Origin of the sequence: Butyrivibrio sp. WCD3002 (assembly GCF_000424265.1) — a bacterium.
Taxonomy (GTDB): Bacteria; Bacillota; Clostridia; order Lachnospirales; family Lachnospiraceae; genus Butyrivibrio.
The window spans coordinates 32,180-89,850 of sequence record NZ_KE384154.1 but is presented as its reverse complement, the minus strand read 5'-3'; the positions used below and the strand labels follow the sequence as shown (position 1 = coordinate 89,850).

Sequence of the window (57,671 nt, the reverse complement as noted above, 5' to 3'; positions counted from 1 at the left end):
GATTGAGCTTAGGACGGCTTAAAAGTGTCTTAGGGGAAGGGAGTGTGGTTCACAGGGACATAAGTACGATTAATATGGAATTAGATGTGTCAGTTGTCACTACACGTTTTTACAAATCCGTCCTGACATGGTAATATATATTCGCTGTGTCAGGACTATTTTTATGTCACAATGTGTCATAACGCATAATTAATACAAAAATGGTGCCCGGCGTGGTACTCGGTACAATAAGCTGAGATAACAAATGGCTTAAATAAAGCATTTTTTAGAAGGAGATATATAGAAAATGAAACTAGGCATAGTGGGGCTTCCGAACGTCGGAAAGAGTACCCTTTTTAATTCACTTACAAACGCAGGAGCACTTGCTGCAAACTATCCTTTTGCAACAATTGATCCCAATGTGGGAATCGTAGCAGTGCCGGATAAGAGACTAAAGCTTCTTGGCGACCTTTACAACTCTAAGAAGGTTACGCCTGCTACAATCGAGTTCGTTGATATTGCGGGACTTGTTAAAGGCGCATCCAAGGGTGAAGGACTTGGAAACCAGTTCCTTGCTAACATCCGTGAGACAGATGCAATCGTACATGTTGTAAGATGTTTCGAGGATCCCAACGTTGTTCACGTTGATGGAAATGTTGATCCTGCAAGAGATATTGAGACAATCAACTTAGAGCTTGTATTTGCTGATCTTGAAGTTCTTGAGAGAAGAATTGCCAAGACCACCAAGGCTGCCAGAATGGATAAGACTGCAGCTAAGGAGCTTGAGCTTCTTAATAAGATTAAGGAAGTTCTTGAAGCAGGCAAGATGGCAAGAGAGCTTGAGCTTGACGACGAAGATGAGAAGGCTCTTATGAATACTTATGACCTTCTTACCTGGAAGCCTGTTATCTACGCTGCAAACGTTAAGGATGACGATCTTGCAGATGATGGTGCTTCTAATCAGTATGTGGCAGCAGTTCGTGAGCTTGCTGCAAAGTCAGGAAGTGAAGTATTTGTAATCAGTGCTCAGATTGAAGCTGAGATTTCAGAGCTTGAAGCTGATGAGAAGGCAGAGTTCCTTGAGAGCCTTGGTCTTAAAGAGTCAGGTCTTGATAAGCTCATCGCAGCAAGCTACAGAACTCTTGGACTTATGAGTTTCCTTACATCAGGAGAGGATGAGACAAGAGCATGGACCATCAAAATCGGAACAAAGGCACCCCAGGCAGCAGGTAAGATTCACACAGACTTTGAGCGTGGTTTCATCAAGGCTGAGGTTATCAATTACGAAGACCTTCTTCGTGAGGGTTCCATTGCAGCAGCAAAGGAGAAAGGCCTTGTCCGCATGGAAGGTAAGGAATATGTAGTACAGGACGGAGACGTGATCCTGTTCAGATTCAACGTGTGATAATTTAAAGCATAGCAGCAAAATATCGAAGGTACCAATGCAAGACAGATTGCCGATTGGTACCTTCTTTTAGATTATTTAATCCCAAAGAAAGAGGTATATTATGAACACTACAAAAAACACAGACTCTAATTTAATGAAATACCTTCGCTGGGTATTTATCATTGCATGGACAATGCAGGTTGCCGTATGGATGCTATATCAGAATGGAGGAAGGTCTGAAGGGCAGCTTCTTATGGCTGTTATGATGTATGTCCCATTGATTGCGGTTCTTATTTCCGGAGAAAAACTTAATGGAATGGGCTGGAAACCCAAATTAAAAGGCAATATAGGAACGCTTCTTTTTGCATGGTTTGCACCGACAGTGCTCACAGCAATTGGCGCGGTAATATACTTCCTGATCTTTTCAAAACATCTTGATCTGACCGGACAGTATATACTCTCTGCATCGGGAGATGCCGGAACGGCTGCTCTGAAGGAACTGGATAATCAGGGTATTTCCTATTTTCAGTATATTCTGATCACATCTGCCAGCGCTTCGCTGTATGCGCCTTTTCTGAATATGTTTGCTGCAATCGGTGAGGAAGCAGGCTGGAGAGGATATATGCAGCCGGTGCTTAATGAGAAATTCGGCAGAACAAAGGGAATCATAATAGGCGGAATAATCTGGGGCATGTGGCACTGGCCGATTATAGGGCTTATTGGATATGAATACGGCTCCAACTACTTTGGATATCCTGTTACCGGAATGTTGCTGTTTTGTGTATTCACAATTGCCATGGGTATCTTATGTGAGATGGTTTATGAAAAAAGCGGATGCATATGGTCCCCTGCGATTTTGCATGGGTCAATAAATGCAGCTGCAACAATTCCGATAGCGCTATGCGTGCCGGATACCGGAAGCTTCAGACTTTTAGGACCTGCACCAAATGGCCTTCTGGCAGGGCTCCCGTTATTTATTGTGGCCGGACTTGTATTTAAATCAAGGTATGAGAGCAGTAAGGAAAAACAGTCTGAGTTTTGATAAAACGAACAAATACATCCGCATGAAAGTTCCGGCATAAAAGTTTATAAAAATTTAGCAATTTACAAAAAATATCACAGGCACAATATATGTCGACAAAATGTCGACAAATACAATATCTTGTATGGGTGAGTCTCCCACCGGACGGTGAGGGGCTTTTTTGTGCCCAAAATCAGACAAAATGAGCTTTTCATGAGGTTGTTAAATGTAAAAAAATGGTTTATTATACATGTAGGTGGTAAAAAGTGTCACAAAGTGGTGGAATGTGGTAGAAATTAATGGGAAAGGCATACAAGGGCGAATATAGCCATTCAATCGATGCAAAAGGGCGACTGATCATCCCGGCCAAGTTTCGCGACCTGCTCGGAGAACAGTTCGTTGTAACAAAGGGCTTTGATGGATGTCTTTTTGCGTTTGATCAGGAAGGTTGGGACGCCTTTGAAGAGAAGCTCAAAGCTTTGCCCATGGATATACCCGGAGCCAGACAGCTTGGAAGATTCTTCATGGCAGGTGCTGACGATGTTGAGCTTGATAAGCAGGGAAGAATACTTCTTAAATCCAACTGGCTGACCCACGCTTCAATTGAAAAGGAAGCAGTTGTTGCAGGTGTCGGCAATCGCGTCGAGATCTGGAGCAAGGATAAGTGGGAGGATGCCACAACCTTTGATGATATAGACAGCATCGCAGCCAAGATGAGTGAGTACGGCTTAAGCATCTAAGCCATGCGAAGCACTTCGAGTCTGGTGCATGGTGTCTGAAACACGCGGAGTTATATTTGGCGCAGCACCTGATATAAGGAAAGAGAGCAAATGGAATTCAAGCATTACTCAGTACTTCTAAATGAAGTAATAGACAATCTGAATATAAAGCCTGATGGCATTTATGTAGATGGAACACTGGGCGGTGCCGGACATTCCAGCCATATTGCCGAAAAGCTTTCCGATAAAGGGAGACTTATCGGTATTGATCAGGATGAAGATGCCATAAAAGCGGCCAGCGAAAGACTTAAGCCCTTTGGCGACAGAGTGACCATCATCCGTGACAACTACGAAAATGCTGTCAGCAGAATAAGAGAGCTTGGAATAGACAGCGTGGATGGAATTCTGCTTGATCTTGGAGTTTCTTCATTCCAGCTTGATAACGAAGAGAGAGGCTTCACCTACAGATTCGATACACCTCTCGATATGAGAATGGACAGAAGGCAGGAGCTTACTGCCGGAACAATTGTGAATGAATTCTCTGAAATGGAGATTTTTCATATCATAAAAAACTATGGCGAAGATAAATTCGCCAAAAACATCGCCAAGCACATAGTTGCAAGACGAAGCGAAAAGCCTATAGAAACTACTTTTGAATTAAACGACATAATCAAGGCTGCCATTCCTGCGAGGATGAGAGAAAAAGGAGGACACCCCTCAAAGAGAACCTTTCAGGCACTTAGAATTGCCTGTAACAGGGAACTCGACGTCCTTGAAAACTCTCTCGACGGAATGATAGATTTTCTGGCTCCCGGCGGAAGGATATGCGTAATAACCTTCCATTCGCTTGAGGACCGAATTGTTAAAAACAATTTCAGAAAAAATGAAAACCCATGCACATGCCCTCCGGAAATTCCGATATGTGTATGCGGCAAAAAATCAAAAGGAAAAGTAATCACAAGAAAACCTATTCTGCCTTCAGAGCAGGAGCTTTCAGAGAATTCCAGAAGCGCAAGTGCAAAACTTAGGGTATTCGAGAAAAGAGAAGAATCCTAAATTACATTTCTTATGGGGACAAAAAATGAAGACTAGACGTTAAATCCCGGTGCACTGAATTTATGGGGATTAGCGGGGGAATATTATGGAGAGAAATTACGTTTACGGAAACACCGTAAGAAAACATAATGCGCCTGTCAGAAGACAGGATAGAGAAGTGCCCCTTCATGTTCAGAAGAGAGCACAGGCAAGAAAAAGAGCACACAGAATGAGCCTTCCTACACTGCTTGGACTTTCACTTGCAGTAGTCCTTGCAGGCGGCGTACTTTCAATGTATATAACACTTCAGGCTGATATTAAAAACAGCGTAAAAACAATATCAACCATGGAGGCCAGATTAAATAGTTTGAAACAAGACAATGATGAGGCTTATAATAAAGCGGTTAGCAATCTTGATCTTGAGGAAATAAAAAGAATCGCCATAGGCGAATATGGTATGACTTATGCTACTGAAGGACAGATTGTTACTTATTCAGGTGGCGGCGGAAACGACTATGTAAGACAGGTTGCACCGATACCGGATGGAAATTAAAAGGAATGCCCGGAAGTAAGTTATGAGTAAGAAAAAGAACACCCAAAAATTCACATTGGCAATGAAAAAGAAGCTGGCAGTACTGTTCGCAATCATACTGCTAGCTTTTGTACTGCTTGGAGTCAGACTTTTTGTAATCACAAGAGACAATGGAAAAGAGTATGAAAAGCAGGTTTTATCCCAGCAAAAATACGACTCATCAACAATTCCCTTCAGAAGAGGTGAGATTGTAGATGCAAACGGAACGGTTCTTGCCTACAGTGAAAAGGTTTACAACGTAATTCTTGATGCCAAGATAATCCTTTCCGATGAAAAATTCTTAGAACCCACAGTGGAAGCTCTGGTTTCGCATTTTGGCTTTGATGAGAGCGAGATCAGAAAATATATAGCTGATAACCCGAATTCACAGTACTATACGCTGGCAAAACAGCTTTCCTATGATGAGATCAGTGAATTCCAGTCCATGATAACTTACGGCACTGAAAATTATAACAAGCTCATTCAGGGTGTATGGTTTGAAGAAAACTACATCAGAAAATATCCCAACGGCTCCATGGCGGCTGACGTTGTGGGCTTTACCACAAGCGATAACAACGGGATTTTCGGACTTGAAGAGTATTACAACGACGAGCTTAGCGGATCAAACGGCCGAATTTATGGTTATCTCGATGAGGATTCTAACCTTGAGAGAACCACAATCCCTGCAATTGACGGAAACACTATTGTTTCCACAATTGACGGTAATCTCCAGTCAATAGTAGAAAAGCACCTTCGCGAATTCAACGAGACCTATAAAGACAGTGCCCGAGAAGGCAATGCGGCAAATAATGTGGGCTGTATCATGATGGATATCCATACCGGAGACATCCTTGCTATGGCCAGCTATCCCACATTTGACCTGAATGATACCAAGAATCTGGAAAATCTCATTGGAATGCCAAGAGTAGATGAAAACGGTAACAAGGTTGCCGGTGAGAGCATATATGATTCCGGTGTTTACATTAACCAGGAAATGCTTGATGGCATGAGTGATGAGGAGAAAATGTGGAACCTCAATGCTCTTTGGAGGAATTTCTGCATATCAGACACCTACGAGCCCGGTTCCGTTGCGAAGCCCTTTACTGTAGCTACAGGACTTGAAGCAGGAAAAATAACAGGTAACGAAGTATATGACTGTAACGGTTACCTCGAAATCGGTGGCTACAAAATTCACTGCCACAACAGATACGGTGACGGCGCAGTTTCTGTTGAGCGTGGAATAGAGATTTCCTGTAACGTTGCCATGATGAAAATCGGTCAGGTAATCGGTCAGGATATCTTCTGCAAATTCCAGAAGCAGTTTGGCTTCGGCCTTAAGACAAACGTTGATCTTGCCGGGGAAGCAAGAACAGAAGGCCTTACCTACACAGCTGAAAATATGGGCTCAACAGAGCTTGCAACAGGTACCTTCGGACAGGGCTTTAACGTAGATATGATCGAGATGATCACTGCCTTCAGCTCACTTGTGAACGGCGGAAACTTTTACGAGCCTCACGTTGTAAGCAAGATCCAGAATTCATCCGGAGCAACAGTTAAGAGCATTGAACCCAGAATTTTAAGACAGACGGTTTCTGAGTCTACCTCAGATAAAATAATTGAGTATTGTAACCAGGTTGTAGCCGGTGAAGAGGGTACAGGTAAAACAGCAAGACCCGCAGGCTACATGATCGGCGGAAAGACAGGAACAGCTCAGACAGTACCCCGTGGAAACAGACAGTACGTGGTTTCCTTCATGGGCTATGCTCCTGCAAATGATCCCCAGATTGCGATTTACGTTGTGGTAGACAGACCAAATACAGTTGAGCAGGACGATGCGAAGTTTGCCACAAGAATAGTAAGAGCTGTTCTTACAGAAGCACTCCCTTATCTCAACTTTCCTATGACAGAGCCTGTAACCGAGGAAGAGCAGGCAGAGCTTGAAGCACTCAGAGAAAAGGAAATCATGATGAGTGCTGCGCAGGAGGCAGAGGTTGTGGAATCCGAAGATGGCGAGGAAGGCGAAGCTGCTGAGGGCGTAGAAGGTGCAGAAGGCGAATCCGGTGAGAATGCCGAGGGTGATGAAAATGCTGTCACAGAAGACGGCGCAGATGGCACAGATGGAATTTGGGAAAAAATTCCTGAGGGCGAGGAAAACCCTGAAAACATCGGCGAAGACGAGGATGAAAACAAAGGACCTATATGGAAGTCATTTGAAATGGATCCCGAAACGGGGTATTATATTGACCCGGAAACAGGTGGATTTATTGATCCGGAGGACGGACACATGATCGGTGGAGATCCGCTTCCTGATTTTGGCGAATAAAAGGGGAGAATTGTTATGAAAGCACAGGATTTAAAAGGTAACAAGGTACTTATAATCGGAACAGGCATTTCCGGCATCGGAAGTGCTAAGCTTCTTGGAAAAGCTGGGGCGGTTCCCGTTATTCTTGATGAAAATACAAAGGTATATGAGAGAGAAGTAAGGGTAAAGCTTGAGGGCTATAAAGGTGAGGAACCTGAGATTATAATTGGCCAGCTTCCCGATGAAAAAATAAAGGAAATCGTTCTTGTGGTGCCAAGCCCTGCGGTTCCTATGGACTCACCCATCATGCTCAGACTCAAAGAGGCCGGAATCCCGGTGTGGAGTGAGATAGAGCTTGCCTATAATTTTGCAAAAGGCAGAATGGTGGCAATAACAGGCACAAATGGTAAGACCACAACTACAACACTTGTTGGTGAGATAATGGCAGCTCATTTTGCATCTACCTATGTAGTTGGAAATATCGGATATTCCTACGCAGAGCGTGCTCTTGAGATGACTGATGACACGGTTTCAATCGGCGAAATAAGCAGCTTCCAGCTTGAAGCTGTTGAGAATTTTCATGCCTCAGTTTCAGCTATTCTCAACATCACACCCGATCATTTAAACAGACATCATACCATGGAATGCTATGCTTCCATGAAGGAGAATATTACCAATAATCAGACAAAAGAGGACACCTGCGTTCTCAATTACGATAACGAATACACAAGAGCTTTTGCGGACAGATGCCCTGCTAAGGTGGTATTTTTCTCATCTTCATCAAAGCTTGATAACGGTTACTACCTTGTTGATGATGAGATCATGTATGCGGAGAATGGCAATTCAACCTTTGTCATGAATGTTAATGATATGAATCTTGTAGGTACATGTAATTATGAGAATGTTATGGCAGCTATCGCCATGGGCAGAGCCATGGATGTACCCATGGAGACAATTCTTAAGGTGGTTCATGACTTCAAGGCAGTTGAACACAGAATAGAATACGTTGCTACCAAAAACGGAGTAACCTATTACAACGATTCAAAGGGAACAAATCCCGATGCTGCAATTCAGGGTATCAAGGCAATGTGCAGGCCCACATACCTCATTGGCGGAGGTTATGATAAGGGCAGTGAGTATGATGAGTGGATCAATGCCTTTGACGGAAAGGTTAAAAAGCTTGTTCTCATTGGTGCAACCAAGGAAAAGATAGCACAGTGTGCAGATAAAAACGGCTTCCATGATTATGTTTTCATGGATTCCTTTAAGGATGCACTTAAATATTGTAGTGACAATGCTGTTTCAGGAGATGCGGTTTTACTTTCACCTGCGTGTGCAAGCTGGGATATGTTCCCCAGCTATGAGGTGCGCGGTAAACAGTTTAAGGACTATGTAAACGGTCTTAAGTAAGCCTTGAGGGGAGATTTATGCAGGCAGTAAGAACCATCGACAGACCAAAGAGAGAGCTGTACGTGGATTACAGTATGATTTTTATCGTGCTGTTTCTGCTTACTTTTGGTCTGATCATGCTATATTCAACAAGTTCATACGAGGCTGCTATCGATTACCATGATTCAGCGTATTATTTCAAGAAGCAGCTTGGCTTTACTGTGCTGGGAATAGTAATAATGGCCGTTGTTTCAAGGATACCGTATCGGATTTATAAAAAGTTTGCGATATTTTTGTATGCGGTATCAGCAGTAGTAGTCCTTCTTGTTAAGACTGCACTTGGTAAAGAGGTAAACGGTGCCAGAAGATGGCTCAGATTCGGCCCTGTGGGTATTCAGCCTGCTGAGGTCGCAAAGCTGTGCATGATCATAGTAATGGCGTCTCTTATAGCTGCGATAAACAGAAATATTGCAACCACAAGGGGCTTTTGGATCACCTTCATGATTCCTGCGCCAATAAGTATTATGGTCTGGCAGATCACTGAAAACCTAAGCTCTGCGATCATTATTTACGGAATTACTTTCCTGATGCTTTTTGTATCAACTCCTGGATATCGAAGATTTATACTGATCGTCACCGGTCTCGTGGGGTTGGCGGCCATAGTTGTATTTTCTGTCGCGAAGGCGGGATATAACAGCGAGCTTAATTTCAGATTCGTACGAATCCTTGCATGGCTTGATCCTGAGGCTTATGTAAACGATAAGGGCTATCAGACACTTCAGGCCTTGTATGCCATAGGCTCCGGCGGAATATTCGGAAAAGGTCTTGGCGAAAGCATGCAGAAGCTGGGCTTTATTCCTGAAGCTCAAAATGATATGATATTTTCTATTATATGTGAGGAACTGGGGCTTTTCGGAGCAATTGCGGTTCTTTTCATGTTTGCACTGCTTATTTGGCGAATGGTCATCGTGGCCAATAATGCACCGGATATGTACGGGGCGCTGCTTGTTATTGGCGTTATAGGACATATCGCACTGCAGGTAATTCTTAACGTGGCCGTTGTGACCAACACAATCCCCAACACGGGTATCACTCTGCCCTTTATCAGCTACGGCGGAAGTGCTACCGTATTTTTGCTGATTGAGATTGGAATTGTGTTTAACGTCGCGAGAAATATTGAACTTTGAGTAGAACGTGGTGATGGTTAAAAGACGAAAGCGTGTAAAAGGATATAGGGAAAGTGCTCCCCGAATGAGCTTTGGGGAGCTGTTTATGTTACACAAAAGTCTTTTTATTCTCGGCGGTTTCGCGATTGTCCTTCTTATTGCGGCTTTGTCTGCCGGAATATATATCTATAAAAATTATACGGTTGTAAATACATATGTTGACGGAAATACGCACTACACCGATCAGGAAATAATGGACATGGTCATGGATGGAAGATTCGGTCATAACTCCATCTATCTGTCGTTTAAATACCGAAATAAGGCCATTACAGGTATCCCCTTTGTGGAAAAAATGGACGTTGAGGTCGTTTCTCCCGACACCATCAAGATCAATGTCTATGAGAAGGCTGTAGCCGGATATGTTAAGTACCTCGACAGATATATTTATTTTGACAGAGACGGAATAGTGGTCGAGACCTCCAGCGAACCCTCGGAGGGTGTTCCTCTGGTGCTTGGCCTTAGCTTTGACTACGTGGTTCTCCATGAAAAGCTTCCCGTTGAGGATGAGAGTATTTTTGCCGAAATTCTGGATGTTACACAAGTATTAACAAAATATGAACTGGAAGCCGATAAAATATTTTTTGACAGCGAATTTCACATTTATATTTACTTTGGTTCCGTGGAAGTAAGTTTGGGAACTAATGAAAATATTGATGAGAAAATCATACAGCTACAGTATATTTTGCCGAAACTCGAGGGCAAAAGCGGTGTGTTGGAAATGTCAGACTATAGTTCAAATACTCAGAACATTACTTTTGAAGAGAAAAAATAAAAATTCTATGTTGTAAAATTTCTAAAAAGATTATAATATAGTTTAGGAGTTTTAGTTATGAAGGAGGAGCACTATCTTGCTTGAAATAAAGTCAAACGAGGCAGAATCCGGTGCCAAGATCATAGTTGTTGGGGTTGGCGGTGCAGGAAATAACGCTGTTAACAGAATGGTGGAAGAAAGTATTTCCGGTGTTGAATTTATCGGGATTAATACAGATAAGCAGGCACTTCAGCTTTGCAAAGCGCCTAAGCTTTTACAGATAGGAGAGAAGCTGACTAAGGGACTTGGTGCGGGAGCCAAGCCTGAAATCGGTCAGAAAGCAGCTGAAGAAAGTCAGGAGGAGATTACCGAGGCTCTTAAGGGGGCTGACATGGTATTTGTTACCTGTGGTATGGGTGGCGGTACCGGTACCGGTGCGGCTCCTGTTGTTGCTAAGCTTGCAAAGGATATGGGTATTCTTACTGTTGGTGTAGTAACGAAGCCTTTTGCTTTCGAGGCAAGAGTTCGTATGCAGAACGCACTGAATGGTATTAATACCATCAAGAACAATGTTGATACTCTTATCGTTATCCCTAACGATAAGTTACTTCAGATTGTAGACAGACGTACTACTATGCCTGATGCTCTTAAGAAGGCTGACGAAGTACTTCAGCAGGCTGTTCAGGGAATCACTGATCTTATCAATGTTCCTGCAGCTATCAATCTTGACTTCGCTGATGTACAGACAGTCATGAAGGATAAGGGTATTGCTCATATCGGTATCGGATCCGGTAAGGGTGACGATAAGGCTACAGACGCTGTTAAGATGGCAGTTGAGTCACCTCTTCTTGAGACCAAGATCAATGGTGCATCCAACGTTATCATCAATGTATCCGGTGATATCTCACTTATGGATGGTTCCATTGCAGCTGATTACATCCGTAATCTTGCAGGTGATGATGCAAATATCATCTTTGGTGCTATGTATGATGAGACAATGTCTGATTCCTGTAACGTAACTGTTATTGCTACAGGTATCGAGGATAAGAACAACGGACCTTTACCTAAGGTTACAACTCGTCCTCAGACAACAACTCAGCCCACTGCTACACAGGCAGCTCCGGCACAGACAACAGTACAGCAGCCCACAGCTCAGACAATAACTCCACAGACTACTGTGCAGCCTACAATAAGCACACTTGAGAATGCTAATGCAGTTCAGAATGCTGCTCAGAAGACTGCTTCTACACCTGCTCCCACTCAGCAGACAGCTAAGCCCGCACCCGGACTTAGATCAACACCTGAGGTTCGCAGCAGTGTAGCACCCAGAAGTCTTACAATACCGGATTTCTTACAGAAGAAATAACAGATAGTGTTTAATGAATATATAAGAACAACTGCAAACCTGCAGTTGTTCTTTTTTTATTCAATAGGAAATTCCTTCGGATTTCCTATTGAATAAAAAGCGCTCCGCTAAGGATGCGACTGGTGCGCAGATGAATTTTGCAAGCTAAAGCTTGCGCGCACCAGCGCGCAAAGAGTCGCAAGCGACTCTTTGTTCTCTCATAGCTAAAATCCTATTTTATACTATTTTTACATGATATTTTGTGTGGATAATTACGAAAAATGGTGTTACAATAATTTGTGTGGGTTTAAATTCAAAACCCAAAATATTGACATTGATTGTGTGCAATACACAGAAAGGTTAGTGTTATGAAATGTCCCTTTTGCGGTAAAGACAACACTCGTGTAATCGATTCCAGACCTGCTGATGAGAACACTTCCATCAGACGCAGACGTGTCTGCGATTCCTGTGGGAAGAGATTTACAACCTATGAGAAGGTCGAGACTATCCCTCTTATCGTAATCAAGAAGGATAATAATCGTGAGCCCTACAATCGTGCTAAGATTGAGGCCGGTGTTCTGAGAGCATGTCATAAGAGACCTGTCAGCGCTGAACAGATTACTCAGATTGTTGATGCTGTTGAGACAGAAGTATTTAACCTTGAACAGAAGGAAATTCCCAGCCGTATCATCGGCGAGCTTTGCATGGATAAGATGAAGAATCTTGATCCTGTTGCTTATGTAAGATTCGCATCAGTTTATCGTGAGTTCAAGGATGTTAACACCTTCATGGATGAGCTCAAGATTGTTCTTGAGAAGGAAGAGGAAGGCGTTATTACAGATTCAACGGACAAAAGTACACCCCTTCTTAAAAAAGAATAATAGTGCCCTTGACACGTGACCTATCTTTCCGTATAGTTTTATAGGCGCGAGTATGAACGGCATGTAATCAAGGTGCTTTAGTACTCCGGTAAAATTTAATACAGAAAGAAGGATTGTAACATGATGAAGAAAAAGATTGAGAGGAAGAGAGGCCTTTCTATTCTCTTAGTTGTGTTGACGACACTGACTCTTACATTGGGCGGATGCTCAAGTAAAAAGGCAGACGATTCCACTACAGATGCGAATGGACAGACTGCAGACGCTAGTTCAGAGGTGAACAGTGAAGCAGGTAACGGAGACGGCACTGTATCAGCGGATGATCTTTCACAGATTACTATCGGTATTCCTCAGGATATTGACAGTATGGACCCGCATCTTGCAAAATCAGCGGGAACCAGAGAGATACTGTTCAATGTTTACGAAGGACTGGTAAAGCCTGATTCAGATGGTAATCTTCAGCCTGCCATAGCCAGCGACTACACAATTTCAGATGATGGAAAGACTTATACCTTCACACTGAGAGATGGAGTTAAGTTCCATGATGGATCCACGGTTACGGTAGAGGATGTAAAATATTCGATTGAGCGTAATGCCGGTACCGATGGAAGTGATCCGTTGATATCGGCATTTTCTAATATTGAAAGTGTTGAGACACCGGACGAGTCCACAATTGTAATGACACTTAAGGAAGCAAACACTGAGTTCCTTGCATATATGATAGTTTCTATCATACCTGCATCAAACGAGGATCCCGAGGGTAACCCTATCGGAACAGGCCCTTACAAGTTTGTTTCACGTTCTCCCCAGGAGAATGTAATCCTTACAAAGTTTGATGAGTACTGGGGCGATGCAGCTTACATCAAGGATATCACTCTTAAGGTTGTAGCTAACTCAGATTCAATCGTAATGGAATTAGAGGGCGGCTCACTTGATATGTACGCACGTGTAACAAGTGCTCAGGTATCACAGCTTTCCGATAAGTTTGATGTTTATGAAGGAACCATGAACCTTGTACAGGCTCTTTACCTCAACAATGCAAAAGAGCCCTTTGATAACGTTAAGGTACGTCAGGCTCTCTGCTATGCAATAGATCCTCAGACAATCATGGATTTCGTTTCAGATGGTAAGGGTACAGAAATCGGAAGTAGCATGTTCCCTTCATTCGGTAAGTACTTTGATGAAAGTCTTAACGATACATACAACCAGGATACAGCTAAGGCTAAGGAGCTTCTTGCTGAGGCAGGATATCCTAACGGCTTTGATTTCACAATCACTGTTCCTTCAAACTACACACAGCACGTTGATACAGCACAGGTGCTTGTTGAGCAGTTCAAGGAGATCGGTGTAAACGCTACTATCCAGGAGGTTGAGTGGAACACATGGCTTGATGATGTTTATACAAACCGCAACTTCCAGTCAACAGTAGTAGGTGTTGATGCTTCTACACTTACAGCTTATGCGCTTCTTTCCAGATATGGTTCAGATGCACATAACAACTTCATCAACTTCAGCGATTCAGATTATGATGCAGCTCTTGCAGCAGCAGTTAAGGCAACTGATGATGCTGAGAAGACAGCTAAGTACAAGGAATGTGAGAAGATCCTTTCCGAGAAGGCTGCAAACGTATATATTCAGGACCTTCCTGAATTCGTAGTTCTCAATAAGAATTACACAGGATACACATTCTATCCGCTTTATGCGCAGGATTTTGCAAAAATCAAGCCTGCACAGTAATTACTGCTTAACACCGGCGGATATTTAATAATTTAGTAAAAAGAGGAACACGCATATGAGATATATATTGAAAAAGGTTTTAAGCATGGTGCTTACTTTATTCGTTGTATCTCTGTGCGTGTTTTTAGCTTTTAGTCTTATTCCCGGAGATCCTGTTACCAGAATGTTCGGTACAGAGGCAACTCCGGAGCTTATTGCTCAGTACAGGGAGAAGATGGGACTTAATGATCCACTCCTTGTAAGATATTTCAGATGGTTTACTTCTTTTATTCAGGGAGATATGGGTACTTCTTATGATTACAAGATTCCTGTTGCAGGAATGATAGCAGAGAAGATACCGATAACTCTTACACTGGCTATTATGTCATTCGTAGTCATGGTTCTTATATCAATTCCTCTTGGAATATACATTGCCAAGCATGAAAACGGAATCATGGATCATATCATTTCAATATTAAATCAGATAATAATGGCGATTCCGCCCTTCTTTTCAGGTATTCTCATAACCTTCTTTTTCGGGGTTATTTTGAGAGTATTTAAGCCCGGCGGCTTCGTTTCATATACAAAGGACTTTGGTGCGTTTATAAAGTATTTGATTCTGCCGGCAATTGCCATTGCTCTTCCCAAGGCAGCCATGGCCACTAAGCTTCTTAGAGGCTCGGTTATTGAGGAAGCAGGTAAGGATTATACAAGAACGGCCTACAGCAGAGGAAATACAACAAACGCAGTGCTTTACCGCCATGTCCTTAAAAATGCAATGATTCCCGTAGTTACCTTTATGGGAATGGCTCTCGCAGATATGGTTGCGGGAAGTATAGTAATTGAGCAGGTTTTTGGCATACCCGGTATCAGCAGGATATTGCTCTCATCTATCAATAACAGAGATTATCCCGTTGTTGAGGCCATCATCATGGGAATCGCCATAATGGTACTTGTCATTAACCTTTTGGTTGATATTATTTACAGGATCATAGATCCCAGAATCGAGGTGGAGGAGTAATGAAAAGATTTTTATCACTTTTCAGAAAAAACAAAGCCACCGGCAAAAGAAATTCATACCTGATTTTGGGCTGCATATTTACAGGCGTGATTCTGCTAATGGTTTTCATAGGACTCTTTTATATGCCCTATTCACCTACAAAGATGGATGCATCCTCAAAGCTCCAGGGCTTTTCCTTTAAGCACTGGATGGGAACAGACCACATGGGCAGGGATGTGCTTAGCAGAGTTATGTATGGTAGTAGAGTGACTCTTGCAATTGCAGCATCTACCATCGTTATCGGTGCAGGACTTGGCACTATCATCGGTGCTCTCACAGGTTACTTTGGCGGTATCTTCGATGAGGTAAGCATGAGAGTTATTGATGCCATGCTTGCTTTTCCCAGTATTCTGCTTTCACTGGTATTTGTCAGCCTCTTTGGAACAGGTACATATCAGGTTGCAGTAGCCCTTGGAATTTCCTTTGTTCCAAGCTTTGCCAGAATAGTAAGAGGTGAGTTTCTTAGAAGTAAAAACATGGACTACGTAGAGGTGGCGAGACTTCAGGGCGTGTCGGATATGAGAATTATTTTCGTGCACATTTTGCCAAACACGGTAGGCGTTCTTATGTCGTCCATAATGATAGGCTTTAATAATGCGGTTCTTGCAGAGGCAGGACTCAGCTTCCTTGGAATCGGTGCGCAGCCGCCCTATGCAAGCCTTGGAAATATGCTCTCTGACGCACAGAGTTATCTTTTCAACAGACCCAGCTATGTTATCAGCATAGGTGTTGTGATAGTTATTATGGTTTTGGGCTTTTCATTCCTCAGCGAAGGAATTAAGAGAATCTCAAATTATTGATTTAGATCTATTTTAGGAGATTTTACATGGAAGTTATTTTAGATGTAACAGATCTTCATATTGAGTTTCACGATCATGATAAGCCTGAAACTGTTGTTGAGGACTTTGACCTCATGCTGGAAAAGGGCGAGATCGTCGGTATAGTTGGTGAGTCCGGCTCGGGTAAAAGTATGAGTGCCCTTGCGATAGCAGGACTACTTAAGAGACATGCTCTTACCAAAAACGGAAGGATAATGTTTGACGGCCACGATCTTCTTACCTGTGACCGTAAGATTTTAAGATCCTATCAGGGTGATGAGATTTCCATTATTTTCCAGGAGCCTATGACCTCACTTAATCCGGTAAAAAAGATTGGCTGGCAGGTTGAGGAATCCCTCAGAATCCATCATAAGGAGATCGATAAGGTTACAAGGAAGAAAAAGGCCATCGAGATGATGGATGCTGTTGGCCTCCGTGAGCCTGAGAAGGTATATGACATGTACCCTCATGAGCTGTCAGGCGGTATGAGACAGAGAGTTATGATCGCTGCGGCAATGATAGCAGAGCCAAGAATCCTTATAGCAGACGAGCCCACGACAGCCCTTGATGTTACGATTCAGGCACAGATAGTCGAGCTTTTAAGAAAGCTTAACAAGGAAAAGGGAACTGCCATTATTTTCATATCCCATGATCTTTCACTTATAAGGCAGCTTTGCCAGAGAGTAATAGTCATGCAGTCCGGCAATATAGTTGAGACAGGCAACGTTGAGGAAATATTCAGATCACCTAAGATGAGCTATACAAGAAAGCTGATCGCAGCAATACCGCAGATTGATCTGTGAGGTTTTTGTATACAGGAAACAGTATGGAACAGGAAAGAGTAATTCAGATCAGGAATCTGAATGTATATTATAAAAATCATAAAAAGACACCCTTTAGTAAAGACAGGATGAATCATGTTTTAAAAGGGGTAGATCTTGACGTCTACGAGGGTGAGATTCTGGGCCTTGCAGGAGAATCCGGATGCGGCAAATCAACCCTTGCCAAGACTATTGTTGGCATGAACAAGATCTATGACGGCGTGCTGGAACAGAAATATTCTGATCCGCAGATGGTTTTCCAGGATCCCTATTCCTCCCTTAATCCCAGTAAGAAAATCGGCTGGCTTTTGGAGGAACCTCTTAAGTCCGACAAGAAGTATAAATGGACAAAAGAAGAGCGCGAAAAGAGAGTTAAGGAAATCATCAAGGCAGTAGGGCTTACGGAAAATATGCTGGACAGATATCCATCTCAGCTGTCAGGCGGACAGAGGCAGCGTATCAGCATTGGAGTAGCACTTATGAGAAATCCTAAGGTGCTGGTGGCAGATGAGCCTGTTTCAGCCCTTGATGTTACTATTCAGGCTCAGATACTTGAGCTTTTGCAACAGCTTCACAGGAATATGGGAATCACCATTCTTTTCATATCCCATGATCTCAGAGTTATTTATCAGATATGCGATCATGTGGCGGTTATGAAGGATGGCATTATTCAGGAGTACGGAGAGACAAAAAGCGTTTATAAAAATCCTTCTTCTGAGTACACGAAAGAGCTTTTACGTGCAGCCGGAATCAGAAAATGATGTAAAATTTCAATTTAACTGTTAAGTATTGAAACATTCTTGCCGATATAGCTAACAGATGCAGGTCGAAGATTGAATCATGCCATGAATTAAGATAAAATAATATGGTATGAAGAAAGGAGGGGGCCATGCGTTTAGACGGTTATAAGGCAGAGAACGCATATCTGAATACATCTTATGATAAATCAATAGCTTCCCCCGGGAATGTTGGATCTCCGAGATATGATGCACTTTCTTATCAGCCTGAGCAGAGTGATAATAAAACTGTTTCAGATGCTGTGAAGGAACCTGAACAGAAAGCACAGCGAAGAAATTCTTCACTTGATAATATTCAGATCACACTTGGTAACAGAGATAATTCGCTTATCGGACTTGGCAACATTGGGGGCATACAGTCAGGAGTTATGAAAAAAGCAGTTTCCGCAATGCAGAAGGATTCAGTCCTTCATGAGTATCAGTACTTTGTAGGAAACGGAGCTTTGACAACAGGTAAGAACACCGACGTTATTTTCAGCGATGAGGATGGTACAGTTATAAGAAAATAATTTCAGAAACTTTTTCGAGCAGGATTCAACTTCCTGCTCGATTTTTTTATGCATATATTGTAAAATTTGTCCCATGAGACATTTACTATTCCCGAGTGATACCTCGGATTCAACCTTTGAAATTCCATTTGAAGAACTATATGAAAAGGGCTACAGAGGCGTTATCTTTGACATCGATAACACGCTGGTTTCCCATGGCGCGCCTGCAGACGAAAGGGCGGTTCTCTTTTTTAAGAGATTGCACGATATAGGCTATGACACCATGCTTTTGTCCAACAATAAGGAGCCGAGAGTAAGCTCCTTTGCTGATGATGTGGAATCCAAATACATCTACAAGGCAAATAAGCCAATGAAAGCCGGCTATTTAAGGGCTATGGAGCGCATGAACACTGCGCCTGATAACACGCTGTTTGTTGGAGATCAGATTTTTACTGATGTCTGGGGCGCAAACAGAGTGGGCATCCGCACATATTTGGTCAATCAGATCGATAAAAAGGAAGAGATACAGATAGTCCTTAAGAGAAAAATTGAGGCTGTTGTCCTGCTGTTTTACAGACTTCATCTTCATAAACAGAAGAGAGCGTCTGAAAAGAGAAAGCATAAGGGCACCGGCGGGAGGATATAATGAGAAGAGACATCTACGGGACAACAAGGGTTTGCGGTCTTATAGGAAACCCTGTGCATCACACAATTTCTCCGGATATTCACAATACACTTGCAGCAAAGACGGGAACGGATTTGGTATATGTTCCCTTCGAGGTTGAAAATAATAAGGTAGGCGATGCGGTAAAAGGAGCACTGGCCCTTGATATACTTGGTCTTAATGTCACTGTTCCCCACAAAAGCGCAGTCATTCCTTACCTCGCTGAGATAGATCCCGTGGCGGAGCGCATAGGCGCTGTTAATACCCTTGTGAGAACAGCGGATGGCAGCGGCTTTAAGGGATATAACACCGACTATTATGGCATTAAAAAATCCTTTGAGCATGAGAAGGTAAAGCTTAAGGGAAAATCAGTCATAATCCTTGGAGCAGGCGGAATCAGTAAGCCTGCAGCTTATCTTTGTGCTGAGGAAGGTGCCAAAGAGGTATTTATTCTGAACAGAACACTTGCAAATGCTGTAAAGCTCAGCAGCGACGTAAATGATTTTGCAGGTAAAGATCTTTGCAAAGCCATGGAGCTATCAGATTATAAAAAGCTTCCTTCTGACAGGACATATATTTGTTTTCAGATGACATCTGTCGGACTTATGCCCGATTCTGATAAGGCTGTTATAGAAGATCCGGATTTTTACAGCTTGATAGAGGTTGGGTATGATGCGGTTTACAGACCCTTCAAGACAAAATTCCTTCGTTACTGCGAGGAAGCTGGAGCTTATGTGATAACGGGACTTAGGACTTTGCTTTATCAGGGCATTTGTGCCTATGAGCTTTGGAATGATACGAAGATTTCCGACAAGGACTGCGAGGAGGTTTACAGAAAGCTCTTAGAGACTCTTTTGGGCGGTGAAAATATTATTCTTGTGGGCTTTATGGGAAGCGGAAAAAGCGCGGTTTCAAGAACGCTTTCAAGATTCTTTGGCTATGATAAGATTGATTCCGATGCGGCTATCGAGAAGGAGCAGGGCAGGAAGATCAAAGATATTTTTGCAGAAGAAGGTGAGGAATACTTCAGGGACATCGAGACAAAATACCTTGAAAGTCTAATCGAATCCGGCAGAAAAAATATGGTGCTGGCTGTGGGCGGCGGACTTCCTTTGAGAGAAAAGAACAGAGAACTTCTAAAGAAGATAGGTACAGTTGTTTATCTCAAGGCAACTCCTGAGACAGTGTATAAAAGAGTAAAGAGGGATACATCAAGACCACTTCTTAATACGGAAGATAAGCTTGCAAGGATCAGGGAACTTCTTGATTCAAGGAGGGAGATCTACGAATCCGCTGCGGATGTTGTAGTTTCAACCGACGGGAAGAATATTAAAAGAGTAGCGGTAGAGGTGGCAGAGACTGTTCTTTAAATATCATTTGGGGAGATGCAACTTATGAATATACTTGTAATTAACGGACCAAATCTTAATTTCCTTGGCATCAGAGAGAAGGCTGTCTATGGAAATCAGGATTATGACTACCTTATTAAGATGATAAAGGATAAGGCTGATGACATGGGAGCTGAGGTTGAGACCTGGCAGTCGAACCATGAAGGCGCCATTATCGATAAACTCCAGGAGGCATATTTTAACGGCACTGACGGAATCGTTATAAATCCCGGCGCATATACACATTACAGCTATGCAATACATGATGCCCTTAAGAGCCTTGAGAACATCATAAAAGTTGAAGTTCATATATCAGATATTACTAACAGAGAGGCTTTCAGAGCTAATTCAGTTACAGCCCCTGCCTGCGATAAACAGATTTATGGACATGGACTTGACGGATATCTTATGGCCATGGATTATATAGCTGATATCATTAAAAAATGATAAACCTTTGAAAAAAGGGTATTGAAAAAAAGAAAACATTAGTATAATATTATGTAGTTGTTTGATTTGTAATTATTAGGAGGATTTTTATGATTTCTGCAAGTGATTTCAGAAACGGTATGACTATCGAAATAGATGGTAATGTATGTCAGATAATCGAATTCCAGCATGTTAAGCCCGGTAAGGGAGCAGCTTTCGTAAGAACAAAGCTTAAGGACATCATCAATGGTGGTGTTAAGGAAACAACCTTCCGTCCTACTGAGAAGTTCCCTGCTGCACGTATTGATCGTAAGGATATGCAGTATCTTTATGCTGATGGAGATCTTTTCAACTTCATGGATAATGAAACATATGAGCAGATCTCTCTTACACAGGATCAGGTTGGCGATTCAATGAAGTATGTTAAGGAGAATGAGACAGTTCAGATTCATTCTTACAATGGCAACGTATTCGCTGTTGAGCCTCCGCTTTTCGTAGAGCTCGCTATTACTGAGACAGAGCCCGGCTTCAAGGGTGATACAGCTACAGGTGCTACAAAGCCTGCTACTGTTGAGACAGGTGCTGTTGTTCAGGTTCCTCTCTTCGTTAACGAGGGTGACGTGATCAAGATCGACACAAGATCAGGAGAATATCTCTCCAGAGTTTAATTTACCGTTTTTTCTGAAACATAATGTATAGACTTGTAAGGCAATGAAGAATTTAATTTTTTCATTGCCTTTTTTGTCGTTATTTTTTAGAAAAAGGAGAATTTTAGGTATGAAAAAAGAAGAATTTTTTGAAAAGGTATTTGAGCGTATTAGCGCATATTATGGTGACAGCGCAGATGTTTCTGCACATGAAGTGTGTAAGAACAACGGACTTAAGAAGTATGGCGTCTGCGTAAGGAAGAGCGGTAGTAACTGCGCTCCTACAATATATTTGAATGATCTGTATCAGAACTATATGGGTGATGAGAATGTAGAGGCTATGGCCAATGCGGCGATTGGTATTTTTAATGAACATCTTGTTGATAAAGAAGTGGATGTCTCCTTCTTTGAGGATATAGAAAAGGTGCTTCCAAAGATTTGCTTTAAGCTTATTTCCGGAGAGAGGAATGCAGAGAGACTTCAGGAATTGCCACATCGCATGATCGGAGATATAGCGGTAGTTTATATGGTGTTCCTGGAATTCATAGGGGAAAGCGGATCTATTCTTATTACCAACGAACATGCAGATATGTGGGATGTATCGGAAGAAGATCTCTACGAAGCTGCCATGGACAATACACCCAGACTTTTCCCTGCAGCCTGCTGTTCCATGTGGGATTTCTGTGCAAAGCTTGCGAAGAAAAGCGCAGAAGAGGATGAGACCGCTTTTGAATATGAGTGTGATGATGAGTTTATGGCAAATATTCCGGATGATGGATTTATAGTTGCCACCAACAACAGGAAGCTTCAGGGCTCAGCAGTGATCTTATATCCCGGACTACTTAAGGAGGTTGCCGAAAAGTATAACAGTAACTTCTATATTATTCCCAGCTCCATTCATGAAACTATACTTTTGCCGGAGAAGTTTGCTCCCGGAATAGAAGAACTAAAAAGCATGATAAGAGAGGTAAACAACAGCTGTGTTCCCGATGAGGATTTCCTTTCAAACAGCGTCTATTACTATGATAGAGAAGATGAAAATAATGTGAAAAAGGTTGAACAAGCAAGTGGGGCTATGGTATTATAATCGGGTACGTAATAAATCCGTAACATTTTCCGCACCCGTAGTCTAATGGATAGAACGGAGGCCTCCGACGCCTTTAATGCAGGTTCGATTCCTGTCGGGTGCATATTTTACGAAAATGTGGCGGTGGATAAGGAATTAAGAAATGAATTTTAAGAAAATGAACTTTAAAGGTAATAAGAAGGAGTCTAATCCGTTCGCAGCACAGGATAAGAGGACCTTTTTTGAGTACATCTCAGATAATAAAAAGCTGGTAATGCCGCTTGTTCTCGTGGTTGCAGTGGTTCTTACCATTGTACTTGCTCTTAAGGCTAATAAGAGTGATGTTGTAGCAGAGCCTGAGAATGCAGTTACATCAGTTGCTGAGGATGGAAGCTATATTGTTCCTGAGGTTGAGCTTGAAAAGAATGCGTATGATGATGTTAATTCGCTTATGAATACGTATTTTAGTGCTTATGCATCAGGTGATATGGATACCATAAAGTCCATTTATCAGGGACTTGAGAGTACCGAGGAGCTTAGATTAAGCGAGGTTTCCAAGTATATTACAAGCATTCCCACTGTTGATGTTTATACTAAGCCGGGTCCTGTAGAAGGAAGCTATGTGGCTTATGTTTATACAGAGGTTCTTTTTGAAGGCTATACAACTGCACTTCCCGGTATGCAGACTATGTATGTTTGCACCAATGAAGCAGGTAATCTCTATATTAATGGAGATGTGGTTGATGATCGTGTGACAGATTATATCAGTAATATTTCATTACAGGCTGATGTGGTTGATCTTAATAATTCAGTTGCTGCGCAGTACAACGATATTATCGCAGCACATGAGAATCTTGCGACCTTCCTTTCAGACATGAGTGCAAATATCCAGGTATCTGTTGGAGAAGCACTTGCAGCTATCGAGTCAGGCGAAGTACCTGCAGCTGAGGGAGCTTCTGAAGAAGGAGAAACGCAGGAAGGCGAAGCTCAGGAAGGCGAGTCTGCTGAAGAGACAACTGAGGAGACAGCAGAGGCACAGGAGACTGATGTAGCAGAGGCTGAAGCTACTGAGGAGACTACAGAAGAGACTGCAGAAGAGAGTACTCCTGCAGTAACCAAGATAAAAGCTAAAGATGTAGTAAATATCAGAAGTTCTGATTCTGAAACGGCTGATAAGCTGGCAAAGACTGAGATCGGTGAAGTCTACACACAGCTTGAAGCACGTGCAAACGGATGGAGTAAAATTGAGTACAATGGCGGCACAGCTTTTGTTAAATCCGAATACTTCGAAGAGGTAGCAGAAGATGGAGATACCGCTGAAGCACAGGAGACTACAGAAGAGACTACTACCGAGGAGACTCAGACTGAAACTGCTGAGAATACCGAGAATAAGTCCAAGGTGGATTCCAGTGCAACAGGTAAGCTTAGAGTATCAGAGACAGTAAGACTTCGTAAGTCACAGAGTACTGATTCAGATGTTCTTTATACAATCTATGCCGGTGATACAGTAGATGTTAAGCAGCAGTACGCTAATGGATGGGCAAAAGTAGAATATAAAGGTGAAACAGGCTATATCAAGGCTGAGTATCTCACTGAGTAAGGAGCTGTATGTTTAATTCAAAAAGAGTAGGTATAATGGGAACCGGCGATATTGCCGGAACGATGGCAAGAACTCTCAAAGGAATGAAGGGAGTAACCTGCTATGCAGTAGCATCGAGAACATATGAGAAGGCAGAAGCTTTTGCCAAAGAGAATAAGGTGAAGCGTGCTTATGGTTCATATCAGGAGATGTGCATGGATCCAAAGGTGGATCTCGTTTATGTAGCTACGCCTCATTCTGCTCATTTTGAGAACACCTGTCTCGCTCTTGAATATGGGAAGCCGGTTCTTTGTGAGAAGGCTTTCGCCTTAAATGAGAAGCAGGCAGCCGGGATGTTTAAATTAGCCGCAGAGAAGGATCTGTTCCTTGCAGAAGCTATGTGGACAAGATTTATTCCTCTTGCAGGTAAGCTTAAAGAAATTCTGTCCAGTAATAAGATCGGCGATATAATGATGGTTACTGCCGACCTTAGTTATAATATTGCATGGAAGCAGAGAATAACCGATGCTTCCCTTGGTGGCGGTGCGCTTCTTGATCTTGGCGTATATGGACTTAATTTTGCGTCCATGGTTTTGGGTAATGATGTAGTAAATATATCCGCAGTTTCCAAGAAGGGTGACGGCGGCATGGATATGCAGGATAGTATCACCCTGAGTTACAGAGATGGTCAGATTGCCGTTATCACATGCTCAGCTATTGCCTGTGGAAGCGCTAAGGGCTTCATTTTTGGTACTAATGGTCATATCGAGGTTGAGAATATCAACAATTTTGAGAGCATCACAGTATATAACAACGCAGGTATTAAAGAGGGCTTCTACAAGAAGGAGAAGCAGATAACCGGTTATGAGTATGAGGTTATGTCTGCGATAAATTCTCTTAACGAGAATTGGAAGGAATGCCCCGAAATGCCTAAAGCTCAGTCTCTGGAGATCATGAAGATGATGGACTTCATAAGAGAGCAGATAGACGTTAAATTCCCTCAGGATGTTGATGATCTTGATGGTGAGCAGGCTCAGGTAGAGATGCCGGTTAGCAATGAGACAGCAGAAACTACAGAAACAGTTGAAGAGATAATCAGTGAAGTTGCAGAGAATCTCTCTGAAGAAGTATCTGAGGAAAGCTCAGCAGAAGATGATTCTGCCAGTGAGGTTGAAGCTGAGAGTAATGAAAGCTCTGATAATTCTGAGGATGTAGCAGAGGCTGAGAACTCTGAGGAGAAATCTGAAGAATAAAATTTTTTCGATTTAAAGCAATAAAGTGCTTGACGATTTTTTAGGTATGTGGAATAATACTTGACAGACAGTGGTGTCTGCGCAAGGGAGCGTAAAGACCTTTAGATCTTTACGCTCTTTTTTGTACAATTTTCTAAAAACAGGAGGAAAGAAAAAATGTCTTACGTTGATGAAGTCTACAACTATGTAGTAGAGAAGAATCCCGCTCAGCCGGAATTCCACCAGGCAGTTAAGGAGGTACTTGATTCACTTAGAGTAGTTATCGAGGCCAATGAAGAGGAGTACAGAAAAGACGCTCTTCTTGAGAGACTTGTAACACCTGAGAGACAGATCCTTTTCAGAGTACCGTGGGTAGATGATAAGGGACAGGTACAGGTTAACAACGGTTTCCGTGTGCAGTTCAACTCAGCAATCGGACCTTACAAGGGAGGACTTCGTTTCCATCCTTCAGTAAACCTTGGTATTATCAAGTTCCTTGGCTTCGAGCAGATCTTCAAGAACTCACTTACAAGCCTTCCTATTGGCGGAGGTAAGGGCGGTTCAGACTTCGATCCTAAGGGTAAGTCTGACAGAGAAGTAATGGCATTCTGCCAGAGCTTTATGAATGAGCTTTACAGACACATCGGTGCTGATACTGATGTACCTGCAGGTGATATCGGTGTAGGCGGACGTGAGATTGGTTATATGTTCGGTCAGTACAAGAGAATCCGTGATTCCTATGAAGGCGTTCTTACAGGTAAGGGTCTTACATACGGCGGATCACTTGCTCGTACACAGGCTACCGGCTATGGTCTTCTTTACCTTACACAGGAGCTTCTTAAGTGCAACGGCTCTGATATCAAGGGCAAGACTGTAGTTGTTTCAGGTGCAGGTAACGTTGCTATCTATGCTATCGAGAAGGCTCAGCAGCTTGGTGCAAAGCCTGTTACATGTTCTGATTCCACAGGTTGGATTTATGATCCCGAAGGAATCGATGTTGCACTTCTTAAAGAGGTTAAGGAAGTTAAGAGAGCACGTCTTACAGAGTATGCAGCAGCTAGAAAGTCAGCTGAATACCACGAGGGCAGAGGCGTATGGAGCATCAAGTGTGATGTTGCTCTTCCTTGCGCAACTCAGAACGAGCTTGATCTTGAAGATGCTAAGCTGCTCGTTGCTAACGGCGTTCAGGCTGTATGTGAAGGTGCTAACATGCCTACAACAATCGAGGCTACAGAGTACTTACAGGCTAACAAGGTTATGTTCGTAGGTGGTAAGGCTGCTAACGCAGGTGGTGTTGCTACATCAGCTCTTGAGATGAGCCAGAACTCTGAGAGACTTAGCTGGTCCTTCGAAGAGGTTGACGCTAAGCTTAAGCAGATCATGGTTAACATCTATCACAACATTGATGATGCTGCAAGAAAGTATGGCATGGAAGGCAACTACGTTGCAGGTGCTAACATTGCAGGCTTCCTTAAGGTTGCAGAGGCTATGAAGGCTCAGGGTATCGTGTAACTTAGTTGGAGATCTAACTCCAACTATTGAATTACAAAACCGCATAAATCAGAATTTAGTTTATTACTTTAACGTAATATAGTATAATGATTAAAACCAATACCGCATCAGTACTACCTGGTGCGGTATTCCTTTAATAAGAAAAAAGTTTAGGAGGGGAATACTATGTTTGCTAACAGTTTTTGGGCGCTGGTTCCTGCTATTATCGCGATTGCTCTGGCGCTGATCACCAAAGAGGTCTACTCATCCCTGTTCATCGGAATTGTTGTAGGTGGTCTTCTCTACACGAATTTCAGCTTTACCGGAACCATGCAGCATGTTTTTGTTGATGGCATGATCGGTCAGCTTTCAGACAGCTGGAATGTAGGTATTCTTATATTCCTTGTCATTCTTGGAAGCATGGTAATGCTTATGAACAGAGCAGGCGGCTCGGCAGCCTTCGGAAGATGGGCAGTAGAGCATGTTAAAACCAAGGCAGGCGCTCAGGTTGCGACAGTTGTTCTTGGATGCCTGATCTTCATCGATGACTATTTCAACTGCCTTACAGTAGGTTCGGTTATGAGACCTGTCACCGATAAGCATAAGATTTCAAGGGAAAAGCTTGCATACCTTATTGATGCTACAGCTGCTCCTGTTTGTATCATCGCTCCCATATCATCATGGGCTGCTGCTGTAACAGGCTTTGTTGACGGAGCTAACGGACTTACACTTTTTGTAAGAGCTATTCCTTATAACTTCTATGCGCTGCTTACTATCGTAATGATGCTGACACTTACCTTCACAGGTCTTGATTACGGCCCCATGAAAAAAGCAGAGGCTGCTATGAAGAACTCAAAGTCAGCAAAGGTAGATGAAGTAACAGGACATTCCAGTATGACAGGTGCCGAGGATCAGCCTAATCCTCCTGTTTCAGGAAATGGTAAGGTTGTACACCTTGTACTGCCTATAATCTCACTTATCGTTTTCTGCGTAATAGGAATGATCTACACCGGCGGATTCTTTGAAGGCGAGAGCTTTGTGGATGCCTTTGCTAATTCTGATGCCTCTGTAGGCCTCGTATACGGTTCTGTAATAGCTTTAGTTGTAACAGTTATATTTATGGTGGCTACAAAGGTTCTTAGCTTTAATGAGTGCATGAATGCCATTCCTGAGGGCTTTAAGAGTATGGTACCTGCAATCCTTATTCTTACCTTTGCATGGACACTTAAATCAATGACAGATTCCCTTGGCGCAGCAGATTATGTAGGCGGTCTTGTAGCTAATATTGCAGACAATAATGCTCTTATGAGTCTGCTTCCCGCAATCGTATTCATTATCGGTGCTTTCCTTGCATTTGCAACAGGTACATCCTGGGGAACCTTCGGTATCCTTATCCCGATAGTTGCCAAGGTATTCGGATCAGATATGAATAACGAGCTTATGATCATTGCTATTTCAGCCTGCATGGCAGGCGCTGTTTGCGGCGATCACTGCTCACCCATTTCAGATACCACAATCATGGCAAGTGCAGGTGCACAGTGTAACCACATTAAGCATGTTTCAACTCAGCTCCCTTACGCTATAACAGCTGCTGCAGTTTCAGTAGTTGCTTATGTTATTGCAGGATGGGTAAGGAACTGGCTTGTATGTCTGCCTGTTTCAATCGTTCTTATGATTGTTTGCCTGTTACTTATAAAGACCTTTGGCGCAAAAGAAAAATGATAAATATACAGACATTTTTGCGGTAAAAAATGTTTGATTTTTCATTTGGCTATTTCAACAAAATAGTAAAATTTTTCTCCGGCAGAGAGGTTTGGTTAAGAAAGAAAATTTTTTCGTTAGTGCATTTGGTATAGCGAAATATAGCGCTTCTACCATATGTTGTACAACATAGATAAATCACAGAATTTTAAGATTTTCTTAATCATTTTCCCTTGATTTAAGCCTTTTCTTGCTTTAATATAAACACTGCATTTGAAAAAAGCGATGTCCATAAGGGAGGAGATACTGACGCGTGTTTCAAAATCTGATGGTGGGGACCTTCAGATTGGCAAGGAGAGAATTATGGAATGGAAAAAAGCTTTTGACCGCATCATGGATCAGTTGTACAATCACCCCGAAGAGATGCGTTCCAGACTTCTTGGAAAGTATGAAAGCAATACTGCCACGATTACAGTCGCTGAGGGAAGAACAGCAATTGAGATGTTAAAAAGTATTCAGAATGCCTGATTATTATTGAAAATATATGCCCGTACGAATTTGGTTCGTACGGGCATTTTGTATGCTAAGGTATTTTCATCAAAATACGGCCCGTTTAACAGGTTTAAACGAGCCGTAAAAATATTTATTACATCGATTTATTCCTTTGCGGCCTCTTTAAGGGCTGCTACAATGTCTTCCTCGGTATCCATAGCCATGACCTTGGCAGTGAGTGCATCGGCTTCAGCCTTGGACCACTTGGAGATGATGCAGCGGGCTGTTAAAACAAGTACAGGATTTACGCTGTATTCATCGAGACCAAAGGACATAAGAAGCGGAATCATAAGAGGATCAGCTGCGGCTTCTCCACACATTCCAACAGGAATTCCTGCTTCATTTGCGCATTCGATGATGTGCTTTATTGACCTTAATACAGAGGGCTGGAAAGAGGAGTAGAGGTAAGCTACCTTGGGATTTCCTCTGTCTACGCTCATGGTGTACTGTGTAAGGTCATTTGTACCGATTGAGAAGAATGCTGCTTCCTTTGCAAGAAGATCAGCTATAAGAGATGCTGATGCAGTCTCAATCATGCAGCCAACCTCGATGTTATTATCAAAAGCGATTCCTTCGCTCTTAAGCTCATCCTTAATCTCAGCTACAAGCTTCTTGACGCTTCTTACTTCATCAACTGTTGTTACAAGAGGAATCATTATCTTAACTTTACCAAAGGCGCTGGCTCTTGTAATGGCGCGGAGCTGTGTTCTGTACATATCAGAATTGCCAAGGCAATATCTTACGGCTCTGTAGCCCAGGAAGGGATTTTCTTCCTTCTCAAGTCCGAGATAAGGGATATCCTTGTCACCGCCGATGTCCAGAGTACGGATGATGACTGTCTTGCCCTTCATGGTCTCAACAGCTTCCTTATATGCTTCAAACTGCTCGTCCTCTGTGGGAAGATGAGTGTTGTCCATGAAAAGGAATTCTGAGCGGAAAAGGCCGATACCTTCGCCGTCACATTCCATAGCCTTTTTGGCGTCCTTTGGAGTTCCGATATTGCAGAAAAGATCAAGCTTTGTGCCGTCTGCGTTTACGGTTTCCTTACCAACAAAGGTCTTAAGTTCAGCCTGCTTCTTGATGAACTCCTCGCGCTTTAACATATATTTTGACAGAATATCACCGTCGGGATTGATGTAAACATCGCCCTCTGTGCCGTCGATAATGGCTGTATCCTTGTCCTTGACCTCATCCACGATTCCGGGAACGGAGAGGACTGCAGGGATTTCAAGAGCCCTTGCAAGGATGGCAGAGTGGGAGGTTTTACCGCCAATCTCAGTGATGATTCCTGTTACATTCTCTTTTACAATCTGTGATGTCATGGAAGGAGTAAGGTCCTTACATACAAGCACAGTTCCGGGTGCTACTTTGCTGATATCGATATCCTCGATACCAAGGAGCTTTTTAAGTACGCTTACCTTTACATCAGATATATCCGATGCTCTCTGGCGCATCATGTCATCGTCCATCTTTGAAAACATTCCGATGAACATATCGCATACAGCGGTAAGAGCTGATTCGGCACACTGGCCTGAATCGATCATTTTGTCCATTTCACCTGACATGGCAGGGTCGGAGATCATAACTGCATGACCCATGAGAATTTCAGCTTCCTTGGGACCTATGCGTTTTTTGATATCCTCAGCCATGGCATTTGTTTCTTCTACGAAGTCAGCAATAGCCTTGTGAAAACGTTCCTTCTCAGCAGCTGTGTCAGTTACCTGTTTTGCCTCAAAAGAAAGATCATGTTCAATTATGCGGCAGATACTTCCAATGCCGATTCCTCGTGATGCTGCAATTCCTTTATACATTTTATGCCTCCAAATGATTATAATAGTGAAGTTCTGCTACCGCACTCAGTGCGATAGCAGAACAAATGGTAATTCGTCAGGGGCTCTCAGCTTAGTCACCCATTCCTGATTCGATGAACTCTGAAATCTCGCTAAGAGCTTTCTCTTCATCGGGACCATCGCAAACAAGTTCAATCTCTGAACCGCATTTGATGCAAGCGCTCATAAGGAACATAACGCTCTTACAATCATAGCTGTTTCCGTTGAACATGATTTTTACGCTGCTTTCAAAGGGTGTTGCCTTCTGTGAAAGAAGACTTGCGGGACGCATGTGCATACCCTGTTCGTTTTTTACTGTAATATTCTTTGATACCATAATTTATTCCTTTCTTTTACTGTTCTATGTCTTTTTTGAGGATACCAAGCATTAAGCATCCAACAACAGAACCTGCAAGAAGTGCTACGAGGTACATTGCAACGTTTCCTACAACAGGGAATACGAAGATTCCGCCGTGAGGAGCTCTAAGTGAGCATTTAAAGAGCATTGACAGTGCACCTGAAACAGCTGATCCGATCATAAGTGAAGGAATTACGTGAAGAGGATCTGCTGCTGCGAAGGGGATTGCACCCTCTGTGATAAAGCTAAGACCCATGATGAAGTTAACGGGACCTGACTTTCTCTCAGCTACTGTAAACTTTTTCTTAAAGAAGATAGTTGCAAGTGCAATTGCGATAGGAGGAACCATACCGCCGACCATGATTGCTGCCATGATCATAAATCCTGTTTCATTCTGTGCTGCAAGTGAAGCAAGACCGAATGCATAAGCTGCCTTGTTGAGCGGGCCGCCCATGTCAGTTGCCATCATTGCACCAAGAAGTGCACCAAGGATAAGTGTTGATCCTGTGCCCATTCCCTCGAGGATGTCATAAATCCAGTTGTTAAGAGCACCAACGATAGGGTTGATTGCACACATTACAAGGCCAATGATGAGGATACCGCAGAGCGGGTAGATAAGAACGGGTTTAATTCCCTCAAGGGCTGCAGGAAGTCCCTCTGTAATCTTCTTAAGACCATTTACGAGGTAACCTGCTGCAAAACCAGCTACAAGAGCTCCAAGGAAAGCAGAAGGAACATTTCCGCCGGGAGCTGCAAAAGTTGCGCCTGATGCAGCGAGAGCACCACCTACGAAACCGACTGCAAGACCGGGACGGTCAGCAATACTCTGAGCAATGAATCCAGCAAGGATAGGAAGCATGAATCCGAATGCTGTTCCGCCGATTGACTTAAACCATGCAGCAATAGGTGTGTTTGAACCAAAGTTGCCGGGATCGATTGAATAGTCATCCAAAAGGAATGCAATTGCTATAAGGATACCGCCGCCGATAACGAAGGGAAGCATGTGTGATACACCATTCATAAGGTGCTTGTATGCTTTTCTTCCTGCGCTCTCATTGTCGAATGATGCACCTGCTTCAACAGGGCCTGAGTGCTGATAAACAGCAGCATCCCCTGCGATAGCACGATTGATGAGATCGGCTGAGTGATGAATTGCATCGGCTGTGGAAGCTTTGATAACCTTCTTGCCGTTGAAACGAGCCATCTCTACATTCTTATCAGCTGCAACGATAATGATGTCAGCGGCCTTGATCTCAGCATCTGTGAGAACATTCTTGGCACCGCCTGATCCGTCTGTTTCAACTTTGATTGAAACGCCGCTGTCTTTAGCGCTCTGCTCAAGAGCCTCAGCAGCCATGTAGGTGTGTGCGATACCTGTAGGGCATGCTGTAACTGCAAGAATGTTGCAGGTCTTTTTAGCGGGTGCAGCAGAAGCAGCAGGAGCCTTTCCGGCTTCTTTTTCAGCTTCTTTCTTGTCTCTTTCAGCTTCCTGTTTGTCAATGAGTGATAAGAACTCATCAGCGCTCTTTGCTTCAACAAGAGACTTGGTGAAGTTTACATCCATAAGCATGGTCATGAGCTTTGAAAGAACTTCAAGGTGTGTGTCTGCAGCGCCTTCAGGAGCTGCGATCATGAAAAGAAGATTGCTTTCTTTTCCGTCCAGTGACTTGTAATCAACGCCGTTTGGAACAGTGATTGCTACGAGACCCGGCTGCTTAACTGCAGCAGACTTTGCGTGCGGAACGGCTATCCCCATGCCTACCGCGGTTGAGCCCTTTGCTTCTCTTGCCTCGATTGCTGCCTTGAAAGCAGCCTTGTCATTTAAGTTGCCAACCTTGTCATGAAGTGCCACCATCAGATCGATTGCTGCGTTCTGATCAGCCACGGTCTGATTCAAGCTTACCCCTTCTTTTTTGAGTAAATCTGTGATTTTCATTTTTTCTCCCTTTCTACGCTTAGCGCATTTGAATTTTGAGGTCATCCCCAATAACCTGTTTCTTGTATATTGACGAAACTACCCGGCGAAATACCTACAGAGTTTCGTAAATACTGTTTATAAGCTCGCCTGTTGCGAGATCGTCGGAAAAAGCAGTGGCACTGCCTGCTGCTGTTCCCATGTTGAGAGCGGTGCGGTAATCCTTTGTTTTCATATAGCCTGCAACAAAGCCTGCTACCATTGAATCACCTGCTCCAACGGAGTTTTTAACTGTTCCCTTGGGAACACCTACGCGGAAGCGCTCACCGTCCTCTGTAATGAGCATTGCTCCGTCACCGGCCATGGAAATAAGTACATTTCTTGCACCCATAGCCTGAAGCTTCTTCGCATGCTCCTCAATTTCATCATCTGTTTTAAGTACAGTTCCGAACATCTCACCAAGCTCGTGATTATTGGGCTTAATAAGAAACGGCTTATACTTAAGGACATTCATAAGAAGATCCTTTGTGGCATCAACTACGAAAATAACGCCTTTACTTTCAAGTCTCTCAAGAATGATCTCGTAGACATTGCTCGGAAGAGAGCTTGGAATACTTCCTGCGAGAATGAGAATGTCGTCCTTTTCAAGCTTATCAAGCTTAGCTAAAAGCTCATCCAGGGCGCCCTGACTGATCTCGGGACCCTGAGCATTTATCTCTGTCTCCTCATCAGACTTTATCTTTACATTTATTCTTGAAATGCCGTCCTTAAGCATTATGAAGTCTGAGATGATTCCCTTTTTGATCACGCTTTCAACGATTGCTTCTCCTGTAAAGCCTGCAGCAAAGCCGAGAGCTGTGTTCTCAATGCCGAGGTTTTTAAGTACGGTTGAGACGTTTATTCCCTTGCCGCCAAAAAAGCAATCCTCTGAAACGGATCTGTTGGTCATCCCGGGATCAAGGGGCTTATCCATGCGGACAATATAGTCGATTGCGGGATTAAAAGTTACTGTGTAAATCATTTGAACCTCCTTATGGTTATAAATGAAGTTTATTTCTGAATGACAGCTTTAATTATTGTCTGGTCAGAATACTTTTTACTCGGAGTAGTGTCGGTGATGATGCAGCAGCTTCGAAGATCTGAAAAGGTAACTGAGCTCACTACGCCAAACTTTGTATGGTCTGCAAGTACATAGGAGAGGTAGGTGTGCTTGATTGCTTCAGCCTTAACCAGTGCCTCGTCCACATCCGGCGTTGTAAAGCCTGCAGGGACCGATATTCCGTTTGTTCCCATAAAGGATTTTGTAAAGTGAAATCTTGAAAGTGCTTCCACACAGTCAGGACCGATAACCGCCTCTGTAACGGGCTTGATTCGTCCTCCGATTATCATGGTGGAAAGGCCGCGCTCCAGCATTCTCTTTGCATGAACGATTCCGTTTGTGATGTACTTTGCATTTTTATTGGTGATGTGATCGATAAGATGCAGAGTAGTGGTGCCGGAATCGATGTAGACAAAATCATTGTCCTGTATGAGAGATGCGGCATACTCTGAGATCAGATCCTTCTCCTGAGTGTTGCGACTTGATTTCTCGGCAACGGAAGGCTCAACTGTGTTGACATCCTTTGATTTAAGAGAGGTTGCACCTCCGAAAACCTTGATAATTCTGCGCTCGTCGTGGAGTACTGAAAGATCTCTTCTGATGGTTGCTGCGGATGCATTAAGTGCATCAACCAGCTCCTGAACGGTAGCGGCATTATGCTTTTCGATATAAGCTACGATTTCGTTTCGTCTTTCTTCTGTGAGCATTTTTGATCATCCCCTATTAAAAATTCATACTCTGAAATCAGAATAGCATCGCAAATAATCAAAGTCAATCAAAGATAATCAATCAGGTAGATGAAAAATAACCAAAATTATCAAAAAAAATTATAAATAATCACTAACGCTCATAATTAACTCAGGACAAAATAAACGATAATAGTGAAAGCTTTTTCTATACATTAAGCTTTTAAAACATATAAAATATAAGTAATCACTTAGCGAGGTTTTTTCGAGCTTAGTGTACTACTTAGTTCTGGCGAACGAAGTGAGATCAGAACTACCGTTTTCAGGAGGAATAAAATGGGAAATCTTACCTGGGCTGAGGATGCCCTTTCAAAGGTGATAGAAAAGGAAAAACAGGTAGTGGGAAGAAGCTATGATAAGCTTCCTTACACTGCGATAAATCATGTTTTTGATGATAAAACAAAGGATAACGTCTGCTGGTGGACCAACGGCTTCTACGGCGGAATGCTGTGGCAGCTTTACAGGGAAACAGGGGATGAGGAGTATAAAAGAGCAGCAGAGAGAATAGAGGAAAAGCTTGATTCCAACTTTCTTCAGTATAACGGCATGGATCACGACAGCGGCTTTAAGTGGCTCCTTACCGCTGTTGCCAACTATAAATTCACAGGAAATGAAGAATCAAAAAACAGAGGACTTCTTGCGGCAGCAAATCTGGCAGGACGCTTTAACCTTGAGGGCGAATTCATCCGTGCCTGGAATGACTGGGGAGATGACAGAGATACAAGGGGCTATGCAATTATTGACTGCATGATGAACCTTCCCCTTCTTTACTGGGCAAGCGAAACCGTGGATGATCCAAGATTTAGGCAGATAGCCATAAGACATGCTGATACTGCCATGGACTGGTTTATTAGAGAGGATGGCTCATCAAGACATATCGTTGAGTTCGGTTTAAACGGCGAGGGCTTTATAAGAGAGCACGGCGGGCAGGGCTATGCTGAGGGTACAGCCTGGACAAGGGGCCAGACCTGGGCAATTTACGGCTTTGTAATGAGCTATATTCATACAGGTGATTACAGATATCTTGAGACAGCAATGAAGGTTGCTGACTTCTTTGTAGAGCATATTCCTGAGAGCGGCCTGATTCCTGTAGATTTTCTGCAGCCACAGGACCCTGCCTATGAGGATTCGACAGCAGCGGCAATCGCAGCCTGCGGCCTTATGCATCTTGCAGATGAGATATCAAAGGCCCTTGAAGGTGCGGATTCCGCTGAGCTTTCGGAAACGATCAAAAACGCTCACGGAGTAAAATACAGCGACGCTGCCATAAAAATACTTAAGACCCTTACAGAAAAGCGCTGCGACTTTGACCCTGACCATGACGAGCTTCTTATTAACTGCACAGCGGCATACCATGACAAGGAGCATCATTTCCCGATTATTTACGGTGATTACTATTATATAGAAGCCCTTCTTTATCTTCTTGGAAGAGGCGAGTATCTGTGGTGAATTAGAGCATAAATATATTACCTGGAGGATGGCATGACAAAGGATAACAGCATGAATGACAAGACGGTTTTCACAGTAGATGAGCCTGATTACAGCCTTAGCCCCTATACCGGAGTTACCAGAAAGCACTGGATAGATGCGGGAATTTACCTGCTAAGGGGCCTTTTTGAAAATTTAAAGAGCATAGACGATGCTCCTGTTGTACCAAGGACCGAAACAGAGGTTACATATCCACACCTGGGCGCTGATGAGGGAAGACTTGACGCAGAGAAAAGAGCGGAGATTTTCGAGGGACTGACCCGAACCTTTTTCATAGGCTCTGTGCTTATACATGAAAATCCTGAAATAGAGATTGGTGGCATCAACTTAAGAGATTACTACAGTGAGCACATCCTTCGCGCACTTACAAAAAAGGACAGCGCAGAGTATGTAAGCACCTATGAGGAGCTGATGGCCATTACGGGAAGCAAGGATCCCACAAACTGTTTTCAGCAGACCGTTGAGACCTGCGCACTGGTTATAGGACTTTGGGCCTGCAGGGAAGAAATCTGGGACAGATATACAAAAGAGGAAAGAGATGCGATCGCAGACTTTTTAAGAGGCTATGCCCACGCTGCCACGGTGCCCCAGAACTGGCGCCTTTTCAACATGCTTGATATGGCTTTTCTTCACATGGAAGGCTACGAAATTGATGAGCATGTGATGAGAGAGCACGCTCAGGCAATCCTTTCCTACTACGTAGGAGATGGCTGGTTCAGGGACGGACACAGCTTTGATTATTACTCCTGCTGGGCATTTAATGTATATGCTCCCATATGGAATATCTGGTACGGCTATGAAAATGAGCCATACATTGCGGGAAAATTTGAAGAGGCTTCAAATAAGCTAATGGAGACCTATCCCGAATTCTTCGATGGGGACGGCTATACCATGATGTGGGGCAGAAGCTGCATTTACCGCTTTGCGGCAGTAAGCCCCTTTGATGCTAACTTCCTTTTGAAAAATCCGGGGGCGGATCCCGGACGAGCAAGAAGAATCTCGTCAGGTTCACTTTTACAGTTCCTTACAAGGGATGATTTTCTTGAAAATATGGTGCCGGCTCTTGGCTTTTATAAGCAGTTTACGCCTCTGGTACAGGGCTATTCCTGCGCTGAATCCGTTTACTGGATTGGAAAAGCATTTCTTTGCCTGCACCTACCGGCTGACCATCCCTTCTGGACCGCTAAGGAAAATAACGGCGACTGGGATAAGGACGGCGTAAAGGTGACTACCCTTGACGGCCCTGCACTTAGCTACTCAAACCACCCGGAAAATAAGACCACTATCTTAAGAACAGGTAAGGTTGTAAAAAACGGAAGCGACCTCCACGGCATGTGGAATTACAGCAAGCTTTCCTTTAATTCAAAGTACCCTTGGGAGGCTTCCCCTGCAGAGGATGTAGAATCCATGCAGTATGTCCTCACTGATGGAACAACAGATGAAAAGGACAGATGTAACGTAACCTTCTGGGGCGGCGAGAAGGACGGAGTCTTGTACAGAAGGCAGTTTTTCAACTACAGGCTGGACACCGAGTGCCACTGGTTTAACGCCGTAAATCTTGCGGATTTTCCCGTAAACTACGGCATTATGAGAGCAGATAAGCTAAGACTCTTTAGACCTGATGTGACAATAACCCTTGGCGCCTACGGCTTTCCTGATGATGGAAGCACCCAGGCTATCCGCAAAGAAAAAACAGCGCAAATAGTATCAAAGATAACAGGCGAAACAAAGGAAATTACCGCAAAGGCCATAATCCTCAAAGGACACGATTCGCAGGGAAAAGAAAAACAGCTTGCAATGACTGTTTACACCGGCTTCTACGACCTTGATATCGTAAAGAGCAGCGGAACTAATCCTGACAGCGAAAAATCTGTTATTATATATGGAAAGTATTATAAGGAAAACCTCTATGACAGCTCAGAGGATTACGTGCTGATCTCCCAGACAATAACCAGGGAGAGCCATGAGGACTTTACGGAGGATGAACTGTTTCCCATAAAAGAGATAGCTTTCTCCGATAAGGACATGACAGGTGCTTATGGCGCCGTAGGCATAACCTTAGCTGACGGAGTCTCAAATAAGAATCAGCACGAGATAGACTATGAGCTTCTTGAGGGCAGAATGATGCTTTAAGAAAAATTAAGGCGGTAAGTAATGAGTATAAAAGCAGTTTTATTTGACCTTGACGGAACCTTAATAGATACGGAGAGGTGCTATCAGATAGTCTGGCCAAAGGCCGTTGCGCACTTTGGCTATACCATGACAAGGGAGCAGGCTCTTAAGCTAAGGAGTCTTGGCCGTCCCTTTGCTCCAAGACAGTTTAAGGAGTGGTACGGCGATGACTTTAACTATGATGAAGTAAGAGCCTACAGGAAGGAGCTTTTCGAGGAGCTTATTGCAAAAGAAGGCCTTAAGCTAAAGCCCCACGCAGAGGAAATCCTTAAGTGGCTAAAGGACCGCGGCGTCATGATATCCACGGCCACAGCCACAGATGAGGAGCGCACTACAAGGTATCTTACAAAGGTGGGACTTCTTGACTACTTTGATAAGATCTGCTGCGCAACCCAGGTAAAAGAGGGAAAACCATCACCTGATCTGTACCTGTATGCGGCGGAGCAGGTGGGCTTTTCAAAGGATGAGTGCATAGCTGTTGAGGATGCGCCAAACGGAGTTAAATCCGCGGCGGCAGCAGGTATAAGAACCATTTACATTCCTGACACCAATGATGATGAAGCGGCAGTTAGCGGACTTTATTATAAGAGGATGGAAAACCTCCTTGAACTGAAGCAGCTTTTCGGTGAATAAGAGCTAAAAAAGTGCCTAAATATGAACTTTTTTAGCATATTTAGGTAATAGAAAATTTATATTTAATATCCCGAAACTTTCTTTACACTTTTTAGATGGTAGACTAAAATATATGTATACGCGAGTTCTTACGCGGTTCTGAATCGAAAACAGAAACTAAAACAGAGGGGTATTATATGGATCAGGCATTGTCTAACGAGCAAATCGATACTATAGGGGAAATTGCCAATATCAGTATGGGTAATTCTGCGACTACCCTTAGTATGATGGTTAATCGTAAGGTTGATATTACGACACCTAACGTTTCAGTAATTAAAAGAAGTGAATCTCTTGATGATTACGCAAAGACCTGTGTATTTGTTCAGATTCATTATGTTAAAGGCCTTACAGGTAATAACGTTCTCATTTTGAAAGAAAATGATGTAAAGGTAATGACAGATCTTATGATGGGCGGAGATGGTACCAACACCGCCGGCGATATATCTGAGCTGCATTTAAGTGCGGCCTCCGAAGCCATGAACCAGATGATGGGAGCAAGTGCCACATCTCTTTCAATGATGCTTGGTGTTCCCACCGATATCAGTACGCCCATTGTAAATAAGATTGATGTTGACAGTGTTAAGATTTTTGAAAAGAGTTTTGAAACGGAGTACGAGTTTTTTGTAAAAATCGCTTTCAGGATTACTATCGGAGATCTTATTGACTCAGTAATGGTTCAGCTTTATCCGGTTCAGTTTGCCCGTGAGATGTGCGCGAAATTTATGGCAAATGAAGCGGAGAGTTAATTTTAATGAACAAAGCAGAAGTACTTGAAATAAGGAAACAATTCACACCCGACAGATGTACTATCGATCACATCTGCGGGTGTTATGTTGATTACGAGAAAAATAAGCGTCTTGTTTTCAAAAAAGCGTTTGGCTCTATCCCGGAAGAGGAGATGTTCAAATATCTTGATATCTTCAAGCATACTCTTTCCGGTGTCTTTGGAAGAAGTCTGATTGGTCTTGAATTCCCGGTTGATCAGGAAAGCGTGGGTGGAACACAGGAGTTCTTACTGCGCCTTCGTGACAGCCATCTTGAGGACGATTCACTCATCGATGAATTCTACGACAAAATAATTTCTAATTACATCAACGCCGAGAACTATTATATAATCCTTGTACATGCGATTTATGATATTCCCGGTGTCACTAAGGATGGAATAGAGATGGAGGATTCCTCTGATAATATCTATGATTACATCCTTTGCAGCATCTGCCCTGTGACCCTGTCCAAGGCTGCCCTTGGCTACAATGAGAGGACAAATGAGATCGAGGACAGATTCCGTGACTGGGTAGTGGACGGTCCCACAAAGGGCTTCCTTTTCCCTGCATTTATCGAGAGAAATGCCGACATCCACAACATGCTCTACTTTACGAAAAAGCCTGAGGACCTTCAGCCTGAGTTTGTAGAGGCACTTTTTGGAGGCAGATCTCCCATGTCAGCTCCTGAGCAGAAGGATCTTTTCAATGCACTTGTTGAGGAGACCATCGGTGATCAGGCGGACTACGACGTTATGCGTAATGTCCATGAAAATCTTGCAACCATGATGGAGGACCATGAGGATGATGATGAGCCCTTCGAGCTTGGAAAAGAGGATGTAAAGCACCTTCTTAAGGACAGCGGCGTATCTGAAGAGCGCATGGAATATTTTGATCAGAATTACGAGAAAATTGCCGGCGAGGATGAGATGCCTCTTCTTGCCTCAAACATTGCAAACACAAGGAAATTCGACATTAAGGCTCCGGATGTAGTTATCAAGGTCAATCCCGACAGGACGGATCTTGTGGAGTCCAGAATAATCGATGGCAGACAGTGCCTTGTTATCGCGGTAGATGATCATATAGAGGTAAACGGAATAAACGTAAGGACGATTCTTCAGGGACAGTAAAGAGAGGACAGAAGTATGGTAAAAAAACTTTTAGGGGAATTACATGAATTTAAGCTTCCCAGTATCCTTACTCCCATCTGTATGATCGGTGAAGTCATCGCAGAGATGATAATCCCCGTACTCATGGGAAGGATGGTTGATCTGGGAATAAATGGCGGGAACATGGCCTACATAGTAAGAACAGGTATCATCATGATTCTCGTTGCGCTCTTTGGCCTTTTGTCAGGTCTTGGCGGCGCAGTATTCGGAGCAAAGGCATCTACAGGCTTTGCCCGCAATCTCAGGAAAAAGATGTTTGATAACATTCAGACCTTTTCCTTTGCAAATATCGACAAATTTTCATCTTCAGGTCTTGTAACAAGACTTACCACAGATGTTTCCAACATTCAGAATGCATTCCAGATGATACTCAGAATGGCAATGAGAGCGCCTGCATCCATGGTTGTAGCTATGGTAATGTCATTTATCATAAACGCAAAGCTTGCAAGCATCTACCTTATTGCTGTTATTTTCCTTGGCATAGTGATTGTGTTTATCATGAACAATGCCACCAAGTACTTCAAGCAGGTATTTGAAAAGTACGACAGCCTCAACGAAAGCGTTCAGGAGAACGTATCTGCTATCCGAGTTGTTAAGGCATACGTACGTGAAGAGTATGAAAACAACAAGTTCAAGATCGCTGCCCTTAATATCTACGAGATGTTTGTAAGAGCAGAGAAGGTCGTTACATTAAACGGCCCTATCATGACAGGTACTGTTTATGCCTGCATTCTTCTTATCAGCTGGATCGGTGCCCACATGATAGTTGCAGGGGATCTTACAACAGGTGAGATGATGAGTCTTCTTACCTACTGCATGAACATCCTCATGAGCCTTATGATGCTGTCTATGATCTTTGTAATGGTTACAATGTCACAGGCAAGTGCCAGAAGAATTGCAGAGGTTATTGATGAAGAGACAAGCCTTGGCAATCCCAAGGATCCCATCATGGAAGTAAAGGATGGAAGCATTGATTTCGAACACGTAGATTTCGCATATACAAGCGATTCAGAGGAGCCTGTACTTAAGGATATCGATATCAGCATTAAATCCGGTGAGACCATCGGAATCATCGGTGGAACAGGTTCGGCAAAATCATCCCTTGTTAACCTTATAAGCAGACTTTACGACGTCACAAAGGGAAGCATAAAGGTCGGCGGAGTTGACGTAAGAGACTACGATATGGAAGCTCTTAGAAATCAGGTATCCGTTGTACTTCAGAAAAACGTACTCTTTAGCGGAACAATCTATGACAACCTTCGCTGGGGAGATGCAAATGCAAGCGAGGAGGAAATAAAAAGAGCCTGCAAGCTTGCCTGCGCAGATGAGTTTATTGAGAGATTCCCCGATGGCTATAACACAGTTATAGAGCAGGGCGGAACCAACGTATCAGGTGGTCAGAGACAGAGACTTTGTATTGCAAGAGCACTTCTTAAAAAGCCCAAGATCCTGATTCTCGATGATTCAACAAGTGCTGTAGATACAGCTACAGATGCTAAAATCAGAAAAGCTTTTGCCGAGGAAATACCCGGTACCACAAAGCTTATAATCGCACAGAGAATATCAAGTGTTCAGGACTGCGACCGCATCATTGTTATGGATGACGGTAAGGTTAACGGCTTCGGAACACATGATGAGCTTGTTAAGAACAACGAGATTTACAGGGAAGTTTATGAATCTCAGGTTGGCAGCAGCGGCGATGCTGACTTTGATGAAAAGTCATAACTTAGTGATGTGAAGAACATCCTTATTAAGCGGAGGTTAATATAAATGGCAGAAGAGAAGGTAAAAGAAGTCCGTGGCCCCGGCGCCAGACGCGGAATGGGACCAAGACCCAAGATAAAAAATCCCGGAAAATTATTTAAAAGGCTGATGTCTTATGTATTTAAAGACTACGGCATTCACATGGTACTTGTAGTTGTCTGCATTATTCTTACTGTTGTTGCAAGCGTGCAGGGAACCATGTTTACAAAGACACTTATCGACAGCTACATAACACCCCTGATCGGACAGGAAAATCCCGATTTTGGACCTCTTGCAGGAGCAATCGGAAGAGTAGTTATTTTCTACGGTCTCGGTGTTATAGCTTCCTTTGTTCAGGCGAGACTCATGATCTATGTGGGACAGGGAACACTTAAGAATTTAAGACTTGAGCTCTTTGAACACATGGAATCACTTCCAATCAAATATTTTGATACTCATGCCCACGGCGATATCATGTCAATCTACACCAACGATATCGATACCTTAAGACAGATGATCTCAATGAGTATCCCTCAGATGCTAAACAGTGCAATCACCATCGTCAGCGTGTTTATATCAATGGTTATCCTCAGTGTTCCGCTGACGATAGTTACAATTCTGATGGTTGCCATTATGCTCTTTGTAACAGCAAAGGCAACAGGAGCATCAGGTAAAAACTTCGTAGCTCAGCAGAAGAACCTTGGTAGCCTTAACGGATACATCGAAGAGATGATGACAGGACAGAAGGTAGTTAAGGTGTTCTGCCACGAGCAGCAGGCAATCGAGAGATTCGATGAGCTTAACGAAGAGCTTTTCCAGAGTGCATATAAGGCTAACGTATTTTCAAATATCCTTGGCCCCATAAATACACAGCTTGGTAACTTAAGCTATGTAGTATGTGCCATCGTGGGCGGTGCTATTGCCCTTAACCAGTACCTTGGCTTTACGGTCGGAGGACTTGCAAGCTTCCTTACCTTTAACAAGAACTTCTCAATGCCTATAAACCAGGTGTCCATGCAGTTTAACAGTATTATCATGGCACTTGCAGGCGCAGAGAGAATTTTCGCTCTTCTTGATGAAAAGCCTGAGACCGATGAAGGCTATGTAATGCTTGTTAATTCCAAGATGGAGGATGGCAAGATCGTTGAGTCCAAGGAGTATACAGGACACTGGGCATGGAAGCATTACCACAAGGCTGAGGGCACAACCACATATCAGCCCATGGAGGGTGATGTTACCTTTAACGATGTGGACTTTGGTTATACCGATGAAAAGATGGTTCTTCACAACATTGTGCTTCACGCTAAGCCGGGACAGAAGGTAGCACTTGTAGGTTCAACCGGTGCAGGTAAGACCACCATCACTAACCTTATAAACCGCTTCTATGATATTCAGGATGGAAAGATCAGATATGACAACATCAATATCAACAAGATAAAGAAGCCGGACCTTAGAAAATCTCTTGGAATAGTACTTCAGGATACACATCTTTTCACAGGAACAGTTGAAGAGAATATCCGCTATGGTAAGCTTGATGCCACTCATGAAGAGGTTGTTGCAGCAGCTAAGCTTGCAAACGCTCACAGCTTTATAAAGCGTCTTCCTGAGGGCTATAACACAATGCTTACAGGTGACGGCGCAAACCTGTCACAGGGTCAGAGACAGCTCCTTGCAATTGCAAGAGCAGCTATCGCAAATCCTCCTGTACTTATCCTTGATGAGGCTACAAGCTCAATCGATACCCGTACAGAGAAAATTGTTCAGGATGGTATGGACAAGCTCATGAAAGACAGAACAACCTTTGTCATTGCGCATCGTCTGTCCACAGTTAAAAACAGTGATGTGATCGTGGTACTCGAGCAGGGAAGAATTGTAGAGATGGGTAACCATGACGAGCTGATCGCCAAGAAGCAGCGTTATTACCAGCTCTACACCGGAAACAAGCCGGAGATGGTTACCGCATAACAGGAAGTCTCTGGTCCAGTTCAATCTTATCATCATGGGTTACAACCCGGTAGGAGGTGACGGTGTAAACCGGCTCATCACTTGCATCGGGATATGTAGGAATTACGGTTATATCCAGAGTCTGAGTATCATTTATGGGAAAACTCTCTGAGAAGCTTTCAGCTCCAACCATGTTATAGAAGGCGTCCTCTGAGGAAGAGAGCATGTAGCTTTTTTCTAAGGAGGATGCCGTTTTTGCTATAAAGGCATTGGCCCGGTGGCAGGCATCATAGTAGCTGTCGCTCCTTTGCTTCATTTTGCTGCTAAGCACAAAGTCCGCCCTTGAATTAACAAAGGTAAGAGTAGCAAAGGATATGAGGCCCAGAACCATGAAGATAAGCATTATGGAAGCTGCGCCTATATGTGTTGAATTTATTGAATCACGGTTCATCCGTTATAGCCTCCATGTTACCTGTATAGTAGTCGACGCTTCTGGACATTATCAGTAAGGGATCAGAAGCATCCGGCGCTTCGCCAATAATCTCGGAATCAGGGAGATTAAGAATATAAATATCGCCCTTAAGCGCATTTCCTGTGTATTCATCAGTACTGCCGCAGTCAGCATAAACTTCCGATGCAGGGAGCTGCGATACAGTCAGCATAAGCTCGTATTTTGCACCCTCAGGAGCGCCGTCGCTTAGGGGATAATCTATAACCTCCCAGTCCTTGTCAAAGAACATAACTAAGGTCCCTATCTCCGGATTCTCCTCGGAGGATACCAGGACTACAGAGGATACTGAATAAAAGTCTGCTATATCCTTCAGTTTTCCTTTTTTACCGTTAAAAACCTCAGACAGATTCTGAATCCACAAAACCGAATTGTTTATGCCAATTGATTCCTGAGAGAGGAGATGAGCGGACACAAAAAGGCGTACACAAATAGTGCTGGCAACAGCAAAAAACAAAATGGCAATTATGAGCTCCATGAGAAAGAGACTTGTTTTATTGTGCTGATTTCTGTTCATGTGCCTGTCTGTCCTTTTTCGGATCTTTTCGAGGTTACGAAGGTTATCTCTTCACCATCTGTTAATACGACGGTTATCTGGAGGATTCCGCCTCCAAGGGTGTTTATCTCAAGACTGTCTATGTCCATGATTTTCTGACCGGTTTCAGGCAGCAGATTTTCAACATCTGCCCTTGCCTTTATTTCCATAAGAGCGCCTTCATAGTCATAGATATAGGTCACATAATCCCTGCCGCCTTCTGTGCTGTCGATGCGGATGGCACCTGACTTATTGAAGGTGTCTGTTGAGACATTTCCCTCTGCATCGTTCTGCCTTAGCTTTTCAGTGATATAGGCGTAGGCGGTCCTTCTGTCATAGTTTTTTTGCATACTGGAAACACCCCTGCTGTAAATACTTGAGCCGATGGCGATCAGCATAAGAGCGCTCATGGCAAACAAAAACAGCAGAGCTACGACGAAGATCATATCGATTATGTGTCTTTCGTGGCTTTCCTTTTTCATAAAAAATTACAAATCCTTTTTAGTATCGCCCTGAATACGGATGATGGTCACATCAGGGTAAATATTTGAAGCTATGGGCCTATAGTCCACAAAGAACAGCTCCTTGTCATATAAAAGGCCATAGTGCTGCTCAAGATAATCAAGGCTTGGAGGATAAATTCCCTCAAGACAGTAGCACTGAATAATGTCACGGTTTATGGCTTCAGAAAGGCTGACTTCCTGCTTATCAATGTTTGTTTTGCTGATACCTTCTATGCCGTTAAAAAAGATGACAATAAGCGCTACGATTATCAGAAAATAAACCAGCGTAGAGGTGAGTCTCGATATTCTGTTTCCTCTTTTTCCGATATAAATCTCTTCCATCTAAATCAACCTATTGATGACATGATTCCCATAAGAGGGAGAATTACCGATAACAAAATCATTCCTACAACCAGTGAGAGAATGATTACAAGGGTGGGCTCAAGGACAGCGATAAATGCGTACATTTTGCGCTGGGTTTCCTCGGCGTAGCGGTTTGCGATCTGCTTCATTACAACGTCCATGGAGCCTGAGGTAAAACCTATTGATACCATCCTTGAATAGAAGCGGTTCAGGATTCCTGATGCCTGAAGAGCCTCGGGGAAGCTGCTTCCGCCTGCGATAAGAGACCTGCAGGTATCTATTTTTGCTGACATAGACTCTGAATCCACAAGATTACTTACAAGGCGAAGGCCCTCATAGGTGTCCATTCCGCTTGATAAGGTGAGAACCATACCGTTTGCAAAGCGGGTGGTTGCAACTTCGTCGTAGATCTTGCGGATAGGAGGAATGTGCATTCCGATTTTATGAAAAACCTCGCGACCCTTGTTTGTTTTAACAAAGAAAACGCAAAGACCTGCTGCAATTGCAAGAATAATTATGAAAACAGCAGAGTAGTTTTTTAAGGAAATTCCGATACTCAGAAGGGAATTTGAAAAGCTGTTCATGCTGGTTCCAAGCTGTGCAAATACCTGACCAAAGATGGGGAGTACCCTTGTTATCAAAACGATGATAACAACAAGCATCATTCCTATCATGATAAGAGGATAGGAGATAGCCCCCACGATATTTTGCCTTATGGTCTCTTCACGCTCGTAGTAGTCCGCAAGGGAGTCCATTACAAGGTCAAGATCACCGGACTCTTCACCGATTGTAACCATGTGGATAACGTAGCCCGGAAAGGCGCCGGACATCTGCAGGGCTATATGGAATTTTTCTCCCGAATGCAGGATCTGCAGGATGGTCTTAAGAACGGCATCATCACCCTCAAACTTAAAGTCCTGAAGCATTATCTCTATGCTTTCAACAGGGGCTATACCGGCCTTAATAAGAAGTGCCATCTGTCTGCAAAATACTGATATTTCGTAATCTGAAAATTTCTTTGAAGAGGCTTTCATATCGTGTCTCCCTAATAGATATATTTTGTCTTATAGTTTTTTCCGTCGCCTATAAAGTTTGCAAGCTTCTTGGTATCTGTAGTTGAAGCAAAGGTGGGATCCATAAGAGACCACTCCTTGCCGTCAAACTGTATCATTCCGTTTATCCAGCCAATATCCGTTATATAAGTACTAAGCCATGCGTGGTAAGCGGTTCCTGCATAGCCAACCTCCATTCTGGTTGGAATCCGCTGGCTTCTGAGCATTGCCGTCATCAGAACCGCATAGTCGATGCAGATGCCTTTTCCCGTTGTCAGAACCTCGTCGATTTCCGGAAGATATCCGCTCTCAACGGTTTCCGCCTCGTGGTAGTCGTAGGACATGCTGGTAATAAGCGAGTTGTAAACATTCGATACCACGTCAAGGTCCGTGTTTGCCGTATATGCAAGGTACTCTGCATAGTCGATTGCCTGATTGTCAGCATTGAAGGTCACGTACTGATTGGGATAGAGGAAGGGTAAAAACTCATCATCTATGGTAGCCTCTATCTCCTGGGAAAATACTGTTGCGTACTGAAGACCCTCGATATTTTCAAACACCGCGATAAGGTATGTGCCATCCCCCTGCTGAAGCGGGAAAACCTCATCCTTTCCGCCGCCTGTCGCCATGTCGTAGGTGTAGGTGATCTCTTCAGGCCCTGTGATCCTCAGCTTAACCTTCTCTGATTCCCCGGTATAGTGGATTATCACATAGCCCTGACCTGTATTTGATGCATCCACATAGACGTAAGGATTTGAGTAGGTGCTTGTTCCGTCAGCTGTGGGAACGAGGCAAAGGGGCGTGTTGTCACGGGCTCCCTTTACGAGCAGGGATGTGTCATAGTTGGATTCATCTGCCATCACCTCAGCGGCAAGCCTTCTGTCGATATCTATGGCATGACCCTCCGGCAGTGCAAAGAGCAGAACAGGAGATGTGAGGATAAGCACCAGCATGGAAAGGCACAGGCATATACAAATATCAAGAGAGTAGGTGCCTGCTTTTTTAGATCTGTCATAAACTGCGCCGTCAAAGGAAATCAGAAAATGAGTATCCTTACCCTGAGAGTTAAGTACCTCTGAAAGCGCGCCTATGGCGTCCTCTTCCCGTATATGAAATTTGTTTTTACGGTTTTTTACATATTTCATTCTGTGTCGTTGCCTGTTTCATGTAGCGATAATATGTGGTCCCTTGCAAGAAGCAGGTGCTTTTTTACAAGGCTTTTGCTGACGCCAAGAGCATTTGCGATAGCCTTTTCGTCAAGCTCTCTGACATCATATAAAAATATGATCTGTTGCTCTATAAAAGTAAGTGACATAAAGTCGTTGGGATTAAAAAGCTCGTAGACCTCTGTGCTGCATCCGTTCATGATTTTTCTGTAGCATACATCAAAGGAAAGTCTTCGAAGCCACGGGGATAGAAGAGAAGGGTCCTTTAGGGACAGTATGCCATTTAACACGTTTTCATATATCTCCGTAATGGCCGCCCTTGCTTCCTTGTCATCGCCTATGATGTGCCTGCAGTAGTTGAAGGTGTCATCCACAGTAAGGCAGTAGAGCTTTGCAAAGCTTTCCGTATCGTCATTCCACATATCCATTACGAGCTTTTGTAATTTATCGGAATGGTTTTTGCTAAACATATATTGCTCCTAGTTAAGAACCTTAGAGTCTGATTCGTATTTTCTGTAAACCGCAGCAATAAGCACATAGAAATGCTCCGGTGATACCTCATTGCCAAGAATATGTGAGTATCTCAGTCTGATGGGGATTTCTGAATTTAAGGTATTGTGGTTTTTTATTCTCTTTCCAAGAACCTCTAAAAATGAATCGATATCAGGCTGTGAACAGTTCTCAATTACAACGATGAACTCATTTCCGCTGTTTCTTCCAATGAGGCCGTACTGCATGCCTACTGATTCAAGGATAGTGCAGAAGGAGGAAATTGCCTCATCACCGCCGCTTCTGCCGTTTTTATCATTCAGCTCCTTCAGGTTATCAAGCTCCATCAGCACGCAGCCAAGATGCATCAGCTTATCCTGGGTGTCGTATTTTGATGAGATTCTGTCTATGCTGAATCTGTTGGGAAGACTTGTGAGCTTATCAAGGAATGAGAGATCGCTTAAGTCCTTTGCCACATCTATATTTTTCTTCATAAGGATAAAATCCATAAGAATCGCCAGAAATCCTGTGAGAAGGCACAGCCATGTGATTATAAAGGTTATAAGGAAAACTGCATCCCCCAGGATGGAAGCCCTGAACTCCGAATTCAGAATCAGGATCAGAAGATATGAAATGCTTAGAATTATTAAAATCGCCATCATTACGATCTTGGCGATTCGTATTTTCTTTAAAAGGCTGCGTTTGTAAGGCATTAGTGCTCCCTTCAAAAGGCCGATAATATCTCGGTTTCTTACTTATTTATTATATACTAAAACTTCCCATACCGGAAAGAAAAAAGAAACCCGGGCTCTCTGCGGCTTGGGGTATAAAAACTTCGGCCAAGGCCTATAGGGTCAGGCAGGCTTTTCCCTTCCTCTGCCGAAATTACAAAATCTTCCACTGGCTATATGTGTGATTTTGCAACATGTCTGAGTTTGTTTTCAGGCGATAGCGCAGCCTGCATACAGTCATTTCGAGTCTCGTTATCTTCGCGAGATTATTCTAATGCCCATACATCCATTGCCTTGCGCGCTTCAAAAGAAACTCGCAAGGGCTTCTAAAAAGGCTATATCAGAATGAATACATAACAGAAAGCCCTTACTCAAACACTTTCTTCGCGCGCACAATGGATGTTTATGGGCATAAGAATAATCATCACTCAGCTATAGAGACTCGAAATGACTGTATGTAGACCGTGCTATCGCCTGAAAAAAACGAGTTATGCAAAATCACACATGCTTATAGCCAGTGAAAGGTTTTGGAATGTCCTGAGGCACGGAAGGGAAAAGCCTGCCTGACCCTGTGGGCCTTGGCCGAAGTTTTTCAAAAAAGCCGCAGAGAGCCCGGGTTTCTTAATATATCCGGTATGGGATAGGCCCTCTAAATAAAATGAGTAACCATTAACTATTGCTAAACATATTTTAAATAATTCGAAAATTTGTGCATGGAATGGAGGTTTTACAGTATAATGTCAAAAAAGAGGTGACAGGATGATATTATACGCTTTGATGGTAGCATTGCTGATACCTGCAGTTATCGTAATCTACAGGTACATAACAGAATGCGGAAAAATAAAGAAAAGACTAAAAGTGCTGGGCGTATCGCCAAAGGAGTTTGCCTTCCCAAAGGGGCTGAACCTCTCTGAATTAGAGGATATGCTCTATGAGAAGGAAACTGAGATGGCAGAGCGCTACTTTATAAACGGACTGTAGAATTACAGCTCCTTAAAGCTTACCTTGCGGGCTTTGAAGGTTGCATAGTGTGTAAAGCCGCAGGACTTTACGATTTCCGTAGCAACATCGAAAGAGCCTGCGATATGCTCGGGAACATGGGCATCTGAACCAAAGGTGATTATCTCACCGCCTAGCTCCTTAAAGCGGAGCAGAATATCCTTAGAGGGATTTGGATTTAAAAGTGCATTTTTTGAGTACAGGGACTTGGTGTTTACATCAAGTCCTTTTCCTTTTTCTATAAGGTGCTTAAGAATAGCATCGATGATATCCGCATAGTCTGAATACCTGTAGTTTTTATCGAATTCAGGTGCATAGCGGACGATGTAATCAAGGTGCCCAAGCACGTCGTAGTTATCAAAGAGCTTAAGGTTTTCCAAGGTAGACTCGAAGAACTCAAGGAAGGCTTCCCTTTCGCTTCTTCCCTCGTAAAAGGAAGGGTAGTAGGGGTCCTTTCTGTGGCATACATGGTTTGATGCGATGACAAAATCAAAGGGATAGGAGCCTATATAATCCGTATTCCTTTCCGCAAGATGAGGCTGCATGCCGATCTCTATGCCCCAGTTAAGGGTCAGCTTATCCTCATATAAGGGCTTAAGTGCGAGGAATTCTTCTCTGTAAGCCTCGGTATTTACTTCAAAGCCATCAGGCGGATTATCCGGCATATCGGGATAATCGAAGTCGTTGTGCTCAGTAAAGCATATGGATGAAAGTCCCTTTGAGATGGCGCTTTCTATCATGTCCTTCATGGGAGCATCCGAGTCCCCTGAATTGTGGGTGTGCATATGAAAATCTGCAGGTAGCTTACTTGTCATTATGATTCTCCATTACTTAATATTTCGAATTGCTTTTTTCCAAAACACATTATACAGCACTCAGGACTGTGAAAAAGAGAAAATTTATCGCTTTAGCACAAAAAATAGAAAAGCCCCATCACCCAGGCGAACGCCTGCAGTGGTGGGGCCAAAAAGTGGCTTATTTACGAGCTTTCCAAAGCATTATGATTTAAAGAACGCGATATTCTCATTCAGCTTCTCAGCTACGGTCTTAAGGTTATCAGCTGAGGATGCGAGAGTAGTAACTGTTGCGGAAAGCTCCTGCATGGATGCGCCTGTCTCCTCTGAGGATGCAGCGTTCTCTTCGGAAATTGCTGACAGTGCACTCATGGTATCTACAACTGCGTTCTTGGAGGAATCGCAGGTATCTGCGCCCTGGGAGATAAGATCTACGCCGCCGACTGTGCTGCCGATATCCTCCAGCATGCCGTTAACAGCTTCAAGAGTTTCTCCGAGAGCAAGCTGCTGATCCATATTGCCCTGCTTAACATCTGCTGCTGCAGAAACAGCTGCGCTACTCTGCTCTAACAGGATATCCATCTCTCTTCTGATATCGTCAGCCATCTGCTTGGAATCATCTGCAAGTTTTCCAATCTCTTCAGCAACAACCGCAAAGCCCTTACCTGCTTCACCTGCTCTTGCTGCCTCAATAGAAGCGTTGAGAGACAGGAGATTGGTCTGGGTTGCAATAGATGCAATACCTTCAACCTTATCGTTGATATTTGATACAGCCTCCTGAGTTGCGGAGATTGTATTTGAAATATCATCGATCTTATTTGTCATATCAGATGAAGAATCCTGGAGGGAAGCAAGGGATCTGCTTGATACCTCGGATGCCTCCTTCATCTTCTGAGCGAGAGTGGAGAGGTTTCCTGTGGATGTCTGCACATCGCTTACAGCATCGCCGATTTTTCCTACATTTTCCGATGCGCTCTGAATTTCGTCAGCCTGCTGGGTTGCACCTGATGCAATTTCCTGAACCGCATTTGATACATCCTCTGCAGTCTGGGAAATCTGATTGGCCATATCTGCCAGCTCCTCTGAGGACTGTCCCACATCAGAAGCGGAGGCCTTGATCTCGGAAACAATCTCGCTGAGCTTACCTATAACGTCATTTGTGTTATTTACAATCTGACCAAACTCATCTTTTCTGTCGGCGTATTTTTCAACCTTTGCAAAGCGTCCGTCAGCAAGCTCTGCAAGAGATGCGTTAACCGCCTGAACGGGATTTGTAAAGGAGAAGGCCATATATACGGAAATTATTACAGCTATAATGAGCATTACAATACCAACACCTACGATAATCGTGGCGGAGGCTCTTGATTCTGCGTTAATCTTTACTGTATTTGTAGCTACGCACAGTCTCCAGTCTGAGGTGGCATTTTTTACGTAGCATACTACGGCTTTATAGCCTCTGCCTGTATCTGCGCTGTAATTACCTTCTGCAAGACCGGATGTCATGAAAACGGACTGACTTCTGTCGTCTTCATTTTCCTCGGTGATCTCATACTGAGAATGTGCGGCAACCTTACCTGTTCTGTCTGTTAAAAATGCATCCTCGGACTCTGCAGCAAGCATTTCATGGAAGGTGTTAAGGTCATAGTTTCTCTGAACGATACCAAGAACGGTTCCGTCATAGTCCTTGATAGGAGCAGAGAAGGTAACCTGACGGGTACCTGTTGCAGTAGATACGATGATATCTGAAATGTCGGTTTTTCCTGCCATTGCGTTCTTAAAATAATCGCGCTGACTAACATCTACATAATTGCCGGAGGTTCTCAGAACCTGCATTCCATCGGCGCCCGTAAGCACTGTCAGGGAGTCATCAGCCATCATCTCATCAATAGATGCAAGATAGTTAAGCTCAACCTCCTTAAGTCCCTCATCATCCTGAGCCAGCATAAAGGCTATGGTAGAAGGTGCCATGGCAACAGCCTGGATAGTTTTAAGGTTATTATCAAGAACCTCCTGCCACTGCGCATCCAGATACCATACCTCCCATTCCATGGAATCGATGGCATCGGCATAGGCTTTATCTGCAGATGTCTTATAGCTTACTATAGTGGAAACTATAAGAGGAACTGCACATACCAGCAGCATAATTGCTATAAGTCTGGTTTTGATACTGTCCTTAGGGCTGATACCGCTATTTGATTTTTTCTCTTTGCCACTCATAAGAAACCTCCAATATTAGGTGCGTTATCTGACAATATATGCATTAGTCAGAAAACCTATTGCGAATAATTGAATTTTATCACGATAAAGCATTTAAAAACGCTTTTTGGTGTATTAAATTACTATAAAATCATTATTTATAAAATGTAAAAAGTCAGTATTGAAGCGGCTTTACGGATATCGTATAATGAACGGCATCGTTTCTAAAATGATATAATATACGAAGCAGCTGCGTTTTTTGTAAGGAGCCAGATATGAGAAAAACATTTGATTATGTTGATGGAAATATGGACATCCTGATGTATGACAATACGGTCAGGAAGATCAAGGATGTAAAAAAGGGTGACCTTGTTTACTCGGTCCAGTATGACGGCGAGATTCATCAATACATTAAGGGGGAAGTAACTGACGTTAACAGACGAAAGGGCAAGGCTGTAAAGATTACCTTAGCGGATGGAAGATCCCTTATAAGCAGTCCAAATCACCAGTGGCTTACTCAGCTTGGATGGCTTTTTACATATGATGACGGCAGCCTTGGTGAAGACAAGGTGTATCTTAAAAATGATGTTAAGATGTCCGGAATCGGCGGTAAGATCGCCAAGAACTACGAAGAAACCAAGCAATACATGGAAGGCTATTTCCTTGGAATAGAGATCTATGGCAAAAATCTTGTAGGCCTTAAGGGCGGAGAGATGGCTGAGTTTGTACTTTGCGAATCAGCAGTTACAATGCGCCTTTATAACTACCTGCTATACCTGGGGATCGAGGCTTCGATAGAGCCCTGCTTTGCCCACAATAACAATACCAATGAGCACTTTGTAACGGCTAAGCTGAATTTGCCCTATACACAGATGGTCATGTTATCAGAGAAATTTGCAAAGGACAGGGATAAGGATGAATTTTTACGAGGCTTTATTGCAGGGGTATACGATTCTGACGGAAGTAACAATCCCGTGGTTAAGACCCTTGCCAGTGCCAAGATGAAGTATCTTGAAATCCTGAAAAAGGGTCTTGAGCTTTACAACTTTGAATATGAGTACAACAGTCAGGATATGTCTGCGACGCTCTTTGGCGGTGCATCGGAGCTTTTGAGGTTCTACCATATTTTTACACCGGTTTTAACCCAGCAGTTTGAGCACGTTCCCATGAGTAACGTGCATAACGATACAATAAAGGTAGTATCTATAGAAGAGATAAAAAGAAGAGAGGAGCTGATAGAAATCACAACCTCAGGCAGGAACTTTATTGCTAACGGGGTTGTTTCCCATAACTGTACAACGGGTATGTTTAGGGAGGTACAGTGAATGAGATATGTCAGTGCCAGGGATCTTAAGCCTGGAATGATCCTATCCAGCAATCTATATGATGATAATGAAAAGATCCTTCTAAAATCCAATACAGTGCTAACGCAGCCCTATATAAACAGGATTTTGATGCATGATTTTGACGGTGCATATATTTTCGAAAAGGATGATATAAACACCGCAAGACAGATAGTATCAAACGAGACCAGAATTAAAGCTATAAATAAGCTTAAAAAGCTGGATATTAACGCCTGCCAGTTCCTTGCAAACAGCATCGTTAATGAGGTACAAAATGCAGAGTCCCTTATTATAGAGCAGATAACCCTCAGCTCCTACGATAACTACACCTACATCCACAGTGTAAATGTAGATGTGCTGTCCGTTATCATCGGCATAGGAATGGGGCTTAGAAACGAGGAGCTTGAGCTTTTGTCTCAGGCAGCCCTCATGCATGATATAGGAAAATGCGATGTTCCAATCGAAATAATAAATAAGCCCTCAAAGCTCAGTCAGGAAGAGCTTACCGTTATGAAGAAGCATCCGGAGTATGGTCTTATCAGACTCCGTGACAAGGTGAAGCAGGACGGCGAGGATGTGGCAGCAGTTGTAAAAAACGCGGTGTATTCCCACCACGAAAACTGGGATGGCTCAGGCTATCCGCGTGGCCTTGAAGGAGAAAAGATCCACAAGTTTGCCAGAATCATCCACGTAGCGGACGTCTATGATGCCCTGACCTCCAAGCGTGCCTACAAGGATTCCATGAATCCCGCCGATGCCATCGAATATATCATGGCAAACAGCGGCACCATGTTCGACAGGGAGGTGGCAAGTACCTTCATTAAATATGTAGCTCCTTATCCTGCAGGCTGCAGAGTACTTCTATCTACAGGACAGCAGGGAACAATCCTTGAGAACCATCCCAAGCAGCTCTCCAGACCTAAGATCAAGCTTGAAAGCGGCAGTGTTCTTGATCTTATGAAGAAGCTTGATGTGACAATCTTGCAGATTTTGAATAACTGAATAGAGTAGTTGTGGTAAAATAATATGTTAGAGAAAGCTGAGGTTAGATTTTGAATAGGATAAAGAGGAATTGATGAATGCTATCAATATTTTTTGGCGAAATGCCCGAAGCAATATATAATCCGGCAAGGTTTTTTAAAAACACATATACCGATGATTGCAATGAAAGGTATACATCACATTACCGTTTCAAATGCAACGGTGAAATATGAATTTGATATAAAAAGAAATATAACGATTATCAAGGGAGACAGTGCGACAGGAAAGACCACATTGGTGGAAATGATAAGTGAATATTATGAATCCGGAAAAGAGAGCGGCATAACCCTTTCGTGTGACAAAGAGTGTCGTGTACTTGCAGGAAGAGATTGGAGTACCTTGCTGCCAATAATGAAGGATACAATAGTATTCATAGATGAAGATAACGAATTCCTCCCAAGCTATGATTTTGCAGAAGCAGTAAGAAAGTCAGATAATTATTACGTAATAGTCACAAGAGAAGGCTTGGTAAATCTTCCCTATAGTGTTGATGAGATATATGGCATTAGATCATCAGGTAAATACGCGGGTTTGAAGCAGACATATCATGAGTTCTTTCACATATATTGAAAGCAGTGAGTACTTTAGTTGGGAAATATTTTTTACACATTTTTTGATAGAAAAGACGCAGAATACGTATTTGAAATACTCTAAAAGGAAACTGAATGAAGCATATCTACAAGAAAATGTAGTAAAGAAGATTGTCAAAGTAATTCCGGATATTGAGCTGATGTAGAAGATTGAAAGAATTACAGAGATGGAAAATCATTTATGCAAGAAGTGACAATTATAGATTACGAGAAGCAGCATAGAGATACTAGGATCGGAGAAAACCGGTCCTTTTATTTTACGGTCTCTTCACGTGTGAAAAAAATAGGCTGAAACAGTGCGGCAGTGACTTATTTCATATCTGAAGTCAGCTGGCACTATGACATTATAATGAAATACTATGAAGAACATATTGATCATGAAACAGCCAACGTAAGTTCGGAGTACACGGTACCAG

At 43.2% G+C, this 57,671-nt stretch carries 54 protein-coding genes and 1 tRNA gene (1 of these 55 cut by a window edge); 40 read left to right on the top strand and 15 right to left on the bottom strand.

Annotated elements, in window-relative coordinates; translation table 11 throughout:
• The 29 genes from G608_RS0118180 to G608_RS0118040 all read left to right on the top strand — a co-directional run.
• On the top strand, positions 1-6 hold the end of the coding sequence (locus G608_RS0118180) for a PDDEXK nuclease domain-containing protein (protein WP_026497173.1). The gene continues 1,083 nt to the left of window position 1, outside the view; 6 of the gene's 1,089 nt are visible here — the last part of the coding sequence; its start codon lies off the left edge, out of view; the stop codon is at positions 4-6.
• Positions 7-286: 280 nt separating this feature from the next.
• The gene (ychF, locus tag G608_RS0118175) at positions 287-1,384 is read left to right on the top strand and encodes a redox-regulated ATPase YchF (protein WP_026497172.1); all 1,098 of its coding nucleotides are present in this window, start codon (positions 287-289) and stop codon (positions 1,382-1,384) included.
• Positions 1,385-1,487: 103 nt separating this feature from the next.
• A complete protein-coding gene (locus tag G608_RS0118170; RefSeq protein WP_051209529.1) occupies positions 1,488-2,408 on the top strand; it encodes a CPBP family intramembrane glutamic endopeptidase in 921 nt (306 codons plus the stop codon).
• Positions 2,409-2,686: 278 nt separating this feature from the next.
• On the top strand, positions 2,687-3,127 hold the full coding sequence (gene mraZ, locus G608_RS0118165) for a division/cell wall cluster transcriptional repressor MraZ (protein ID WP_026497170.1): 441 nt from the start codon (positions 2,687-2,689) through the stop codon (positions 3,125-3,127).
• A gap of 90 nt (positions 3,128-3,217) precedes the next feature.
• Entirely contained in the window at positions 3,218-4,162 is a 945-nt protein-coding gene (rsmH, locus tag G608_RS0118160) for a 16S rRNA (cytosine(1402)-N(4))-methyltransferase RsmH (RefSeq protein WP_026497169.1), read from the top strand.
• Between the two features lie 85 nt (positions 4,163-4,247).
• Complete coding sequence (locus G608_RS21885) at positions 4,248-4,694, top strand: hypothetical protein (protein ID WP_035796219.1); 447 nt, start codon at positions 4,248-4,250, stop codon at positions 4,692-4,694.
• A 22-nt stretch (positions 4,695-4,716) separates the two neighbouring features.
• Complete coding sequence (locus tag G608_RS21880) at positions 4,717-7,035, top strand: penicillin-binding transpeptidase domain-containing protein (protein WP_051209527.1); 2,319 nt, start codon at positions 4,717-4,719, stop codon at positions 7,033-7,035.
• Between the two features lie 15 nt (positions 7,036-7,050).
• On the top strand, positions 7,051-8,424 hold the full coding sequence (gene murD, locus G608_RS0118145; RefSeq protein WP_026497168.1) for a UDP-N-acetylmuramoyl-L-alanine--D-glutamate ligase: 1,374 nt from the start codon (positions 7,051-7,053) through the stop codon (positions 8,422-8,424).
• 17 nt (positions 8,425-8,441) lie between these two features.
• The gene (locus G608_RS0118140) at positions 8,442-9,590 is read left to right on the top strand and encodes an FtsW/RodA/SpoVE family cell cycle protein (protein ID WP_026497167.1); all 1,149 of its coding nucleotides are present in this window, start codon (positions 8,442-8,444) and stop codon (positions 9,588-9,590) included.
• A gap of 85 nt (positions 9,591-9,675) precedes the next feature.
• On the top strand, positions 9,676-10,401 hold the full coding sequence (locus tag G608_RS21875; protein ID WP_035796216.1) for a cell division protein FtsQ/DivIB: 726 nt from the start codon (positions 9,676-9,678) through the stop codon (positions 10,399-10,401).
• Positions 10,402-10,477: 76 nt separating this feature from the next.
• Positions 10,478-11,746, top strand: coding sequence for a cell division protein FtsZ (gene ftsZ, locus G608_RS0118130; RefSeq protein ID WP_026497166.1), 1,269 nt, complete (start codon positions 10,478-10,480; stop codon positions 11,744-11,746).
• 347 nt (positions 11,747-12,093) lie between these two features.
• A complete protein-coding gene (nrdR, locus tag G608_RS0118125) occupies positions 12,094-12,606 on the top strand; it encodes a transcriptional regulator NrdR (RefSeq protein ID WP_026497165.1) in 513 nt (170 codons plus the stop codon).
• A gap of 120 nt (positions 12,607-12,726) precedes the next feature.
• Positions 12,727-14,340: an ABC transporter substrate-binding protein gene (locus G608_RS0118120; protein WP_051209526.1), complete on the top strand. Its 1,614-nt coding sequence runs from the start codon at positions 12,727-12,729 to the stop codon at positions 14,338-14,340.
• A gap of 55 nt (positions 14,341-14,395) precedes the next feature.
• A complete protein-coding gene (locus G608_RS0118115) occupies positions 14,396-15,340 on the top strand; it encodes an ABC transporter permease (protein ID WP_026497163.1) in 945 nt (314 codons plus the stop codon).
• Positions 15,340-16,179 carry an ABC transporter permease gene (locus tag G608_RS0118110; RefSeq protein WP_051209524.1) on the top strand — a complete coding sequence of 280 codons (840 nt, stop codon included), beginning with the start codon at positions 15,340-15,342 and terminating at the stop codon, positions 16,177-16,179. Before G608_RS0118115 ends, G608_RS0118110 begins: the two co-directional genes overlap by 1 nt.
• A 26-nt stretch (positions 16,180-16,205) precedes the next feature.
• A complete protein-coding gene (locus G608_RS21870) occupies positions 16,206-17,000 on the top strand; it encodes an ABC transporter ATP-binding protein (protein ID WP_051209522.1) in 795 nt (264 codons plus the stop codon).
• Positions 17,001-17,023: 23 nt separating this feature from the next.
• On the top strand, positions 17,024-17,779 hold the full coding sequence (locus G608_RS0118100) for an ABC transporter ATP-binding protein (protein ID WP_026497161.1): 756 nt from the start codon (positions 17,024-17,026) through the stop codon (positions 17,777-17,779).
• A 128-nt stretch (positions 17,780-17,907) separates the two neighbouring features.
• Positions 17,908-18,324 (top strand): hypothetical protein, encoded by a 417-nt coding sequence (locus G608_RS0118095; RefSeq protein WP_026497160.1) that lies wholly within the window; start codon positions 17,908-17,910, stop codon positions 18,322-18,324.
• A 73-nt stretch (positions 18,325-18,397) separates the two neighbouring features.
• Complete coding sequence (locus G608_RS0118090) at positions 18,398-18,949, top strand: YqeG family HAD IIIA-type phosphatase (RefSeq protein ID WP_026497159.1); 552 nt, start codon at positions 18,398-18,400, stop codon at positions 18,947-18,949.
• Positions 18,949-20,337, top strand: coding sequence for a shikimate kinase (locus G608_RS0118085; RefSeq protein WP_051209520.1), 1,389 nt, complete (start codon positions 18,949-18,951; stop codon positions 20,335-20,337). The genes G608_RS0118090 and G608_RS0118085 overlap by 1 nt, the downstream gene beginning before the upstream one ends.
• A gap of 24 nt (positions 20,338-20,361) precedes the next feature.
• Positions 20,362-20,802: a type II 3-dehydroquinate dehydratase gene (locus G608_RS0118080; RefSeq protein ID WP_026497157.1), complete on the top strand. Its 441-nt coding sequence runs from the start codon at positions 20,362-20,364 to the stop codon at positions 20,800-20,802.
• Between the two features lie 89 nt (positions 20,803-20,891).
• Positions 20,892-21,449 carry an elongation factor P gene (gene efp, locus G608_RS0118075; RefSeq protein WP_026497156.1) on the top strand — a complete coding sequence of 186 codons (558 nt, stop codon included), beginning with the start codon at positions 20,892-20,894 and terminating at the stop codon, positions 21,447-21,449.
• Positions 21,450-21,558: 109 nt separating this feature from the next.
• Positions 21,559-22,515: a DUF5688 family protein gene (locus tag G608_RS0118070; RefSeq protein WP_026497155.1), complete on the top strand. Its 957-nt coding sequence runs from the start codon at positions 21,559-21,561 to the stop codon at positions 22,513-22,515.
• 31 nt (positions 22,516-22,546) lie between these two features.
• Positions 22,547-22,618 (top strand) — tRNA-Arg (locus G608_RS0118065).
• Between the two features lie 39 nt (positions 22,619-22,657).
• A complete protein-coding gene (locus tag G608_RS0118060) occupies positions 22,658-24,094 on the top strand; it encodes an SH3 domain-containing protein (protein ID WP_026497154.1) in 1,437 nt (478 codons plus the stop codon).
• Between the two features lie 8 nt (positions 24,095-24,102).
• On the top strand, positions 24,103-25,326 hold the full coding sequence (locus tag G608_RS21865) for a Gfo/Idh/MocA family protein (protein WP_081677502.1): 1,224 nt from the start codon (positions 24,103-24,105) through the stop codon (positions 25,324-25,326).
• Positions 25,327-25,482: 156 nt separating this feature from the next.
• Positions 25,483-26,817, top strand: coding sequence for an NADP-specific glutamate dehydrogenase (gene gdhA / locus G608_RS0118050; protein ID WP_026497153.1), 1,335 nt, complete (start codon positions 25,483-25,485; stop codon positions 26,815-26,817).
• Between the two features lie 165 nt (positions 26,818-26,982).
• Positions 26,983-28,518, top strand: a complete 1,536-nt coding sequence (locus tag G608_RS21860; RefSeq protein ID WP_035796215.1) for a Na+/H+ antiporter NhaC family protein — start codon at positions 26,983-26,985, stop codon at positions 28,516-28,518.
• Positions 28,519-28,860: 342 nt separating this feature from the next.
• Entirely contained in the window at positions 28,861-29,025 is a 165-nt protein-coding gene (locus tag G608_RS0118040; RefSeq protein WP_155833328.1) for a hypothetical protein, read from the top strand.
• A 128-nt stretch (positions 29,026-29,153) separates the two neighbouring features.
• On the opposite strand, the gene ptsP is transcribed toward G608_RS0118040, so the two are convergent.
• The 5 genes from ptsP to G608_RS0118015 all read right to left on the bottom strand — a co-directional run bounded on the left by ptsP (position 29,154) and on the right by G608_RS0118015 (position 34,957).
• Complete coding sequence (gene ptsP, locus G608_RS0118035; RefSeq protein ID WP_026497151.1) at positions 29,154-30,860, bottom strand: phosphoenolpyruvate--protein phosphotransferase; 1,707 nt, start codon at positions 30,858-30,860, stop codon at positions 29,154-29,156.
• Positions 30,861-30,951: 91 nt separating this feature from the next.
• Positions 30,952-31,215 carry an HPr family phosphocarrier protein gene (locus G608_RS0118030; protein WP_026497150.1) on the bottom strand — a complete coding sequence of 88 codons (264 nt, stop codon included), beginning with the start codon at positions 31,213-31,215 and terminating at the stop codon, positions 30,952-30,954.
• Positions 31,216-31,231: 16 nt separating this feature from the next.
• Entirely contained in the window at positions 31,232-33,172 is a 1,941-nt protein-coding gene (locus G608_RS0118025) for a PTS fructose transporter subunit IIABC (protein ID WP_026497149.1), read from the bottom strand.
• 94 nt (positions 33,173-33,266) lie between these two features.
• Positions 33,267-34,172 (bottom strand): 1-phosphofructokinase, encoded by a 906-nt coding sequence (gene pfkB / locus G608_RS0118020; protein ID WP_026497148.1) that lies wholly within the window; start codon positions 34,170-34,172, stop codon positions 33,267-33,269.
• 29 nt (positions 34,173-34,201) lie between these two features.
• On the bottom strand, positions 34,202-34,957 hold the full coding sequence (locus G608_RS0118015) for a DeoR/GlpR family DNA-binding transcription regulator (RefSeq protein WP_026497147.1): 756 nt from the start codon (positions 34,955-34,957) through the stop codon (positions 34,202-34,204).
• Positions 34,958-35,272: 315 nt separating this feature from the next.
• Here G608_RS0118015 and G608_RS0118010 point away from each other — a divergent pair, with 315 nt between their 5' ends.
• The 7 genes from G608_RS0118010 to G608_RS0117980 all read left to right on the top strand — a co-directional run bounded on the left by G608_RS0118010 (position 35,273) and on the right by G608_RS0117980 (position 44,966).
• Positions 35,273-36,445 carry a glycoside hydrolase family 88 protein gene (locus G608_RS0118010; RefSeq protein ID WP_026497146.1) on the top strand — a complete coding sequence of 391 codons (1,173 nt, stop codon included), beginning with the start codon at positions 35,273-35,275 and terminating at the stop codon, positions 36,443-36,445.
• Between the two features lie 33 nt (positions 36,446-36,478).
• Complete coding sequence (locus G608_RS0118005) at positions 36,479-38,617, top strand: DUF2264 domain-containing protein (RefSeq protein WP_242829432.1); 2,139 nt, start codon at positions 36,479-36,481, stop codon at positions 38,615-38,617.
• A gap of 21 nt (positions 38,618-38,638) precedes the next feature.
• Positions 38,639-39,289: an HAD family hydrolase gene (locus G608_RS0118000; RefSeq protein ID WP_026497144.1), complete on the top strand. Its 651-nt coding sequence runs from the start codon at positions 38,639-38,641 to the stop codon at positions 39,287-39,289.
• Between the two features lie 176 nt (positions 39,290-39,465).
• Positions 39,466-40,074, top strand: coding sequence for a flagellar motor switch phosphatase FliY (gene fliY / locus G608_RS21855; protein ID WP_035796211.1), 609 nt, complete (start codon positions 39,466-39,468; stop codon positions 40,072-40,074).
• A 5-nt stretch (positions 40,075-40,079) separates the two neighbouring features.
• Positions 40,080-41,219 (top strand): DUF4317 domain-containing protein, encoded by a 1,140-nt coding sequence (locus tag G608_RS0117990; RefSeq protein WP_026497143.1) that lies wholly within the window; start codon positions 40,080-40,082, stop codon positions 41,217-41,219.
• Positions 41,220-41,234: 15 nt separating this feature from the next.
• Positions 41,235-42,983 carry an ABC transporter ATP-binding protein gene (locus tag G608_RS0117985; RefSeq protein ID WP_026497142.1) on the top strand — a complete coding sequence of 583 codons (1,749 nt, stop codon included), beginning with the start codon at positions 41,235-41,237 and terminating at the stop codon, positions 42,981-42,983.
• A 45-nt stretch (positions 42,984-43,028) separates the two neighbouring features.
• Positions 43,029-44,966, top strand: coding sequence for an ABC transporter ATP-binding protein (locus tag G608_RS0117980; protein ID WP_026497141.1), 1,938 nt, complete (start codon positions 43,029-43,031; stop codon positions 44,964-44,966).
• On the opposite strand, the gene G608_RS0117975 is transcribed toward G608_RS0117980, so the two are convergent.
• Genes G608_RS0117975 through G608_RS0117940 form a run of 8 tightly spaced genes read right to left on the bottom strand, consistent with a single transcriptional unit; the run spans position 44,956 to position 50,274 of the window.
• Positions 44,956-45,396 carry a hypothetical protein gene (locus G608_RS0117975; protein WP_026497140.1) on the bottom strand — a complete coding sequence of 147 codons (441 nt, stop codon included), beginning with the start codon at positions 45,394-45,396 and terminating at the stop codon, positions 44,956-44,958. The two genes, G608_RS0117980 and G608_RS0117975, sit on opposite strands and share 11 nt — an antisense overlap.
• Entirely contained in the window at positions 45,386-45,970 is a 585-nt protein-coding gene (locus G608_RS0117970) for a hypothetical protein (RefSeq protein WP_026497139.1), read from the bottom strand. The genes G608_RS0117975 and G608_RS0117970 overlap by 11 nt, the downstream gene beginning before the upstream one ends.
• Positions 45,967-46,470 carry a DUF4860 domain-containing protein gene (locus G608_RS0117965; protein WP_026497138.1) on the bottom strand — a complete coding sequence of 168 codons (504 nt, stop codon included), beginning with the start codon at positions 46,468-46,470 and terminating at the stop codon, positions 45,967-45,969. Before G608_RS0117965 ends, G608_RS0117970 begins: the two co-directional genes overlap by 4 nt.
• Before the next feature lie 6 nt (positions 46,471-46,476).
• Complete coding sequence (locus G608_RS0117960; protein ID WP_051209519.1) at positions 46,477-46,833, bottom strand: hypothetical protein; 357 nt, start codon at positions 46,831-46,833, stop codon at positions 46,477-46,479.
• A 5-nt stretch (positions 46,834-46,838) separates the two neighbouring features.
• Positions 46,839-47,888, bottom strand: a complete 1,050-nt coding sequence (locus G608_RS0117955) for a type II secretion system F family protein (protein WP_026497136.1) — start codon at positions 47,886-47,888, stop codon at positions 46,839-46,841.
• A gap of 11 nt (positions 47,889-47,899) precedes the next feature.
• Positions 47,900-49,051: a transglutaminase-like domain-containing protein gene (locus tag G608_RS21850; protein ID WP_051209517.1), complete on the bottom strand. Its 1,152-nt coding sequence runs from the start codon at positions 49,049-49,051 to the stop codon at positions 47,900-47,902.
• Entirely contained in the window at positions 49,048-49,542 is a 495-nt protein-coding gene (locus G608_RS0117945; protein WP_026497135.1) for an RNA polymerase sigma factor, read from the bottom strand. The genes G608_RS21850 and G608_RS0117945 overlap by 4 nt, the downstream gene beginning before the upstream one ends.
• A gap of 9 nt (positions 49,543-49,551) precedes the next feature.
• Entirely contained in the window at positions 49,552-50,274 is a 723-nt protein-coding gene (locus G608_RS0117940) for a GGDEF domain-containing protein (RefSeq protein WP_026497134.1), read from the bottom strand.
• Positions 50,275-51,051: 777 nt separating this feature from the next.
• On the opposite strand from G608_RS0117940, the gene G608_RS0117935 reads away from it, so the two are divergent.
• Positions 51,052-51,273, top strand: coding sequence for a hypothetical protein (locus G608_RS0117935; RefSeq protein ID WP_026497133.1), 222 nt, complete (start codon positions 51,052-51,054; stop codon positions 51,271-51,273).
• Between the two features lie 2 nt (positions 51,274-51,275).
• Here G608_RS0117935 and G608_RS0117930 read toward each other — a convergent pair whose 3' ends face one another.
• Positions 51,276-52,106 carry a histidinol-phosphatase HisJ family protein gene (locus G608_RS0117930; RefSeq protein ID WP_026497132.1) on the bottom strand — a complete coding sequence of 277 codons (831 nt, stop codon included), beginning with the start codon at positions 52,104-52,106 and terminating at the stop codon, positions 51,276-51,278.
• 183 nt (positions 52,107-52,289) lie between these two features.
• Entirely contained in the window at positions 52,290-54,302 is a 2,013-nt protein-coding gene (locus G608_RS0117925) for a methyl-accepting chemotaxis protein (protein ID WP_026497131.1), read from the bottom strand.
• 254 nt (positions 54,303-54,556) lie between these two features.
• Between G608_RS0117925 and G608_RS0117920 the strand changes: the two genes are divergently transcribed.
• The 3 genes from G608_RS0117920 to G608_RS0117910 all read left to right on the top strand — a co-directional run bounded on the left by G608_RS0117920 (position 54,557) and on the right by G608_RS0117910 (position 57,235).
• Positions 54,557-55,606 (top strand): hypothetical protein, encoded by a 1,050-nt coding sequence (locus tag G608_RS0117920; protein ID WP_026497130.1) that lies wholly within the window; start codon positions 54,557-54,559, stop codon positions 55,604-55,606.
• Positions 55,607-56,626 carry an HD-GYP domain-containing protein gene (locus tag G608_RS21845; protein WP_051209515.1) on the top strand — a complete coding sequence of 340 codons (1,020 nt, stop codon included), beginning with the start codon at positions 55,607-55,609 and terminating at the stop codon, positions 56,624-56,626.
• A gap of 153 nt (positions 56,627-56,779) precedes the next feature.
• Positions 56,780-57,235: a Fis family transcriptional regulator gene (locus tag G608_RS0117910; RefSeq protein WP_330367095.1), complete on the top strand. Its 456-nt coding sequence runs from the start codon at positions 56,780-56,782 to the stop codon at positions 57,233-57,235.
• Positions 57,236-57,671: the final 436 nt, after the last annotated feature.

What these genes read in the sequence shown, in the direction of transcription:
- gdhA (WP_026497153.1), top strand. Translation starts at nt 25,483, where the DNA reads ATGTCTTACGTTGATGAAGTCTACAACTATGTAGTAGAGAAGAATCCC.
- G608_RS0117910 (WP_330367095.1), top strand. Translation starts at nt 56,780, where the DNA reads ATGATTGCAATGAAAGGTATACATCACATTACCGTTTCAAATGCAACG.
- G608_RS0118030 (WP_026497150.1), bottom strand. Translation starts at nt 31,215, where the DNA reads ATGGTATCAAAGAATATTACAGTAAAAAACGAACAGGGTATGCACATG.
- fliY (WP_035796211.1), top strand. Translation starts at nt 39,466, where the DNA reads ATGGATCAGGCATTGTCTAACGAGCAAATCGATACTATAGGGGAAATT.
- G608_RS0117970 (WP_026497139.1), bottom strand. Translation starts at nt 45,970, where the DNA reads ATGAACAGAAATCAGCACAATAAAACAAGTCTCTTTCTCATGGAGCTC.
- G608_RS0118170 (WP_051209529.1), top strand. Translation starts at nt 1,488, where the DNA reads ATGAACACTACAAAAAACACAGACTCTAATTTAATGAAATACCTTCGC.
- rsmH (WP_026497169.1), top strand. Translation starts at nt 3,218, where the DNA reads ATGGAATTCAAGCATTACTCAGTACTTCTAAATGAAGTAATAGACAAT.
- G608_RS21880 (WP_051209527.1), top strand. Translation starts at nt 4,717, where the DNA reads ATGAGTAAGAAAAAGAACACCCAAAAATTCACATTGGCAATGAAAAAG.
- G608_RS0117990 (WP_026497143.1), top strand. Translation starts at nt 40,080, where the DNA reads ATGAACAAAGCAGAAGTACTTGAAATAAGGAAACAATTCACACCCGAC.
- G608_RS0118120 (WP_051209526.1), top strand. Translation starts at nt 12,727, where the DNA reads ATGATGAAGAAAAAGATTGAGAGGAAGAGAGGCCTTTCTATTCTCTTA.
- G608_RS0118100 (WP_026497161.1), top strand. Translation starts at nt 17,024, where the DNA reads ATGGAACAGGAAAGAGTAATTCAGATCAGGAATCTGAATGTATATTAT.
- G608_RS0117985 (WP_026497142.1), top strand. Translation starts at nt 41,235, where the DNA reads ATGGTAAAAAAACTTTTAGGGGAATTACATGAATTTAAGCTTCCCAGT.
- G608_RS0117965 (WP_026497138.1), bottom strand. Translation starts at nt 46,470, where the DNA reads ATGAAAAAGGAAAGCCACGAAAGACACATAATCGATATGATCTTCGTC.
- G608_RS21865 (WP_081677502.1), top strand. Translation starts at nt 24,103, where the DNA reads ATGTTTAATTCAAAAAGAGTAGGTATAATGGGAACCGGCGATATTGCC.
- G608_RS0117960 (WP_051209519.1), bottom strand. Translation starts at nt 46,833, where the DNA reads ATGGAAGAGATTTATATCGGAAAAAGAGGAAACAGAATATCGAGACTC.
- mraZ (WP_026497170.1), top strand. Translation starts at nt 2,687, where the DNA reads ATGGGAAAGGCATACAAGGGCGAATATAGCCATTCAATCGATGCAAAA.
- G608_RS0118040 (WP_155833328.1), top strand. Translation starts at nt 28,861, where the DNA reads ATGGAATGGAAAAAAGCTTTTGACCGCATCATGGATCAGTTGTACAAT.
- nrdR (WP_026497165.1), top strand. Translation starts at nt 12,094, where the DNA reads ATGAAATGTCCCTTTTGCGGTAAAGACAACACTCGTGTAATCGATTCC.
- G608_RS0118090 (WP_026497159.1), top strand. Translation starts at nt 18,398, where the DNA reads ATGAGACATTTACTATTCCCGAGTGATACCTCGGATTCAACCTTTGAA.
- murD (WP_026497168.1), top strand. Translation starts at nt 7,051, where the DNA reads ATGAAAGCACAGGATTTAAAAGGTAACAAGGTACTTATAATCGGAACA.
- G608_RS0118115 (WP_026497163.1), top strand. Translation starts at nt 14,396, where the DNA reads ATGAGATATATATTGAAAAAGGTTTTAAGCATGGTGCTTACTTTATTC.
- G608_RS0118005 (WP_242829432.1), top strand. Translation starts at nt 36,479, where the DNA reads ATGACAAAGGATAACAGCATGAATGACAAGACGGTTTTCACAGTAGAT.
- G608_RS21870 (WP_051209522.1), top strand. Translation starts at nt 16,206, where the DNA reads ATGGAAGTTATTTTAGATGTAACAGATCTTCATATTGAGTTTCACGAT.
- G608_RS0118085 (WP_051209520.1), top strand. Translation starts at nt 18,949, where the DNA reads ATGAGAAGAGACATCTACGGGACAACAAGGGTTTGCGGTCTTATAGGA.
- G608_RS0118110 (WP_051209524.1), top strand. Translation starts at nt 15,340, where the DNA reads ATGAAAAGATTTTTATCACTTTTCAGAAAAAACAAAGCCACCGGCAAA.
- efp (WP_026497156.1), top strand. Translation starts at nt 20,892, where the DNA reads ATGATTTCTGCAAGTGATTTCAGAAACGGTATGACTATCGAAATAGAT.
- G608_RS0117940 (WP_026497134.1), bottom strand. Translation starts at nt 50,274, where the DNA reads ATGCCTTACAAACGCAGCCTTTTAAAGAAAATACGAATCGCCAAGATC.
- G608_RS0117975 (WP_026497140.1), bottom strand. Translation starts at nt 45,396, where the DNA reads ATGAACCGTGATTCAATAAATTCAACACATATAGGCGCAGCTTCCATA.
- G608_RS0118010 (WP_026497146.1), top strand. Translation starts at nt 35,273, where the DNA reads ATGGGAAATCTTACCTGGGCTGAGGATGCCCTTTCAAAGGTGATAGAA.
- G608_RS0118015 (WP_026497147.1), bottom strand. Translation starts at nt 34,957, where the DNA reads ATGCTCACAGAAGAAAGACGAAACGAAATCGTAGCTTATATCGAAAAG.
- G608_RS21860 (WP_035796215.1), top strand. Translation starts at nt 26,983, where the DNA reads ATGTTTGCTAACAGTTTTTGGGCGCTGGTTCCTGCTATTATCGCGATT.
- G608_RS21885 (WP_035796219.1), top strand. Translation starts at nt 4,248, where the DNA reads ATGGAGAGAAATTACGTTTACGGAAACACCGTAAGAAAACATAATGCG.
- G608_RS21845 (WP_051209515.1), top strand. Translation starts at nt 55,607, where the DNA reads ATGAGATATGTCAGTGCCAGGGATCTTAAGCCTGGAATGATCCTATCC.
- G608_RS0117920 (WP_026497130.1), top strand. Translation starts at nt 54,557, where the DNA reads ATGAGAAAAACATTTGATTATGTTGATGGAAATATGGACATCCTGATG.
- G608_RS0118080 (WP_026497157.1), top strand. Translation starts at nt 20,362, where the DNA reads ATGAATATACTTGTAATTAACGGACCAAATCTTAATTTCCTTGGCATC.
- G608_RS21850 (WP_051209517.1), bottom strand. Translation starts at nt 49,051, where the DNA reads ATGAAATATGTAAAAAACCGTAAAAACAAATTTCATATACGGGAAGAG.
- G608_RS0117945 (WP_026497135.1), bottom strand. Translation starts at nt 49,542, where the DNA reads ATGTTTAGCAAAAACCATTCCGATAAATTACAAAAGCTCGTAATGGAT.
- G608_RS0118060 (WP_026497154.1), top strand. Translation starts at nt 22,658, where the DNA reads ATGAATTTTAAGAAAATGAACTTTAAAGGTAATAAGAAGGAGTCTAAT.
- G608_RS21875 (WP_035796216.1), top strand. Translation starts at nt 9,676, where the DNA reads ATGTTACACAAAAGTCTTTTTATTCTCGGCGGTTTCGCGATTGTCCTT.
- G608_RS0117930 (WP_026497132.1), bottom strand. Translation starts at nt 52,106, where the DNA reads ATGACAAGTAAGCTACCTGCAGATTTTCATATGCACACCCACAATTCA.
- pfkB (WP_026497148.1), bottom strand. Translation starts at nt 34,172, where the DNA reads ATGATTTACACAGTAACTTTTAATCCCGCAATCGACTATATTGTCCGC.
- G608_RS0118140 (WP_026497167.1), top strand. Translation starts at nt 8,442, where the DNA reads ATGCAGGCAGTAAGAACCATCGACAGACCAAAGAGAGAGCTGTACGTG.
- ychF (WP_026497172.1), top strand. Translation starts at nt 287, where the DNA reads ATGAAACTAGGCATAGTGGGGCTTCCGAACGTCGGAAAGAGTACCCTT.
- G608_RS0118000 (WP_026497144.1), top strand. Translation starts at nt 38,639, where the DNA reads ATGAGTATAAAAGCAGTTTTATTTGACCTTGACGGAACCTTAATAGAT.
- G608_RS0118025 (WP_026497149.1), bottom strand. Translation starts at nt 33,172, where the DNA reads ATGAAAATCACAGATTTACTCAAAAAAGAAGGGGTAAGCTTGAATCAG.
- G608_RS0117925 (WP_026497131.1), bottom strand. Translation starts at nt 54,302, where the DNA reads ATGAGTGGCAAAGAGAAAAAATCAAATAGCGGTATCAGCCCTAAGGAC.
- G608_RS0117955 (WP_026497136.1), bottom strand. Translation starts at nt 47,888, where the DNA reads ATGAAAGCCTCTTCAAAGAAATTTTCAGATTACGAAATATCAGTATTT.
- G608_RS0118070 (WP_026497155.1), top strand. Translation starts at nt 21,559, where the DNA reads ATGAAAAAAGAAGAATTTTTTGAAAAGGTATTTGAGCGTATTAGCGCA.
- G608_RS0118095 (WP_026497160.1), top strand. Translation starts at nt 17,908, where the DNA reads ATGCGTTTAGACGGTTATAAGGCAGAGAACGCATATCTGAATACATCT.
- G608_RS0117980 (WP_026497141.1), top strand. Translation starts at nt 43,029, where the DNA reads ATGGCAGAAGAGAAGGTAAAAGAAGTCCGTGGCCCCGGCGCCAGACGC.
- ptsP (WP_026497151.1), bottom strand. Translation starts at nt 30,860, where the DNA reads ATGTATAAAGGAATTGCAGCATCACGAGGAATCGGCATTGGAAGTATC.
- G608_RS0117935 (WP_026497133.1), top strand. Translation starts at nt 51,052, where the DNA reads ATGATATTATACGCTTTGATGGTAGCATTGCTGATACCTGCAGTTATC.